Here is a 57,671-nt window from a genome sequence, read left to right on the forward strand (position 1 = left end):
CGGCAGCGGCGCGGGTCGCCGGGCTCGTCATGCGCAACGTGGAGCAGGTCGTGCGGGGCAAGCCCGAGCTGGTCCGGCTGGCCGTCGCCGGGCTGCTGGCCGAGGGGCACCTGCTGATCGAGGACGTGCCGGGGCTCGGCAAGACCACCCTGGCGCGCTGCCTGGCCCGCAGCATCGGCGGACGGTGGAGCCGCATCCAGTTCACCCCGGACCTGCTGCCCAGCGACATCACCGGGGTGAGCGTCTACCACCAGAAGGACGAGCGCTTCACCTTCCACCCGGGCGGCGTCTTCGCCAACGTCGTCATCGCCGACGAGATCAACCGGGGCACCCCGAAGACCCAGTCGGCCCTGCTCGAGGTGATGGCCGAGGGCCGGGTCACCGTGGACGCCGAGACCCACCGGGTGCCCCGGCCGTTCCTGGTCATCGCCACCCAGAACCCGATCGAGATGGAGGGCACCTACCGCCTGCCCGAGGCGCAGCTCGACCGGTTCCTGATGCGCCTGACCGTGGGCTACCCCGAGCATGACGACGAGGTCGACGTGGTGCTCGGCAACACCGCCGGGCGTTCCGCCGACGACCTGTCCTCGGTGGTCGACACCGACATCCTCAGCGCCGCCGTCGAAGCGGTCCGCGGTCTGCACGTCGACACCGGCGTGGCCGGATACGCGGTCCGGCTCGCCGCGGCGACCCGCGAGCACCCGGCCGTGCGGTACGGCGCCAGCGTGCGCGGCAGCATCGCCCTGGTCCGTGCGGCGCAGGCGCTGGCCGCCATCGAGGGCCGCGGCTTCGTCACCCCCGACGACATCAAGGACGTGGCGGTGCCGGTGCTGACCCACCGCCTGGTGCTCACCCCGGAGGCGGAGCTGAGCCTGGGCGGACCCGAGGAGATCATCGACGACGCCCTCGCCTCGACCGCCGCACCGATGGCGCGCGCGGGCGGCTGACCATGCGGGTGACCCGCCGCGGGTACGCCGTCCTCGTCGCCGCGGTCCCGCTGCTCGCCGCCGGCTGGTGGGGCCGGTTTCCGCTGGCCGGGGTGCTCGGGGTGATCCTGCTCGGCGCGGTGTCGGCGGCTGTCCTCGGCACCGGGCGCACGCTGCGGATCACCGTCCGGCGCTCGGTGTACCCGAGCCGGGTGACCAGGGGACGTCCGGCGCAGGCCCGGCTGCTGGTCGCCAACCCGGGCGCCCGCCGGCAGCCGGCCTTCACCGCCGCCGATCCGGCCGGGCCGGTCATCCGTACGGTGCAGGTGCGCGGTCTGCCGCCCGGGGGCGAGACTGTGCAGCACTACGAGCTGCCCACGGACGTACGGGGAAAGTGGACGATCGGACCGCTCAGCCTGGAACGCCGGGACGCGTTCGGGCTCGCCCGCAGCAGCGTGCCGACGGGGGAGACGACGACGTTGTGGGTGCATCCTCGCCGGCTCCCGGCCCGGGCGCTGTCCGGCGGCCGGCGGCGCCACCTTCACGAGGGCACGGTCACCGACAGTGCGCTGCGCGGGTCGGCCGAGCTCAACGACGTGCGCGAGTACGTGCCGGGCGACGAGGTACGCCTGCTGCACTGGAAGGCCACCGCCCGCACCGGGCAGCTGATGGTCCGTGACCTCGCCGACCCGCAACGCAGCCGGTTCACCGTCCTGCTGGACACCCGGGCCGCCGCGGCCACCGCCGACAGTTTCGAGGAGCTGGTCGAGACGGCCGCGTCCCTGCTCAGCGCCTCGGTCGCCGCCGGGCAGCACACCTGCCTGCTCACCTCCTCGGGCCACCGGACCGTGGTCGACGGCACGGCCGGCTCCGCCGGTGCCCTGCTCGACGCGCTGAGCGAGGCCACCCAGGACGACAGGACCGCCCGGTTGCCCCCGGACCGGGGTGGCAACCTCGTCGTGGTCTGCGGCGACGGACCACCACTGGTGCCGGCGGCCACGCTGCTGCGGCGGTTCACCCGGGTCCACGTCATCGCCCTGGGTGGCCCGGTCGAGGTGCCGGGCGCGCGCGTGCTGCGGGCCCGGACCGCCGACGAGGCCGTACGGCTGTGGAACGAGGCACTCGGGTGACCGTCCGTATGGTCTGCGTGGTGCTCGCCGCCGCCTTCGCCGGGATGCTGTTCGCCCCCGTGTTCGGCGTCGCCGCGCTGCTCGTCCCGGTCGGCGTCCCGGCGGCAGCGGTCCTGCTGGCGGTGCTCGCCTGCGGCCGGTTCTCCGTCGTGGACTGGCGTCCCGTGCTGGCCCTGCTGGCCGGCGTGCTCGCGGTCGTGGAGACGGTGCTGTGGCGCACCACGGCCGCGGGCCTGCCGACCGGCGCGACGCTGCGGGCGCTGGTGGACGGCGCCGGCGACTCCTGGCGGCTGGTCCTGCAATCGACGTGGCCGGCCCGGCCGGACCCGGCGCTGCTGCTGTTCGTGCCGCTGCTGGTGGTGCTGGCCGCGGTGCTCGGCGCCGAGTTGCTGCACCGGCTGCGGAGCCCGTTGCCGGCCCTGCTGCCCAGCCTGACCGTGGTCGCGCTGAGCCAGCTGTATTTCAGTCCCGCGCCCGGTCCGGCGACGCTCGCCGCTCTGGCCTACGCCGCGCTCGGCGCCACCCTGCTGTTCGACGGCCCGGCGGTGCGCGTCGTCCCGGCAGCGGTGACAGCGGTGGTGGCCGCCGTCGCCGCGGCGCTCGTGCTCCCGAGCGGCCCGGCCCGGTACTCGCTGGCCCGCGACCAGGCCGCGCCGCTGCCCGACGCCGGGCTGACCAGCCCGCTGGACGAGGTCACCGGACGGCTCGGCGACCCGTCGCGGCCGGTGTTCCGGGTCCGGGACGCGACCGACGTGGACCGGTGGCCGGTGGTGGTGCTCGAGGACTTCGACGGGGTCAACTGGACCCCGGCCGGCCGGTTCCGGCGCCTGGGCGCGACCCTGCCGCCGGGTCCGGCGGTGACCGTGCCGGCCGTCGAGCGTACGGCCACGATCGAGCTCGCCGCGGGTGAGGGACCGTGGCTGCCGAGCCAGACCTGGCCGGCGCGCGCCGAGGGTGTCGAGCCGCTGGTGGCCGAGCACCAGGGCACGCTGCTGCTGCCCGGCACAGCGGGCGGCGTGCGGTACGACCTGAGCTGGTGGCAGCCCCGCTCCGACGCCGGCAGCCTGGCCGAGGCCGCGATCGACCCGGACGCCCCCGGCGGACTGCACGGGATCGGCACGGTCCCGCCGCAGGTGGAGGCGCTGGCCGGCGCGGCGGTGCACGGCAACCGGCCCTCCTTCGCCACCGCCGTGGCCCTGGAGGAGTGGTTCCGGGCCAACCACGACGTCGCGATCGGTCGGGAGCTGCCGGCCGGGCACGCCTGGCCGCAGCTCACCGACTTCCTGCTCACCACCCGGCGCGGCACGAGCGAGCAGTTCGCCGCGGCGTACGTGGCGCTGGCCCGGATCCTCGGCATCCCGGCCCGGCTGGTGGTCGGCTACCGGATGCCCGCGCAGGCCGACCCGGACGGCTTCGTCACCGTCCGCAACGGCGACGCGCTGGTCTGGCCCGAGGTCGCCGTCCGGGACGTCGGCTGGGTGCCGCTGGATCCGACCGGCGGTGCCGCGGAGTCCGGTGCCGCGGCCGGCAACGGGCTCGCCGGGCTGGCCGAGCGCGCCCGCCAGACCTTGCCCGCCCCCGGTGACCTGCGGGACCCGCCCTTGGCTGCCCCGGCCGGACCGGCGGCTTCCGGCGAGCGCAGCATGCCCTGGCTGGCGCTGCTCGCCCTGCCGGTGGTGCCGCTGGTCGGCTGGCCGCTCGCGGTGCCGCTGGCCTGGGGTGTGCGCTCGTGGCGACGCCGGCGGCGGCCGGGCCCCTCGGCGGTCGTCGGCGCGTGGGAGGAGGTCCGGGACAGGCTGCGGGCGTACGGCGTCCCGGTGTCCACCGGCATGACGGTCCGCGACCTCGGCACCGCCGCGGCAGCGATCACCGACGCGGGCACTGTCGCCGAGATCCGCCGCCTCGGCGTGCTCGTGGACCAGGCTCTGTGGTCGGGGGCGGCACCCGTCGACCAGCACGCGGCGCAGGCCTGGTCGATCGTCCGCGCGGTACGGCGTGGGCTCGCGCGTACCGGCCGGCGCCGCTGGTTGCGGGCGCTGCTCGACCACCGGGGCCTGCGCCGACCGGGCTGACCCTCACTGCTTGCAGACAGCGCCGCGGATCGGCTCCGGTGCGGTGCTGTAGATGTCCACCCCGTTCGTGCCCTGCACCAGCAAGCAGTACTTCGCCACCGGATCGACCGGCACGGAGTAGCTGGTGGCGCGCTGCGCGAGGAACGTACGGGTGGAGCCGTCCTCGCCGGCCAGCAGGATCGCGAAGGACAGCGGCTCGCTGCTGCGCCAGGCCAGGTCGATCACGTCGCCGCGGTCGGTGAGGTCGGCCAGCTCCAGCCGCACGGCGGGCCGGCTGGGCTCCGGGGCCGCGGCCGGCGCGACACCCGGTGCCGCCGGTATGTCGAGGTCGTCGGGCTGGTTCAGCCGGAACAGCAACGCCGCGACGGCGACCAGGGCCAGCACGACCGCCGGGCCCCGGGCCGCCCGCAGGCGCGAGCGTCTGCGCGGGCCGAAGACCAGAAGCGGCCCACCGGCCGGCTGCGGCGCGATCGGCCCGCCGGCCGGCTGCGGCGTTACCGTCCCGTCCCCGGCTGCGGCGACCGCGCGGAGTCTCCCGGCGACGGCGGCCGCCCCCGCGGGCCGGTCGGCCGGGTTCTCGGCGAGCAGGGCGCCGACCACTTGGCCGAAGGCGGACGGCAGATCGTCCCGCTGCGGCGCGTCGGACGGGGGACTCCCGGTGAGGGCCAGGTGCAGCACCGCGCCGAGTCCGTAGAGGTCCGAGCGCTCGTCGACCGTGCCGTCGCGCACGGTCTCCGGCGCCCGGAACTCCGGGCTCGAGGCGGGGCCGGCCGGGAAGGCGCGGCGCAGAGTCGTCCCGAAGTCGGCCAGGACCGGCTCACCGTCGGCGCGGAACAGCACGTTGCCCGGCGTCACCGAGCCGTGCACGACCCCGGCCTCGTGCGCGGCCGTCAGGGCATCGGCCAGGGCGATGCCCAGCGCCACCGAGTCGGCGACGGACAGCGGCCCGAACGCGGCGACGAGTTCGGGCAGGGACTGGCTGCACAGTTCCATCCGCAGCCCGTGGCGGCCGTCGCCGAGCTCGACCACCCCGCGCGCGAGCAGGATCGGCGCGCGCTCGGCCGGCCCGGCCAGCGCGTGCAGCTCGGCGTCGAGACCGGCCCGGGTACGCCGGTCGAGCGGCCCCGGCAGCACCTTCACCGCGAAGGCCTCGCCGGTGGCACTGTCCACACCGGCCAGCACGTTGCCCACCGTGCCGTCGCCCAGCGGCACCAGCTCGCCGTCGGCGGGATCGGTCGTCATCGTCGTGTCCTCTTCGCCGCCGTCCGTGCCCGCCGCCCGGGTGCCTGACCGCATCGTAGAGCGGTGCGGCGCCCGCGGCCGATCAGGTGCCGTCGCCGGAGTACAGGGAGAATCCCTGCGTACCGGTGCCTTTGTGGTTGCCGGGGTCGTTCTTGGCCGGTGCGACCTTCACCACCGCGCCGGCCGGGCCGGTCTGCTGCACGGTGACGGTGAGCCCGTAGGCGAGCGCGAGGTTCCCCGTGCCGGTGATGGTCGCGTGCAGATCGTCGCCGTCCCGAACAGCGACGTCGATCTGCAGCTCGTTCGGCGCGGTGAAGGTGAGCAGCATGCCCTCGCAGGAGAACTTGCCGTCCAGGGCGAAGTCGCTCTGTTTCTTCACGAGGATCTGGCACCTGCCGTCCTCGCAGGCGCTCGCGTCGTCGCCGTCGGCCGCTGTGACGGTGGCCGGCGGTGCCGAAGACGGCGGCGCACTGGTCGCGGCGCTCGAACCGGAAGGGGTGGGAGCCGGCCCGGCGTCGCCGTCGGCGCAGGCCGACGAGGCGAGAAGGACGGCCGGCACGAGCAGCGTCAGGGCGCGTCCCCGGATCACACCGGCACCGCGGACAGGCGGCGGTCGGCCGGGGCGGGCCCGTGGCGGTTCGGCCCGGGCTCACCGGGCAGGACCAGGAAGACCAGCAACACGATGAAGCCGAAAGGCAGCAGGTTGATCAGTTGCAGCCAGCCGGAGTAGCCGACGTCGTGCAGGCGCCGCGCCACCAGGGCGGTCACCGGCACGACCGTGGCGAAGTAGTAGACGATCAGGACGTACATGAGCCAGTCGGCGACCGCCACGCTCAGCGTCGCCAGCGCGACCACGATGACGGCGTGCACGAGCACGAACATCCAGTACTCGATGCGGGGGGCCCGGCCCCGGTAGTCGGCGTACCGGCGCAGTGCCGAGAGGTAGTAGCGGTGCATGGCGGCCTCCCCGGACGTTCTTCCGCCCGCTCGGGCGGCACCGGGAACGCTAGGGCCGGGCCGGCCGCCCCCGGGGCCGGTGGCCGGATGCGGCCACCTGCCCCGGCCGCCGCGGCCGGCGTCAGGATCAGCCGACGCCCTGCTGGGCACCCTTCTCCACGTGGACACCGGCGCCGAAGTCGACCATGGCGTCCTGGCTCAGCCCGATGCCGTCCCAGAACTGGATCAGCAGGTATGTGCCCGAGGGCTGCTCCACCCACAGCGTCCGGCCGTCGGTGTTGTCCGTCCCCTTGACCAGCACACCCTTGCGGTCACCGACCTTGACGGCCTCGCCCGCGGGCGCCCCCTTCTGGTCCTTGGACTGCAGCATCACGGCGATCTTGCCGACGAAGCTGCGCGGGTCCTGCAGCGGGTTGGTGGACGGGTCGACCTTCGGCCCGCCGGCCGCACTGCGGGGCGCGAGCACGATGCTGGAGGCGTCGTCGGCCTGCACGAACCAGCCGTCCGGCACCTTGTCCAGGCTGAAACCCTTGGGCTGCTTGCCGGTGTAGGACACGAGCTGGGTGGCCGCGGCGGCGACGGCGGGCCGGCCGGCGGGCTGCTGCGCCTGCCCGGCGGGGCCCGTACCGCCGCCGGCGAAGGAGAACGCGGCCACGATCGCGGCGACGGCGAAGGCGGAACCGCCGACGGCCAGCGCGGTGCGGCGGTGGCGCGGCGCCGTACCGGCGGGGTCGGACTGGGGGTGCAGATCCATGGTGAGGTCACTCCTGGAGGGAATGGCTGCGCGGACCGGGCCGGTCCGCACAGGCGATCGAGTCGCACCCCCCAGACGGATGCGCGCACGGCGGGGTTGCACGCGCGGGCGACCGGTTCGGGGCGGATCTCAGCGGCTCCGCCAGAGCAACCAGACGAAGTACGGCGCGCCGATCAGGGCGGTGACCAGACCGGCGGCCAGTTGCGCCGGGGCGATCACGGTACGGCCCAGCGTGTCGGCCACGCTCACCAGCAGCGCACCGAGCAGCACCGCCACCGGCAGCACCCGGGAGTGCCGGGCCCCGACCAGCGCCCGGGCGGCGTGCGGCGCGACGAGACCGACGAACGCCAGCGCCCCGACCGCGCACGCCGCGGCCGCGGTGAGGACGGCCGCGAGAGTCAGGTAGGCCGGCCGGGCCCGGCTCAGCGGGATGCCGAGCACTCGCGGCACGTCCTCGTCGAGCGCGACCAGGTCGAGCGTCCGGGCCGCGGACAGCGCCAGCGGCAGGGCCACCAGCAGCGCCAGCGCCGCCGGCAGGAGCTGGTCGGCGTCGCGGCCGTAGGTGGAGCCGGCGAGCCACATCAGGGCCAGGTTGACGTTCCAGGGGGACACGAGCACGACCACCAGCGTGGTGATCGCCGCGGCGCCCGCACTCACCCCGACGCCGATCAGCACGATCCGGTCCGACGACGGCCCGCGCCCGGCCGCGAGCCGGTAGACCAGGGCGAACGTGGCCAGCGCGGCCACCGTCGCGGCGCCCATGATCGGCCAGACGCCGATGCCGGGCAGCACGAGCACGACGACGATGGCGCCGACGCTCGCGCCCGGGGTGACGCCGAGCAGACTCGGCTCGGCCAGCGGGTTGCGGCACACCGCCTGCACGACCGTGCCCGCGAGGGCCAGGGCCGCGCCGCCGAGCAGCGCCGCGCCGGCCCGCGGCCAGCGCTGGTCGAGCACGAAGGACACCTCGCGGCCTGCGGTGCCGCGCCACCAGTTCATGACGTCGCCGAGCAGCACCAGCCGGTCACCGAGCAGCAGTGCGCCGACGGCCGCGGCGACCAGCGCGACCCCGAGCACGGTGCTGACGCCGATGACCCAGCGCCGCGACCGCACGGTGCCGTGGGCGCCACGGGCCTGCGTGGCGGCCGGTCCGCCGTCGCGCAGCCGCCGGGCCAGCCAGACCAGCAGCACCGCTCCGGCCAGCGTGGTCACGACGCCGGTCGGCACGGAGATGGCCACGTCCGCGGCGACGAAGGCCCGGATGAGCACGTCGGCGGCCACGATGACCAGGGCGCCGACCGTCGCCGCCAGGGGGAGCAGCAGCAGGTGCCGGCCCAGACCCGGCACCCGGCGGGCCACCAGGCGGGCGATCACCGGCGCGGACAGGCCGACGAAGCCGATCGGCCCGGTGACAGTCACGGCGATCGCCGCGAGCAGCACCGCCAGCAGGACCGCGAAAAGCCGGGTACGGCGCACGTCGACGCCCAGCACCCGGGCCGGGTCGTCGCCGAGCCCGAGCACGTCGAGGCGGTGCGCCAGCAGCAGCGTGCCCAGCACCCCGGCCGCCACGACCGGCGCAGCCGTGGTGACCTGGTGCGCGCCCGACTGCACGGTGGTGCCGCTGCCCCAGGCGAACAGGCCGACGGTGTTCTGCTGGAACAGCATGAGCAGCACCGAGGTGAGCGCGTTGAGGGCGAGCGCGATCGCGGATCCGGCCAGGACCAGCCGCGCGGGCCCGCCGGCCCCGCCGCGCGACACGAGCAGGACCAGCCCCGCCGCGGCGAGACCGCCGAGGAACGCGACCAGTCCGCTGACCACGAACGGCAGCGAGACGCCGAACGCCGCGACCGCCACCACCGACACGTACGCGCCCGCGTTGACGCCGAGCGTGTCCGGGGCCGCGAGCGGGTTGCGGGCCACCGACTGCAGCGTGGCGCCGGCCATCCCGATCGCCACGCCGGCGAGCAGTGCCGCCAGCAGCCGGGGGATCCGGCTGGCGAGCAGCACAGCCACGGCCTCGCCGCGGGTGCCGTCCTCGTGCGCCCAGGGCAGCACGGCGCGCAGGAGCTCCCCGATGCTCAGCTCGGCAGTGCCCTGGGTGAGGTGCACAGTGGACAGCACGAGCAGCAGCGCGCCGGCGAGGGCGAAGACGCCGGCCGCGCGGAGCCGGGAGCGGGCGGGCGCGCCGCCCTCCGGTGCGGTGGTGACCGCGGGGGAGGACGGCGCGTGCGTCGTGTCGGTCACGGCGTAACCGGTCAGGCGCCGGTCAGCGCGGTGATGAGCGCGTCGATGTAGGCCTGGGCGGACGGCGGCCCGCCGAACATCCAGATGCCGTCCGGGAGGCGGTGCAGGTTGCTCTCCTTGACGAAGGGCAGCTGCTTCCACACGGCGTTGCCGGTGAGCGCGGCGACGAACTCGTCACCGCCGTCGGCCTTGTTGGCCACGTACACGAAGGAGGTGGCCGGGTCCTTGATCTTCGTCAGGCCCTCGATGTCGGTCTGCGCGAGGCCGTAGTCCTTGTCACCGCCGGTGGTCCACTGGTTCTTGAGCCCGAGCTCGGCGGCGACCCCGCCGAAGAAGGACGTCGGCGTGAACAGCCGCAGGGACACGGTGCCCGAGTCGATCCAGCCGTCGGCCATGGTGAACGGCGCACCGGCCTTGCCGGCTTGCGCGAGCTTCGCCTTGCCTGCGGCGACGTACGCGTCGAACTCCTGCAGCAGCTGCGCGCCCCTGGCCTGGGTGCCGGTGGCCTGGGCCAGCACGGTCACGGTACGCCGCATGTAGCCGATCGGGTCGGTCCCGTCGGAGCCGCGCAGGGTGAGCACGGGTGCCTGCTTGGCGATCTGCGCGATGACGTTCTCCGGCAGGTCGGTCGTGGTGACCACCAGGTCCGGGCGCAGCGCGGCGATGGCGTCCAGGCTCGGCTCACCGCGGGTGCCGACGTCAGGCGTCGACGCGTCGATCGGCGCGACGGTGTTGTAGTTGTTGTAGCCCTTGACGTCGGCCTGGCCGATCGGCTTGACGCCCAGGGCGACGAGGTTCTCCGACAGGCCCCACTCCAGCGACACGATGCTGCGGGCGGCCGCGTCGAGGTGCACCGGCCCCCGCTCGTCGGTGAGGTCCACCGGACCCGACGAGGTGGCCGGGCCGGGGCTGCCGGCGGCGTCGACGGCGTCCTCCGTGGTGCCGCAGGCGGCGAGGAAAAGGGCGGTCATCGCGACGGCGAGTGCGCGGATGGCGGGCATGGTTGTCCTTCTGATCGGGTGGAATGGTCGGTCAGGTCGGGCGGGCGGGGCGGTGGGTGTGCCGGCCGACGGGCTGGGTGCGGACCCGTCCGGCCTCGTCGACGTGCACGTCGATGCGCAGGCCGTAGACGTCGGTGAGCAGTTCCGTGGTGAGCACCTCGGCCGGGCGTCCGGCCGCCCGGACCACGCCGCCGTGCAGCAGCACGACGTGGTCGGCGACGGCGGCGGCCTGGTCGAGGTCGTGCAGCACGACGCCGACGGCGACGCCGTGGTCGTCGGCGAGCTCGCGGACGATGTCGAGGATCTCCACCTGGTAGCGCAGGTCGAGGAACGTGGTGGGCTCGTCGAGCAGGACCACGCCGGTGTCCTGGGCCAGGCAGGTGGCCAGCCAGACCCGCTGCAGCTCGCCGCCGGACAGCTCGTCCACCGGGCGGTCGGCCATGGCCGCGACGCCGGTCAGGCCCATGGCCCGCGCGACGATGTCCGGCCCGTCGGCGTCCCCGGCACCGAAGCGACCCCGGTACGGGTGCCGCCCGTAGGCGACCACATCGCGCACCAGGACGCCGCCGGGGGTGGGGTGGGACTGGGTGAGCAGCGTGACGCGGCGGGCGAAGTCGCGGGGCCGCAGAGCGAGGGCGTCCTGCCCGGCGTCGAGCCGGACCGTGCCGCGGTCGGGCTTGTGCAGGCGGGCCAGGCAGCGCAGCAGCGTCGACTTGCCGGAGCCGTTCGGCCCGACCAGGGCGACCACCGTGCCGGCGCGCAGCTCGAGGCCCGCGTCGTGCACCACCGTCCGGCTGTCGTAGGCGAGGGTGAGCGCGGCGCCCGCCAGCACGGCGGACGGTGGGGTGCTCGTCATAAGGTTAGGCTAGCCTAACTACGATCTTGAAGGAAAGCCGGACCCCCTGACGAAAGGCTGCTCATGCCCGCTGTCCTCCTGGCCGAAGTCGTGGCCGTCCGCCCGCTCAGCCCGCACGCCGTGGCCGTCACGTTCGACGGGCCGGAGCTGTCCCGCCTCGCCTACAGCGGCGCCGACCAGCGCATCAAGCTGCTGTTCGCCCGGGACGGCCAGCCGGCGCCGGTGCTGCCGGCGGCCGACGACTGGTACGGCTCGTATCAGGCCATGCCGGCGGAGGTGCGCCCGGTCATGCGCACGTACACCGTGCGGTCGCAGGATCCGCGCAGTGGCCGGGTCGACGTCGAGTTCATCCTGCACGGCGACACCGGACCGGCCTCGGCGTGGGCCTCGGCGGCCCGGCCCGGGGATCTGCTGGGCATCATCGCGGCCACCGCCGAGGACGACGGCGCCCAGGCCCGCCCGTACGCGCCCGGCGACGCGGACTGGCAACTGCTGGTGGGGGACGCGACCGCGCTGCCGGCCATCGCCTCCATCCTCGAGCAGCTGGACGCCGGCGCGTGCGCGCGGGTGTTCGTCCAGGTGCCGTCGCCGCAGGACATCCGAGAGCTGGCCACGCCCGCCGCCGACGTGCAGATCACCTGGCTGACCGGCGTCGCGCCGGCCGAGGCGGTACGAGACGCGGAGCTGCCCACGGGCAAGCCGTACGCGTGGGTGGCGGGTGAGACCGCGATGGTGCGTGCGCTGCGCCGCCACCTCGTGGGCGATCGGGGCCTCGACGCCCGGGCGCATTACTTCGGCGGCTATTGGCGGTCGGGCGTCGCTGAGGACGCTTGACCGGTTCAGTTTCATTGACGTTCATCGCTCTATGGGCCTACCGTGCGTGGTGTCGGTGGAAACCCTGGAGGTCGCCATGCACAGCCGGTTCCGCTCCCTGCGTACCCTCGCCGCGGTGCTGGTCCTGGCCGCTCCCGCCGGTGTGGTCGCGACCGCCCCGGCGGCCTCGGCCTCGGCGGATTCACGCGCCGCCACGCTGGTTCCCACTCCTCCCATGGGTTTCAACGACTGGAACGCTTTCGGTTGCGAGGTCGACGAGGAGCTGATCCGGGAGACCGCCGACAAGATGGTCGCCTCCGGCCTCGCCGCGGCTGGGTACGAGTACGTCAACATCGACGACTGCTGGTCACAGAAATCCCGGGACGCGGACGGCCGACTGGTACCTGATCCGGTTAAGTTCCCGAACGGGATAGCCGGGATTGCCGACTATATCCACGGCAAGGGCCTCAAGCTCGGCATCTACGGCGACGCCGGCACGCTGACCTGTGCCGGCTATCCCGGCAGCCTCGGGCACGAGGAGCTGGACGCGCGCACCTGGGCCGAGTGGGGCGTCGACTACCTCAAGTACGACAACTGCAACAACCAGTCCGACGGCTCGCAGGCCGACTACATCCGGCGGTACACCGCGATGCGCCAGGCCCTCGACCAGGCGGGCCGGCCGATCGTCTACTCCATCTGCGAGTGGGGCTCGTCGCGGCCGTGGGAGTGGGCCCGGGGCGTGGGTGACCTGTGGCGTACCACCGGGGACATCAGCGACAACTGGGAGAGCCTGCGTTCGATCATCGCGCAGAACGCGCCGCTGTACCCGTACGCGGGTCCGGGGCACTGGAACGACCCCGACATGCTGGAGATCGGCAACGGCGGCATGACCGACACCGAGTACCGCACCCACATGAGCACCTGGGCGATGATGGCCGCACCGCTGATCATCGGCACCGACCTGCGGACCGCCTCGGCGCAGACCCTGGCCATCCTCGGCAACCGCGACATCATCGCCATCGACCAGGACCCGCTCGGCCGGCAGGCCACGGTGGTGTCCGACCGCGACGGGCTGATGGTGCTGGACAAGCCGCTGGCCGGCGGCGACCACGCGATCGCGCTGTACAACTCGACCGACCACCTCGCCACCGTGGGTGTCGCGGCCGCCGACACCGGGCTGGACCCGGCCCGCGGATACCGGCTGAAGGACGTGTGGACCGGCCGGACCGCCGAGGCCGCCACCACCATCGAGGCGGCGGTCCCCGCGCACGGCACCGTCGTCTACCGCGTCCGGGCCCGGCAGAGCCACGAGAGCGTCCCGCCGGCCGTGACCGTGGACGCCACGCTGCCGACGGTCGTCCCGGGTGCGGACTCCACCGCCGCGCTCACGACCACGGTGACCGACCGGGGCGCCCAGCCCCTGCAGCGCGTCCGCGTCACCGTCGAGGCGCCGGCCGGCTGGGTGGTCGCGCCGACCGGCGCGGACCGGCGCCCGCGGCTGGGCACCGACCAGGCCCTGAAGACCACCTGGACGGTACGGGCCCCGGACGACACCGCCGCGGGCGACCATCCGCTCACGGTGACCGCCCACTACCGGTGGGGCCGGCGGACCACCACGACCTCCAGCGTGCTCGTCGCCACGGTCGTGACCCCTCCGCCAGCGGGCCGGCGCGCGCTGAGCAAGGTCCTGGCCTACTCCACCGCGAACGGCCTGGGCCCGGTCGAACTCGACCAGAGCAACGGCGGCGCCGGGATCGGTGACGGCAACCTGATCACCATCGGCGGGCGCTACTTCAATCGGGGCATCGGCACCGCGGCACCGAGCGAGATCGTCTATTACCTCGGTGGCGACTGCACCCGGCTCGTCACCCAGGCCGGCGTCGACGACGAGGCGCCCGCGTCCGACCCGGCGACCTTCACCGTCTACGCCGACGACACCGTGGCGGCCACCAGCGGTCCGGTGAGCTCCGGGGCGGCACCGGTGACGCTGGACGCGGACCTCACCGGCGTCCGGTGGCTGCGCCTGGTCACCAGCGGGACGGCCGGCACCCGTACCGACTGGGCGGATCCGGTGCTGACCTGTGGTGACGCCGGCCCCGGCGACCCGGTGCTGCCGCTGCGGCAGACCATCTTCTCCTTCGAGGACGGCACCGACGGCTTCACCATCGCCAACCCCGGCACCGGGGGCGCCGTGACGCAGTCGCCCACGTTCCACACCGACGGGACCTCCGGCCTGCGGGTCGAGACCCCGGTGCCGGGCAACTGGTTCGGTGCCCCGGTGCCCGCGTCGCTGGACCTGAGCGGGCGGTCCGGGCTCGCGTTCGACATGCGGACCGAGGACGTGGGCAGCGTCGGCGAGATCGCCGTGCAGGTCGGTGACGCCATGACGTGGTGCCAGGCCGGACGCTGGGCGTGGACGAACCCGCACTCCAGCCGGACGGTCACCGAGTCCTTCGACGACATCGAGTGCCCCTCCGGCGTCACCCTCGACGTCAGCCAGATCCGGGTGGTGTGGATCTTCCTCAACACCGGGGGAGTCGTCCACATCGACCACGTCCGCGCCGAATGACATCTACTCCCGTGGATGCTTTTTGATCGGCGACGTGGTACTCCGGTTTCAGTGGCGGCCCATCGGGGGGACGCCGTGGCGTACTCCACGAGGAGGTGGCCATGACAGCGACACCGGAGTTCGGCCGCGGATCGGGAATCTTCCGCCGCAAGCCGGTCGAGGAGATCGAGGACGACCGGGAGACCGGCCTGTCCCGCACGCTCGGACTGTGGCAGCTGACCGCCATCGGGGTCGGCGGCATCATCGGCGCCGGCATCTTCGCGCTGGCCGGCGCGGTGGCGAACGAGACAGCCGGGCCCGCCGTGCTGATCTCGTTCCTGATAGCGGGCATCGCCAGCGCCGCCGCCGCGCTGTCGTACGCGGAGTTCGCCGGCATGATCCCCAAGGCGGGCTCGGCCTACACGTACGGCTACGTCGTGCTCGGCGAGATCGTCGGCTGGTTCATCGGCTGGGACCTGCTGCTGGAGTACATAGCGATCGTGGCGGTGGTGGCGATCGGCATCTCCGGCTACTTCGCCTTCCTGATGGGCGAGCTCGGCGTGGACCTGCCGGCCTGGATGCTGGGGGCGCCCGGCAGCGGCGACGGGCACGTGGTCGACCTGTTCGCCGTGGTGCTGTGCCTGCTGATCGCGTTCCTGCTCAACCGGGGGATCAAGGCGGCGGCCCGGTTCGAGACCGGCGTGGTCGTGCTCAAGGTGATCGTGGTGCTGCTGGTCATCGTGGTCGGTTTCTTCTACATCAAGTCCGAGAACTACCGGCCGTTCTTCCCGTTCGGCGTCAGCGGCGCGATCACCGGCGCCGCCACGGTCTTCTTCGCCGTCTTCGGCTACGACGCGATGAGCACGGCCGCCGAGGAGTCCCGCGACGCCAAGAAGCACCTGCCCAAGGCGATCATCTACTCGCTGGCCGTCTCGATGGTCCTGTACGTGCTGGCCACCCTGGTGCTCACCGGCATGCAGAACTACCGCGAGATCGACCCGGAGAGCGGCTTCTCCACCGCGTTCGACTCGGTCGGGCTGTCCGGGCTGGCCGACGTCATCGCGGTCGGCGCGATCATCGGCATCCTCACCGTCATGTTCACCTTCATGCTCGGCGTGACCCGCGTCTGGTACGCCATGAGCCGCGACGGCCTGCTGCCGGCCTGGTTCGCCAAGGTGCACCCGGTGCGCCGGGTGCCCAGCCGGGTCACCTGGATCGCCGGCGTGGCCTCCGCGATCATCGCCGGGCTCCTGCCCATCCGGGAGGCGGCCGAGCTGACCAACATCGGCATCCTGCTGGCCTTCGTCGTCGTCTGCGTGGCGGTGATCGTGCTGCGCTACCGGCGCCCGGAGCTGCCGCGCTCGTTCCGGCTGCCCGGCATGCCGGTCATCCCGGCGCTCGGCGTGGTCTTCTCCCTCTGGCTGATCACTTTCCTCACCCCGACCACCTGGCTGCGCTTCGCGGTGTGGTTCGTGATCGGCATGATCGTCTACTTCGGCTACAGCCGCCGGCACTCCAAGCTCAACGAGCGTGTCACCGAAGGTCCATGAGCATGTCGAAGAAGGCGGACTTGCGCTGCTCGTACTCCTCGGGGCGGTCCCGGTGCCGCAGCTTCATGGCGTTGTAGGCGTCGACCAGGGCGGGATCCGCCGCGAGCAGCTGCCACCCGCGGCGGAACCGGGTGTCGTGCTCGGAGCCGACCGGCGTCACCGCGACGCCGGTCGGCAACGGCGCGTCCGGGACCTCGAACGTCGCCAGCGACTCCTGCCAGATCTCCGGATGCACCACCGCGTAGATCTCCCGCAGGGCGGCGACCGCCGGGCCGAACCCCGCCGCGGGCACCCGCAGGTGCAGGTCGACGTCGCCCTTGGTCAGGGCGGCGGGCACGGAACTGCCGCCGACCAGGGCCAGCTCGTGCTCGCCCAGCCGATCCGCCAGGCGGGACCGCTCGTGGGCGAGGATCTCGCGCGCGGTGCCGATGAACTCGCTGCCCGGCCGCAGCTCCGGTATCTCCACCGGACCGATCCTGCCGCATCCCCTCGACCGGCGCGGTGCTCCTACCATCGGGGGGATCCTGGAGGAGGACCATTGCCGACCCGCAGCCTGACCCAGACCGAGGCCGAGACCCGCGCCGCCCTGCTCTCGGTCGACCGGTACGACATCGCCGTCGACCTGACCGACCTGCCGACCGGGCCGCACGTGCGGTCCGTGTCCACGGTGACCTTCACCTGCCGGGAGCCCGGCGCCCGGACCTTCGTCGACTGTGCCGCCGAGGTGGTGGGCGCCACGCTCAACGACCGGCCGCTCGGTCCCGCCGCCGACGGCCGGATCGAGCTGGACGGGCTCGCCGCCCGCAACGTCCTGCGGGTGGAGAGCGTGCAGGCCGACACCACCGAGGGTGAGGGCGTGCACAAGGCCGTCGACCCGGCCGACGGCGAGGTGTACGTCTGGATGTCCTTCGAGCCGGACGAGGCCCGGTACGTGTGGGCGTGCTTCGACCAGCCCGATCTCAAGGCGCCGCACGCGTTCACCGTCACCGCCCCGGCCGGCTGGACCGTGACCAGCAACTCCGGCTCCGGCAACGCCCGGGTGCGGGAGCTGGGCGACGCCCGCACCTGGACGTTCCCCGACACCCCGGCGCTCTCGCCCTACAACACCGTCATCAACGCCGGCCCGCTGTACGAGATCCGGCGCGAGGTCGACGGCCGTGACCTGGGCCTGTTCACCCGGCGGTCGCTCGCCGCGGTGCTGGACCGCGATGCCGACGAGATGTTCACGCTGACCAGCCAGGGCCTGGCCTTCTACGGCCGGGTCTTCGGGATGCCGTTCCCGCAGCGCACCTACGACCAGGTGTTCATGCCCGAGTTCGGCGGGGCGATGGAGAACTATGGCTGCGTCACCTGGTCGGACGTCTTCCTGCGGCGCAGCACGCCGACGCCGGCCGAACGAGGGCTGCTCGCCCGGGTGCTGCTGCACGAGATGGCGCACATGTGGTTCGGCAACATCGTCACCATGCGCTGGTGGGACGACCTCTGGCTCAACGAGGCGTTCGCCGAGTTCGCGTGCCACTGGGCCGCGGTGAGCGCCACGGCGTACACGGACGCCTGGGCGGCGCATCTCGCGGCGGAGAAGCTCACCGCGTACGTCGCCGACCAGGGCCCGACCTCACACCCGATCAGCCTGCCGATCCGCGACGTCGCGCAGGCGGCGTCGATCTTCGACGCGATCACCTACCCCAAGGGTGCCTCGGTCCTGCAGCAGCTCATGACCTATGTCGGCGAGGACAACTTCGCCGCCGGCATGACCGCCTACTTCGCGCAGCACGCCTGGGGCAACACCACCCTGCAGGACCTGATCGACGCGCTGGGCGCGGCCGGTGGGCGTGACCTGAACGCCTGGCGCCGCGGCTGGCTGGAGACGGCCGGGACCGACCGGCTCACCCTGGAGACGGACGGCGACGACGTGGTGCTGGTGGGCCGCGGGCCCGCGGGCGACCCGCGACCGCAGGTGGTGGGCGTGGGTGCGTACCGCCGCGACGGAGACCGGCTGGCACGGACCGCGCTGGTCCGGGTCGAGGTGCAGGGTCCGCGTACGCCGGTGGCGGTGCCCGCCGGGGCCGACTTCCTGCTGGTCAACGACGACGACCTGACGTTCGCGACGACCCGGCCGGCCGCCGGTGACACCGCCGGGCTGCTGGCCGCGGCGCCCGCCCTGCCGACCGCCGTCTCGCGCGGCGTGGCCGTGGCCACGGTCTACGACATGCTGATCGCGGGCGAGATCGCCGCCCGCGAGGCGGCGCGCTGTGTGCTGGACGTGCTGCGCGTGGAGACCTCGGACGCGGTGATCGAGCCCTATCTGACGATGGCCGGCACCATCGCGGAGTCGTGGTCGCCGGAGGCCGAGCGGGCCGAGCTCACCGCCGCGGTCGCCGCCGTCTGCCGCGAGCTGGCCGACCAGGACGGCCGCCGCCAGGTGGCGCTGCGGGCGTTCGCCCGGTCGGCCGGCGACCTGGACGACGTGGCGTGGCTGCAGGAGCAGGCCGGTGACGACGTGGACCTGCGGTGGCACGCGCTGGTGCGCAAGGCCGAACTGGGCGGGCCGACCGCCGGCGAGGTCGACGACCTGCTCAAGCGGGACCCGGACCCGGACGCGCAGCGGCGTGCTCTGGCCGTACGGGCCGCCGCCCCGGACCCGGGCGAGAAGGCGGCGGTGTGGCAGACGCTGGCCGTCGACCGTTCGGTGCCGGTCGGCTCGTTCGGTCCGGTCGCCGCGGCGTTCTGGGTTCCCGGCCAGGACGAGCTGCTGGCGCCGTACGCGGAGAAGTACCTGGAGCTGCTGCCCGGCCTGGACCGGGGCGGCATGATCCTGGCCATGGCCTACACCGGCCGGCTGTTCCCCCGCTTCGGTGTCGACGAGGCGTTCCTCGACCGTGCGGAGGAGGCGGCCACGCGGGTCGCCCCGGTGGTCGGCAAGACGCTGCGGGAGCGCTCCGACCTGGTCCGCCGGATGCTGCGTTCCCGGGCGAACGGGAGCCGCTGACCGGCGGCGAGGAGCAGCGGATCGCCCCGGGCCGGCACGGTGCCCGGGGCGATCAGCGTTTGCATTCGGTTTCGTCAATGTACCGTTCACACGACAGTGAGGTCGGTTGATGGGAGCGGTCGGATGCAGCTCGGGAGATCCCGTGCCGGGGTACTGGCGACAGTGGTCCTGGTGCTCACCGGCCTGGCGGTGCCGGGCGCGGCCCTCGCGGACGCCGAAGCACTGCCGGCGGCGGTCGTGCACTACACCTTCGACGGTGCCGACCTGGCCGGCGCCCGCATCGCCGACACGTCCGGCAACGGCCTGGACGGCACGCTGGTCAACCCGGCGACCGCCGCGCTGTCCGGCGACGGCCGGGGCGGCGACGCGCTGACTCTGCCCGGCGGGGCGCCCACCTCCGACGGCGCCCACGTGCGGCTGCCCCGGCGGATCCTCGAGGGTCGGACCGACCTGACGGTCTCCGTCCGGGTGCGGTGGGACGGCACGACCGCGCCGTGGCAGTGGATCTACGCGCTCGGCACGGACACGACCCGGTTCCTGTTCACCACCCCGTACAACGGCGGCGGGCTGCTGCGGACGACGGCGCTGGTGCCGGGGGCCGGCGAGGCGTCGATCACCGGTACGAAGCCAGTGCCGGCCCAGGTGTGGAAGACCCTCACCGTCACCCTCGACACGGGGGCGGACCGGCTCACCACGTACCTGGACGGCGTGGCGGTGGATTCCGCGCCGAGCGGGATCGCCGCCGCCTCGGACCTGCTGACGCCGTCGACGACCTTCGCCGGCTACCTCGGCCGCTCGTTCTTCCCGGACCCGCTCTACGACGGCGCGATCGACGACTTCCGAGTGTACGGCGCGGCCCTGACCGCGGCCCAGGTGGCCGAGGTCCACGGCGCCGAGCTGCCGGCCGCCACCGGGCTGTCGCAGACCACCTTCGACGTGCGGACCACGGTCGGCACCGCCCCGGCGCTGCCGGCAACCGTGCTCGGTGGCTTCTCCGACGGCTACCCCCGGCAGATCCCCACCGTGTGGTCTGCCGTCGACCCGGCCTCCTACGCCACCACCGGCACGTTCACCGTGCGGGGCACCGCCGCCGGCCGGGCGATCACCGCGACTGTCACCGTCATCCGCGAGGGGCAGCTGGTGGTCGACCTGGCCAAGGACACCGGCGCCTTCCACGGCGGCGCGTCCGGCTCGCTCTACGGGCTCTACGGGCAGGGCGTGCCGACCAACAACCTGATCGAGGGCATGCGGCTGCGCACGGTCTCGACCAAGGCGCAGGACGGCCCGCAGCACCCCGGCGCGGACGCGCTCGAAGTGGTCGAGCCGCTGGCCGACAGCACCGGCGGGGACGTCTACATCTACATGACCGACATCCACCGCGGGTTCCCGTACCAGTGGCCGGGGGACACGCCCGCGGAGAAGCTCGCGCTCTACAAAGAGAAGATCGCCACCCAGGTCGACCAGGTCCTGACGCTGGCGCCGGAATACCGGGACAACATCGTCTTCGTGCCGTTCAACGAGCCCGAGGGCAACATGTTCGGCACCGGCGAGTGGTCCTACGACCGGACCAGCTGGCTGACCGACCCGACGGCCTACTTCCGGGCCTGGGACGACGTGTACGCCCTCATCAAGGACAAGCTGCCGGCGGCACGCATCGCCGGGCCCAACACCAGCGTGCTGTACCCGCAGGTCAAGGACTTCCTGCGGCACACGGTCACGGCCGGCACGGTGCCCGACGTGATGACCTGGCACGAGCTGAGCCACCCCGAGGCGGTCCGCACCAGCGTCGCGACCTACCGCGCCTGGGAGAAGGAGGTGCTCGGGCGGGAACTGCCGATCAACGTCAACGAGTACGCGTTCAACTACCACACCTCGGTGCCCGGCCAGATGATCCAGTGGGTCTCGGCCATCGAGGAGTCCAAGGTGGACGCGGACATTGCGTACTGGAACATCGACGGCAACATCTCCGACTCGGCCGTGCAGGCCAACCGGGGCAACGGGCAGTGGTGGCTCTACAACGCGTACGGGGCGATGACCGGGCACACCGTGGGAGTGACCCCGCCGTACCCGGGCCGCAACTACACGCTGCAGGGCGTCGCCACGCTGGACGAGCGCAAGAAGCAGGCCCGGCTGCTCTTCGGCGGGGCCGGCGGCAAGTCCTGGGTCCAGTTCGACCACGTGCCCGCCCGGGTCTTCGGCCGTACGGTGCACGCCGAGCTCCGCCGCATCGCCTGGACCGGGCAGCTCGGCGACTCGGCCCAGCCGCCGGTGATCGCCGCGCGGAACCTGACCGTCCGCAACGGCACGGTCGTGCTGCCCCTCGGCACCGACGGCCTGCCCGCACTCGACGAGTCGTCGGCCTACGAGGTCGTGCTCACCCCCGGCACCTCACCGGCGGCCCCGGTCACGACCCGCTGGGAGCACGACTACGAGGCCGAGGACGCCACGTACACCGGCTCGGGTTACAGCAAGAACGGCCCCGAGGGCTCGCCGGCCGACGTGTCGAAGTTCTACACCTCCGGCGGGTACGACGTGGGCGGCCTGCGGACCGGCTCCGACGGCGTACTCGACTTCACCGTCGACGTCCCCGAGCCGGGCCGCTACGACCTGCGGGTGTTCGCGAACTCGCTGAACACGTACCCGCTGGTCGCCGACCAGGGCCCGACCAACGTCTTCCTGCGCGTCGACGGCCGGGACGAGCAGGAGCTTTTCCTGCCGCTCGGCTACAAGTGGGCGGTCTGGGACCACACCGACACCAAGCTCGACCTCACCGCCGGCCGGCACGTCATCTCGCTGGCCGCCCGCAGCCTCGACGGCACCCGGGCGACCAAGGGCGACGCGATCCTCGACCGCATCCAGCTGGGCCTGCCCGGCCCGGCCGCGCGAACCGCGGTCTACGAGGCGGAACGGGCCGACCTGACCCGAGGCGAGCCGGCCTACGGACGCACCCGCGACGTGGTGCGGCTGCGCGACGGATCGGCGACGTTCTGGGTCTACTCAGCGACCGACGCCCCCTCGACGATCCGCGTCCACACCGCCGGCCGCGCCGAGCTCACCGTCAACGGCCACAAGGTGCTGCGCACGACCGGTGGTCGAGACGCCGTGACCGTCGCCCTCTCCGGCGGCATCAACAAGGTGACCGTCACCGGCCGGACCACCCTGGACCGCATCGAGGTGACCCCGGCAACGCTGCCCACAGCGACGTACGAAGCCGAGGCAGCGACGAAGGCCGGCACGGCGGCCGTTACCGCACTCCCACTGGCCTCCGGCGGCGCGGCGGTGGACCGGATCGGCGGCACGCCCGGCAACGGCAACACCCTGACCTTCACCGTCCGCGCCGACCGGACGGAACGCCACGCGCTGCGCATCCGCTACGCCAACCCGGAACAGGCCGAAGCCACCCACTACAACCCCGACCCCCTGGTACGCCACGCCGACATCTCCATCAACGGCGGCGCGGCGGAGCGGGTGAACTTCCCGCACAGCTTCCACCGCGACAACTTCTGGGAGCTGACGGTGCCGGTGTCCCTGCGCCGGGGCACCAACACAATCAGCTTCTCCAGCGAGGAACTACCGAACTTCGACGGCCGGACGTACGCGTCCCAGACCTTCCCGGGCATCCTGCTGCGGTCCGCGTACGCCCCGATCATCGACAGGATCGCGATCACGCCGCTGGCCCGGCCCTGAGGAAACCGCGAGCTTCCATCGCGCCGCAGGCCGTCGGCGATGACGTGATCGTCGAGGCTTACCTGGTAGTCGTCCTTACCGCAGCGCACGCGGATCGCGGTAGATCCGGATATTCGCTCGAGGCGCTGGGGATGATCGGGCATCACCCGCTTTGCCCTGAGGCTCTACGCTGCCCCGCGTGCGGCTTACTCCTCGGCTACTTGCCAATGCGACCATGCGGACGGTATTGGCAGGTGCGGCAGGCTTGTTGGCCTTGCTGACCGTTGTCTACACAGGGTTAGCGTTTCGGCACCGCGACGACGGCCAGCGGTCGTCTGAAACCACCGCCGAATCTACTGCGCTGCTACTCGACACGGCGGACTGGGGCGAGAGCCTCCCCGACGCGGGTGGTGTGACCGTCGAGACCCAGGCCCACGAAAATATCGTCACAAAAGATCTCAGCGTTATCCGCCGATGGCAGATGCCCCAATCGGGCGACGGCTTTGTACTTCGGCAAGACGTTCAAACTCAGCCGAGCCAAGAAAAGGCACACGAGGCCTACCTAGCCGCCGATCCGGCCCCGAACTATCGGGAAGATCTCGACGGGGCCGATCCCGTCAGTACCGCTGCCGCAGCCCATGCCGACGAGGCTGTCGGCTACTGCGTCCCGGACCAGACGGGCTGCTTCATCATCCACTACACGCTGCGCTACGAAACCCATGTCATCGATTTGAGTCTCATCCGACGCGGAGCCGTCAGCAGCAATGCTGAGGCGCTACTGCGCACCCTCGATCTCGTCGTCACCGAACGGTTGTCATAGTTTTCCGTACGGCAGTCGGCGGCCGAGGGAGCAAACGAAACGGGCATGACCGCCGCCCGGAGCCGGTACGCACGGATTATTTTCTCCGACACACTCTGGCTTCGCGGGCGCGAGTCGTGGTCGACGGGCCGCCACACGCTGGTGGGCTCCGAGAGGATGGTTGATCTCCCGGCCCATGGTGGACGGTGCCCGGTCCAGGAGCTTGGCGATCCCCCGGATTGGTCTGCCGGCCCGGTGTTCCTCGGCGATGGTGACGCGCTCGTCCTCGGACAGATAGCGGGCTGAGACATCCTGCTTCGGCGTAGCGATCGGCGAGTAGGTCTTCGACTCGCCGTCCGCGCTGGTGACCGTTCGGGCGGATCGCCGGCGGGTGCCGGTGCGAGGGTTGATACCGGCTTCCCGAACCCGAGGGGGCCGGCCGGGTCAAGACCCGACCGGCCCCTGCGGCGAGGGAGGCGCCTACCGCCTCATGCGACCGTGCAGGCAGCGCCGTTGAGGGTGAACGACGCCGGGCGCGGGTTGGTGGATCCGCGGTTCGCGTTGAAACCGAACGTCACCGTAGCCCCCGCGGCCAACGACGGGCTCCAGCTCTCACCCGTAGCCGTCACCACCGTGCCGACCTGCGCCACCCGGGCTGACCAGCCCTGCGTAACCTGCTGGCCTGCGGTGTACGACCATTGCAGGCTCCAAGCGCTGACCGCCGCCGTACCCGTGTTGGTCAGCGAGACCGACCCGGTGAAGCCGGCGCTCCAGTCGCTCGTGGAGTACGCCACCCGGCAGGTGCCGCCCGCCGGCGTGTCGCCGGCCGAGGTGGTCACCGCCAGCGCCGTCGAGCGGGCCGAGCGGTTCCCCGCCGCGTCCCGGGCCGCCACCGTGAACTCGTAGCGGGTCGCCGCACTCAGGCCGGTGACCGCATAGGAGGTCGTGGTGGGCGAGCCGATCAGAGTGCCGTCGCGATAGACGTCGTAGCCGGCCAGACCGCTGCCGCCCGTGTCCGTCGAGGCCGGCCAGGTCAGCGTCAGGCCGGTGGCGGTCACCGCGGTCGCGGCCGGGGTGCCGGGCACGCTGGGTGCGGCCGTGTCGGCCGGGGTGCTGCTGTAGGTCAGGCCGTAGCCGTACGCGAACAGCGGCGTCTTGCCGTCCCCGTCGTTGATCGGCTGCTGGCTCGCCGACTGCATCCAGGTCATCGGGAGCTTGCCGGTCGGCGCGTAGTCGCCGAACAGGACGTCGGCCACGCCGGCGCCCTCGCTGCCGGGCAGCCAGGCGGCCACCAGGGCGTTCCAGTTGGGCAGCTCGGTGGCGATGTCGAGCGGGCGGCCCGAGACCAGCACCACGATCACCGGTACGCCCGCGGCCCGCAGCCGCGACAGCGTGGCCAGGTCGGTGGCGTCCAGGCTCATCGAGCCGACCCGGTCGCCCTCGCCCTCGGCGTACGGGGTCTCGCCCACGACGGCGATCGCGGCCCGGTACGTGTTGTCGATGCCGGTGCCGTCGCGCTGGTAGGTCACCGTGGCGTTGCTGCCCACCGCGCTGCGGATGCCCTGCAGGATCGACGTGCCGGGGTAGGTCGACCCGCTCGCGCCCTGCCAGGTGGTGGTCCAGCCGCCGGCCTGGTTGCCCAGGTCGTCGGCGCTCTTGCCGGCCACGAAGATCTTGCCGCCGGACTTGGCCAGCGGCAGCACCCCGCCCGCGTTCTTCAGCAGCACCTGCGACTTGCGCACCGCCTCGCGGGCCAGCGCGCGGTGCGCGGTGCTGCCGATCGTGGACGCGTACGTGCGGTCGGCGTACGGCTTCTCGAAGAGTCCCAGCTCGAACTTCTTGGTCAGGATGCGCCGGTTGGCGTCGTCGATGCGGGCCATCGGGATCTGCCCGGCCTGCACCGCCGCGCGCAGGTAGCCGAGGAACTGCTGCCAGTCGTTCGGCACCATGATCATGTCGAGGCCGGCGTTGATCGAGGCGGCCACCTCGGCCTGGGTGAAGCCGACCTGCCCGTCGATCTGGTCGATCGCCGCCCAGTCCGAGACGGTGAAGCCGGTGAAGCCCAGCTCGCCCTTGAGCAGGTCGGTGATCAGGTACTTCGAGCCGTGCAGCTTGGTCCCGTTCCAGCTGCTGAACGAGATCATCACCGAGCCGACGCCCCGGTTCACCGCGGCGGCGAACGGCGGCAGGTGCACGGCCCGCAGCTCGGCCTCGGTGAGCTGGGTGTTGCCCTGGTCGGTGCCGCCGGTGGTGCCGCCGTCCCCGATGTAGTGCTTGGCCGTGGCCAGCACGGACGCCGGGCCGTTCAGCGCGGTGCCCTGCAACCCGTCGATGACGGTGGTCATCGCCGTGGCGATCTCCGGCTTCTCGCCGAACGACTCGTACGTGCGGCCCCACCGGTCGTTGCGGGCCACACACACGCACGGGGCGAACGTCCAGTCCTGCCCGGCGCCGGTGACCTCCTCGGCGGTGGCCCGGCCGATCCGCGCGGCCAGGTCGGGGTCGCGGGTGGCGCCGAGGCCGATGTTGTGGGGGAAGATCGTCGACCCGAGCACGTTGTTGTTGCCGTGCACGGCGTCGATGCCGTAGATCATCGGGATCTGCAGCGGAGTGGCCAGGGCGCCGCGTTGCAGGTTGTCGTACATGTCGGCCCAGGCCGCCGGGGTGTTCTGCGCGGGGCCGGAGCCGCCGCCGGAGAGCACCGAGCCGACCCGGTACTGGGTGAGCTGGGCCGGGCTGATGACGGCGCGCTCGGCCTGGGTCATCTGGCCGATCTTGTCGTCCAGGGTCATCCGGGCGAGCAGGTCGGTCACCCGGGTCGCGACCGGCAGGGCCGGGTCCTGGTAGGGCAGGACCGCGGCTGACGCGGGCGGTGGCCCGAACGCCGCCAGGGCGGTCACGGTGGTCGCGGCACACAAGGCCGCGCGGAGGGCAGTTCGCATGGGGTCCTGTCTCTGCTGGTGGGGAACGGGGCTCAGGCGACGGTGCAGGCGGAGCCGTTGACGGCGAAGGCGGTGGGCCTCGGGTTGGCGCCGGTGTGGGTGCCGTTCATGCCGAAGCTCACCGAGGCGCCCGCGGCCACCGCGCCGTTCCAGCTCGCGTTGGTGACGGTCACCTGCGTACCGGTCTGGGTGGCGGTGGCCGACCAGGCCTGGGTGATCTTCTGTCCGGCGGTGTAGGCGTAGGTCAGCGACCAGCCGTTGAGCGGCGCGGTGCCGGTGTTGGTCACGGTGACGTTCGCCGTGAAGCCGGCACTCCAGTCGGTGGTGCTGTAGGCGACCCGGCACGGCCCGCTCGGCCCGGTGCTGGGCGTGACCGACGGCGTGACCGACGGGGTGGCCGACGGCGTCGCGGACGGCGTGACCGAAGGGGTGACGGACGGGGTGACCGAAGGGGACGGTGACGGCCCGGTGCCGGGCTCGTTGCCCCACACCCGCGTCGTGCCCTCGTAGAGCGGGACGCCGGTGTTCGGTCCGGCGGCCGCCTGGTACGACGGGTCGTCGGTCGGATCCCACGTGCCGCCCTCGACCACCCCGATCTTGAGCTGCACCTCCATCCGGTGCGCCGACTGACCGGCCGGGGCGATGGTGTAGCCGGTGCAGTCCACCTCGACGTACCAGACGTCGCCGGCGTACTGCTTGGCCGCGGTCGGCCCCGGGCACCCCTGGGTGTACGGCGTGCTGACGGTCAGCGCGGCGTCCCCGTCACGGGTGAAGTAGTAACGGAACTTCGCGGCGGTCAGGGCGCGCGCCGGGAAGGCCGACTTGTTGTAGACGATCACCTTGACGCCGGTCGAGCGGGTCTCGTTCTGCATCACCGTGGTCTCGACGGACAGCTCCGCCAGGTCCGGCTTCTCGGCCTGCGGGAAGTTGGCCGCCGGCGTGCCGCCGTACTCACCGTAGAGCCGGGCCACCGCCGAGGTGAAGCCGGCGTTGTAGTCGGTGGCGACCTCGTTCATCACGTAGTCGCCGCGGCTGTCGGTGTACGCGTCGTCCGGCGCCGACGGCCCGCCCACCAGCGCGCCGTACAGCACGTGCCGGGTCTGCTCGGGCACCTGCTGGCTGTCCCACCAGGACCCGTGCGCGGTGCGGTGGTGCGGATTCTTCGGCGCGTTGGCCCCGAAGCCGATGACGTAGCTCGACTTGCGCGGGTTGGCGCCCAGCGCGTAGTCGATCTGCTTGACGGCGAAGTCGTGGTAGCGCGTCTTGCGGGCCGCGTCGGCCAGGTGGTCGCTGTGCACGAGCGCGACGAAGGCCGTGTTGGCCGCGTACCGCAGGGCGCCCCAGGTGTCCACGACGACCATCCCGCCGGGGGAGGTGCGGACCTTCTCGCCGTTGACCCCGACGGTGAACCAGTCCAGCCACCGGTTGGCGTCGTCGAGGTACTTCTGCTTGCCGGTCAGCTGGGCCAGCAGCACGTAGGTGCCGTACTGCTTGTTGTCCCAGGAGATCGTCCACTTGTACATCTTGGTGCTGGTCTGGTTCTCGTTGCCCTGCGCGTCGTATCCGGCCTCGGCCTTGGCCAGGTAGGCGGCGTCACCGGTGGCGCGGTGCAGCCAGATCGCGCCCCACACCAGCTCGTCGGCGTAGCCGCTCCAGGAGCGGTAGAACGACGTCGCGTCGGTGATGCACTCGTGGTAGTTCTTCCGGACCGTGTCGGCGAAGGTGTAGAGCTGCTTGGCGTGGGTGAGCAGCGTGTCGGCGTACCCGGGATCGGTCGCGCGGAAGACCATCGAGCTGGCGGCCATGGCGGCCGCGGTCTCCGCGGCCAGCTCCGTGCCGCCGCAGCTGGCGTCGATCTTGTACGCGGGCCGCGCCATCGGCAGCACCTCGGCCGGTCCCCACCACTTGTGGTCGGCGTCGCCGTTGCCGACCTGCCCGTAGAGCACGTTCGGGGCGGGGTGGGCCTTGATGAAGTAGTCGTTGGGTACCCGCAGGTTGTTCAGCAGGTGGGTGAGCTGGCCGGAGGCGGCGTAGGCGTCGCGGTTCTCCACCGCGCCCCAGGCCAGCATGGTGGTGGTGAACGCCATCGGCAGGCCGAACTTGACGTGGTCACCGGCGTCGAACCAGCCGCCGGTCAGGTCCAGGCCGACGTCCGAGCCGTCGCGCAGGGCGGAGTCACCGCGCCAGGAGACCCGGTTCCAGGCCGGTTTGCGTCCGGCGACCTGGGCCTCGTAGAAGAACAGGGACTTCTGCAGGGCCTCGCCGTAGCTGTAGGTGGGGGCGGCGGCCGCGCCGGAGGGCGCGGCCAGCGCGATCCCGACGGAGGCGAGCAGCAGGCCGACGAAGGACATGAGGAGATAACGGCGTGAGGTGGACAACGGTGGGCTCCTGTCCGGGGTATGGGAGCGCTCCCATATCGCTGTGCCTCGATTTAACCCGCAGATGACGAATGTGTGAAGCCCTGATTTCAGAGCGGCACATTCTTTGCGTTGCAGTCGTATTGCCAAACGGCTATGGTTGTCCCGTTGCAGTCGTATGGCGATGGCAGGGGGCCGGATGTCCGTGATCGCGTTGTCCGAGGTGCGGGCCGGGACGCAGGAGCTCGTCAGTGGCAAGGCGGCCGGGCTGGCCGAGCTGATCCGCCACGGCGATCGGGTGCCGCCGGGCTTCTGCGTCACGACCGAGGCCCACCGGCGCGGCGTCGTCCCGGCGGCCGAGATCCTCGCCGCGTACGAGAAGCTCGGTGCAGGCCCGGTGGCGGTGCGCTCCAGCGCGACCGCCGAGGACCTGCCCGACGCCAGCTTCGCCGGGCAGCACGACACCGTCCTCGGCGTCACCGGCGCCGACGACCTGCTGGCCGCGGTCGAGGCGTGCTGGGCGTCGCTGCACAGCGCCCGGGCGGCCGCCTACCGCGACGCCCACGGCATCGCCCAGGACACGGTCCGGATGGCGGTGGTCGTGCAGCGGATGGTCGACGCCGAGGTGTCCGGCGTGCTGTTCACCGCCAACCCGCTGACCGGCAACCGCACCGAGATGATGGTTGACGCCGCCCCCGGTCCCGGCACCACTGTGGTCGACGGCACCGCCCCGGTCGACCACTACGTGCTCGGCCCGGCCACGCCGGCGGCCACCGGGTGCGTGCCGCCCGAGCTGCTCGAGCGCTTGCGCTCGGTGGGGGAGCGGCTGCAGGAACGGGCCGGCGGCCCGCAGGACGTGGAGTGGTCGGTGGACCGCTCCGGCACGCTGTGGCTGCTCCAGTCGCGGCCGATCACCACCTTGTTCCCGCTGCCGCCGCGGACCGGCCCGGAGCCCCGGGTGTACGTCGAGTTCGGTCACGTGCAGGGCATGCTCCAGCCGGTGACGCCGATGGGCCTGTCCACCCTCAAGGCCCAGATCGCCGGCATGCTCGCGGCCCTCGGCGTCCGGGCGGAGATCGTCGACATCGGCGGGCGGCTCTATGGTGACCTCACCGACCAGGCGCGCCACCCGTCCGCCCGCAAACGCCTGATCAAGCTCATGGCGGTCGACTTCGGCCCCCGCGCCCAGGCGGCCATGGCGTACGTCCTCGACGATCCCCGGTTCGCCCCGCGCAAGGGCGCCGCACCCCGCGCCGCCACCCCGTCGCTGCGTACGGCCACACGCGCGGTGACCGGCATCGTCGGCGCCCTCGCCCGCCCCGAGGCCGCCCGCGCCCGGATGGGCCGGGCCGTCGAGCAGTTACGGCTCGCCGCCGTCCCGGCCGGGGAACTGCGCACCGCCGCGGACCGGTTGCGCTACCTCCGCGACAACGGCTCGGGCGACGGCGCCGACGCCATCACCTGGCCGATCGTGGCCGGCATGCTGGCCGCCACCCTGCCGCAACAGCTGCTCAAGGGCATCGCGACCGCGGACGAGATCCATGCCGTGCTGGCCGGCATGCCGCACAACGTCACCATCGAGATGGACCTCGCCCTCTGGCAGGTGGCCCAGGGCGCCCGGCAGCACGGCGAACTCCTGCTCGGCTCGCCGCCGGCCGAGCTCGCCGCCCGCTACCTGGCCGGTGAGCTGCCGGAGCTCGGCCTGGCCGCGTTCCTCGACCGGTACGGCCACCGCGGCGTCGCCGAGGTCGATCTCGGCGTCCCCCGCTGGTCCGAAAACCCGGCGCCGGTCTTCGCCATGATCGCCAACTATCTGCGAGTGACCGACCCCGAGCAGGCCCCCGACCGCCGGTTCGCCCGGGCCGCCGCCACCGCCGAGTCCACCCTGACCGACCTCGTCGCGCGGGCCCGCCGGCGCCGGCCGGTGCGCGGCCGCCTCGCCGGTTTCCTGCTGCGCCGGGCCCGCTCCCTGGCCGGCCTGCGCGAGACGGGCAAGTTCGCCGGCTTGTACCCGCTGCGGGAGATGCGCCGGCAGTTGCTGCTGCTCGGCGCCGACCTGACCGCCGCCGGCCGCCTCGACCGCCCGGACGACATCATGTTCGTGACCCTCGACGAGGCCGGCACCGACGCCGATCTGCGCGAGGTCGCCGCCGCCCGCAAGCTGGTGCACCAGCGCGAGTCGCGGCGCCGGACGGTTCCGGTCGCCCTGCTGTCCGACGGCACCGACGTCGAAACGGTGCTGCCCGTGCCGCCCGCCCGCGACGGCGCGTTGCCGGGTGTGGGCGCCTCGGCGGGCCGGGTCACCGGACCGGCCCGGGTCGTCCGTGACCCGGCCACCGCCCGCATCGAGCCCGGCGACATCCTGGTCGCGGCGACCACGGACCCCGGCTGGACTCCGCTGTTCCTCACCGCGGCCGCGCTGGTGACGGAGACCGGCGCGATCATGGCGCACGGCCCGACGGTGGCCCGCGAGTACGGCATCCCCGCGGTGATCTCCGTCCCCGGCGCCACCGAGAAGATCACCACCGGTCAGCTGATCACCGTGGACGGCGCCACCGGCACCGTCACGCCCGTCAAGGTCACCTGAGCGGCTTCTCAGCGGCTCAGCCGGCGCTCAGGAAGCCCCGCGCAGTCTGTTCGTCGAGTGAGGACAGCGACGACCGAACGGGGAAAGCCATGCGGTGCAACGGAAACCAGGTGAGTCGCCGGCTGGTGCTGGCCGGCGGGGCGGGCGTGACAGCAGCGGCGCTGTTGCCCACGGCCGCCACGGGGGCGAGCCGGAACGGCGCGAGCGGGCGCGCCACGGCCGCAGCGGGCGGGAAGGTGCGGCTGCGTCTGCCGGGGCCGGGCGGGCCGTACCCGGTGGGCACCGTGGATCTGCACCTGGTGGACCGGTCCCGCCCGGATCCGTACGTCACCGGGCAGCCGTACCGGGAGCTCATGGTCAACCTCACCTATCCGGCCCGGCCGGCCGCCGGACCGGTCGTGCCGTGGCTCACGCCGGGTTGGGCCGGGGCGGCCGACGAGATCTTCGCATTCGCCACCGCCCCGGAACCGGCCGGGCAGGTGGACTGGGCCGGCACCTGCTCGCACGCCCTTGCCGGCGTGGCCGCCCGCGACACCGACGACGGCTGGCCGGTGCTGGTCCACCAGCTGGGCCATTGGGGTTCGCACAGCACCAACCGGTGCGAGATCGAGGACCTGGCCAGCCGCGGGTACGTGGTCGTGACGTTCGAGCCGACCCACGAGACGCCGGTCGTGTTCCCCGGCGGGCGGCTCGTCCCGCAGCACCCGGCGGCGAACCCGCCCAACGATGACCGCTACAGCCCCGAGTTCCTGGCCTACGTGCGCCACATCTACGCGAGCCGCACCGCCGACGCCCGCTTCGTGCTCGACCGGCTCACGGCGCTGGGCGCCCGGGCGCTGCCCGCCGGTCTGCGCGCCGGCCTCGATCTCGGCCGGATCGGCGCGTTCAGCGGCATCACCGGCGCCGGCCTGATGACGCTGACCCTGCTGGCGGCCGACGAGCGGGTCCGGGCCGGGGCGATCGGGGACACCGACGTCGGCTTCCCGACCGCCGACGGGGGCTGGCTGCCGCTGGCACCTGTGGTCGAGCAGGGACTGACTGGCGCGGTGCTGGCGATCCGGCCGGGCAGCGCGTACGGCGCGGCCAACCCGATGTGGGACCGGCAGTGGTCGGTGCTGCGCGGCTGGCGGCGGGAGCTGGAGCTGGTCGGTGGCGGGATGGGCTGGTGCAGCGACCTGCAGACCGTGCTGCCCCAGGTGCGGCACGGCCTCGGGCTGCCTGCCGACGCGCACGCCGCGATGATCGGCACAGTCTCACCGGCGGCGGCCGTCGCGGCGACCCGCGCGTACCAGGCGGCGTTCTTCGATCTGCACCTCAAGGGCCGGCAGACCCGCCTGTTCAGCCGGCCCAGCGCGGCGCACCCGGCGGTCCGGCTGGTTCGGTGACCCGTGAAAACACTATAGGTAAGCGCTTGCCTGGATCGACAAGGGCTGATCTGATGGCGGCATGGAGCTTGATCGCAGGATGCTGTTGCGGGCCGCGCTCGGCGGTGCCGTCGCCGGTGGGCTGGGGATCACCGGACCGGCCGGCGCCGCCGAGCGCCGCCCGCCCCGACACACGATCTTCGTCGCGGGGGACTCGACCGCGGCCACGTACGCCGTCGCGGACGTGCCCCGCGCGGGCTGGGGCCAGGCGCTGCCGCTCTTCCTGCGGCCGGAGGTCGCGGTGGTCAACGAGGCGCTCTCCGGCGCCAGCTCCAAGAGCTTCGCGGACCTGGGCCGGCTCGACCGGATCCTGGCCGCGATCCGTCCCGGCGACGTGCTGCTGGTGTCCTTCGGCCACAACGACGAGAAGGTCGAGGACCCGGCCCGCGGCACCGAGCCCTGGACGACCTTCCAGGAGTACCTGCGCCGCTACCTGGACGGCGCGCGGGCCCGCCGCGCCCGGCCCGTGCTGGTCACCCCGGTCGAGCGGCGGCGGTTCACCGCCGAGGGCGTGCCGTACCTGTCGCACGGGGAGTATCCGGCGGCGATGCGGGCGCTGGCCGAGGACACCGGTACGCCGCTGATCGACCTGACCGCGTTGTCGTTCGCCCGCTGGGGCGCCCTGGGTCCGGAGGCCACCAAGACCCACTTCCTGTGGCTGGACCCGGGTGTGTCACCGAACTATCCCGCCGGGGTCGCCGACAACACCCACTTCCAGGCGCACGGGGCGATCGAGGTGGCCCGGCTGGTGGTGGCGGCCGGACGGATGCTGCCGGGCCGGGACCACCGGGCGCTGTGCGACCCCGCGATCCCGGACGACTCGCTCGTCTGGCCCCCGACCCGGCCGGCCGAGAGCTGACCGGAACTCGTCAGGGGCTCGGCAGCCGCCAGACGGTGACGTCCTCGCCGCGGGAACTCACCGTCAGCCAGGTCCCGTCACCCAGTCCGATCGGGTGCGGGCCGGCCGCGGCCGGATAACGGATCGGACCGCGGACGTCCAGGGTCTCGACGTCGATGAGCCAGTGCCGCACGTCGGCGGCGCCGTACCCGTGCTCGCTGGTCTCCGCCACGAGCGTGCGGTCGTCGACCAGCCCGCACCGGAAACCCCAGCCGGCGGCGGGTTCGGCCGGCTCCAGCCGGTCGGCCCGGACGGTGCCCAGCACAACGTGGTCGGACGTGCGGTGCACGGTCAGCTCCTGACCCTGCTCGTGCCCGCGGGTCAGGAACGTGCGGCCGCCCGGCCCGGCGGCGAGCAGGATCCGGTCGTCATCGGGGAGCCGCTCGACGTGCAGGACACCGTCGGTCAGTCGTCCCCACAGCGCGGGTGATCCGTCCTGGCCCTCGCCGACGGCCAGGCCCATGACCGCCGGGTCCGGGTGTGGGACGTGGTGCGATCCGGCGGCGTACGTCTCGGTGCCGGCCCGCGCCGCGACGGTGCCGTCCGCGGGGTCGATCACCAGCCACGTCTCTGGACTGGACTCGCCACGCGGATCGTCGTCCTCGCCGAGCTCCCGTACGTGTGCCCACACCGTCCGGCCGTCGGCGCCGAAGCAGGCCGAGCCGTGGTCGGGATGCTTGTGGGCCGGGTCGGCGGTGTACTCCTCCGCCGTCTCGTGCCACTCCTCGCAGACCCAGCAGCCGTGCGGGATCTCCCATCGGGTCACGCCGTCCGGTGTCACCCCGCGCACCGCGTGCAGTCCGGTGAAGACGGCCAGGTCGAGGCCGGGCGCCACGGCGTCGACGCCGCTCGCGACGCGCGGCCAGGGCGCCGGGAAAGCCACCAGCGGGGTGTCGTCGCCCGTGGCCAGGCGGTCGAGGTCGTAGACCGCCAGCGTCGTGTCGGTGCGGGTGGTCACCAGCCGCCGGCTCGGCACGCCCGGCGTCAGGGGGCCGTCGCACGCGGTGGGCAGCGACACCGCAGTGACCGGCTGCGCGTTGATCTCCATGGCGGAGATCATGGCCGATCGGGGTGCGGTGCCGCTGCCCGGCCGCCTACCTCCGGAAGGTGATCGTGTAGCTGCGCGTACGCGACTTGTCCTCGCTGGTGACCGTGACGGTCGCCGTACGGTCGCGGGCGGTCGGCCCGCGGACGTCCACGGTGGCGTACGGGTCGGCGGCCACCGCGGTGACCGTGGGCAGCTTGCCCCGGGCCCGCACCGAGTACGACGTGCGCGCGGGATCGAAGCCGGCCAGGGCGGTGCCGTCGAGAGCGATGCTCGCCGCGGCCGCTTCCGGTGAGGTCCCGGGCGCGGCGGCGAAGACCTCGATCTCGCTGACGGTCATGTGCTGGTTCGGGCGCGCGGTCAGGACGACCCGGATCGCGTCCGTCGTGGCCGTGGTCGCGACGTCCACCACCGGGGCGGTCGCGGTGCCGGTGGGGACGGTCACCGGGCGGCCGGCGTCGGTCCAGGCGCCTTGCGGGTCGCGTACCTGGACCTGCAGGGTGTCGGCGTAACTGTCCGAGCCGTCGCGGTAGAAGTGCGTGGCGACACGGGTGACGGCCTGCTGTCCGGCCAGGTCCACGGTGAGGGTGTCGGCGGCGTTCTTCGCGCCCGACCTCCAGTTGGACCACGCCTTGTCGGTCAGCACGCCGTTGCGCAGGCCGTCGGGGGAGTAGCCGGGCTCGGTGAAGGTGGCGGAGACGCCGGTGGACGGTGCGTCCCGCTCGACCGGCCGGGTGACCTGCACGCGGACGGTGGCCGGCAGGGTGCGGCCGTCGCCCGCGTCGGCCCGCCCGGCCACGGTCACCACTCCGACCGCGTCGAAGGCTCCGGGTGCCGCGGCCTGCCACACCACCGGGCGCTCGACCCGCGCGCCGTGCCGGCCCAGCGTGGTGACGGTGGCCGGCAGCGCCGGCCGGCCGCCCGCGAAGGCCTTGGCCCGGGTCGGCACTGTCGAGACCAGCGTGTCGACCGCGACCGTGGCCAGGGCGCGGTGGGTCCGGCCGAGTGCGTCGGTGGCGACTCCCTGGACAGGTACGGTGCCCGCCCGCTTCCACGCCGCCGCCGATGGCAGCCTCCAGGTGACCGGCAGTGTGCCCCGGGCACCGTCGCGATAACGCGGCACGACGGTCGCCGGCAGGGTGGGAGCGACCCCGGGCACGGTGAACGCCGCGGTGGGCTCGATCCCGAGCACCGTCTCGTCGATCACCCGCCAGCGCTGGTTGACCCCGGAGTTGGCCAGCCAGGTCGACACCGCGGCGCCGTCCTGAGTGGCCTCGCCGCCGACCTCCAGCAGGCGTCCGGTGGCCACGTTGACCAGCGTGTACGTGCCGTCGCCGGTGGTCGACAGGATCCACTGCGCTCCCGGGCCCGGCTTGCGGGCAGGCGGCACCAGGGTCACGGCGTCGTCGACGACGGCGAGCTGCCGGTCCCCGGCCGCGGTGCCGAGCGCGTAGCGGGTGCGGTTGCCGACGCCGGGGGACAGCTTGGTGAGGCGCCAGAGCTGCTCGGTGCTGCGCGGATCATCGGTGCGGATCACGGCACCGGTGCCGCCCGGCGTGAGCGACCGGCCGCTCTGGACGCCCTGCAGGCGGTACACGTGACCGTCCTGCGCCAGGGCGGCGTCGGACGCCACTCCGGAGACGCCCCGGACCAGCAGCGTGGTCACCGACTCGGCCGGGACCTGGATCGACGCCGCGCGGTCGCGGACCGCGACCGGCGCGCCCCGGCGCAGGGCGCCGCCCGCGCTGGTCACGATCGGGGTCACGGTGGCGTTGCGGGCCACGGTGCCGAAGGCGGAGAGGTCGAGCCGTACGGTGCGAGCCTGCTTGGTGTCGTTGATGTGCACCACCGTGGCCCGGCCGCCGCTGGAGACGGCCGCGACGCTGGCGGTGTCGCCGACCTTGATCAGCCGGTCGCCGGGGCGGATGTGGTGGGTGAAGTTGCGGACCGTGTCGAACTTGGTGTTGGTGTAGATCGGGCAGGTCCGCAGGTTGTCCGCGGCCGTGCAGTCGAACGGCAACTGGATGCTGCCCCAGTTGGCGCCCGCGGCGCTCTCCCCGCCGGGCTTCATGTTGTCGTAGTCCTCGACCGGCTGCCAGAACACCCAGGCCGAGGGCTCCAGCTCGCGCAGGTCGTCGACCATCCGCTGGGCCATGCCCAGTCCCGGCGCCATGCTGGTGAAGCTCTGCCCGTCGCCCCAGGAGCCCTCGACCTCGCTCATCCACAGCGGTTTGCGCTCGCCCTTGGCGATGTCCCGCACGGTGGTGCGCTGCCCGGTCCCGTACGTGTGCACGTTGAGCTGGGCGACCAGGTCCCGGACGTCCTGCGGGTAGGCGTTCCAGTTGGTCGCGAACGTGCCGGGGTTGGTCTCGTCCATGGCCGAGATCCGGGTGTCGCTGCCGGCCGCGGCCAGCTTCGCCGCCAGCGCCCGGATCACCTGCTGCTGCAGGGCGGGTCCGGCGTGCGCGCCCTCCTGGCGTCCGCCGACCGGGTTGCCGTCGGGGCCCAGCCGGGTGCCCCAGTACGGCGTGTTCGGCTCGTTGAGCGGGTCGATGGTGTCCACGGTGATGCCGTGCGCCCGTTCCAGCTCCGCGGTCACCCGGGTCAGGTAGGTGGCGAAGTCGTCGACGGTGCCGGGGCGGATCTGGTCCTGGGTGGCGTCGAAGCCGCCGGAGACGTACCCGCTGACGGTCTGGAACCAGGGCGGCGAGTTGCTGAAGGTCTCCCAGTGGGTGATGTCCCGCTTGATCCGGTCGATCCACCAGCGCTGGGTCCGGTCGGCGTCGAGGTTCCAGTGCGCCGGGTTCCGCGGGTCCCACCAGTCGACGTCGGTGCGGGTGGTGCCGGCCGGGGCCTGCCACCAGCCCTCGACGGCGCCGCCGGGGCGCAGGTAGTCGGGCACGTCCGGGGCGTTGCCGCCGCCGATGTTGTAGCGGGCGATGTTGAGGTTGAGCCCCTGCTCGCCGAAGACGAGGTCGGCCAGCTTCTCGCGGACCTCGGCCGGGTAGTCGCCGGTGGCGTTGGCGAACCAGACCAGGCTGGTGCCCCAGCCCTCGAACGCCTGACCCTGGTACGACGGATCGGGCCGCACGGTGACAGTGGGGCCGGCGGCGGCCGGCTCGGCGGCGCGGGCATCACCGCAGGTCAGCGCGCTCAGGGTGAGGACGGTTGCCGTGCAGGCGGCAACCAGGCTCCGGAATCTCACGTGGGCGGGTCTCCTTCGCGGCATGGGGTCTGTTTCGCGGCGGTCACGGGCGACCTCGCTCGGCAATGTTTACGCAAACATCGGCTGCGGTGATGGTGGCAGCCGTCCTCACCGGCGTCAAGGTGTCTGATCTCGGCACTGCCGGTGCCAGCGGTTGCACCGTGGTCAAGTCCTTGATGTGATGCGTCGGTAACAAGTGACATCGATGCGTCACCGAGAGGAAATCTCGTGAAGATCGATCATGGACGGTTCTGGCGGCTGCCCGCGGCCGCGCTGCTCGTCACCGCGGCGCTGACCGGTTGCAGCGACGACGGCGGCGGGGACAGCGACGGCGGCGGCACCCTGACCGTGTGGAGCCTGGAGAACCAGACCGACCGGGTGCAGGCGACCCAGGCCATCGCCGACAAGTTCACCGCCGCCAGCGGCGTCAAGGTCAAGATCGTCGCGACGGACGAGAACCAGTTCAGCAGCCTGATCACCTCGGCCGCGGCCGCCGGCACGCTGCCCGACGTGGTCGGTGCGCTGCCGCTGGGGGCGGTGGCGCAGATGTCCACCAACGACCTGCTCGACACCGAGGCCAGCAAGGCAGTCGTGGAGGCGCTCGGCACCGGCACCTTCTCGCCCCGCGCGCTGGAGCTGACCGGCCAGGACGGCAAGCAGCTGGCCATCCCCTCCGACGGCTGGGCCCAGCTGCTCTTCTACCGCAAGGACCTCTTCGACAAGGCCGGCCTGGCCGCGCCCGACACGTACGACAAGATCCGGCAGGCGGCGCAGCAGCTCAACTCCAAGGACGTCGCCGGGATCAGCCTGTCCACCATCGGCAACGACGCCTTCACTGAGCAGACCTTCGAGAACATGGCGCTGGGCAACGGCTGCGAGCTGGTCGACGCGAACAAGACCGTCACCCTGGACTCCCCGCAGTGCGTGCAGACCTTCCAGCTGTACGGGGACCTGGTCAAGAACTTCTCGGTGCCCGGGGCGCAGGACGTGGACACCACCCGCGCGACGTACTTCTCCGGCAAGGCCGCCATGGTGGTCTGGTCCTCGTTCCTGCTCGACGAGATGGCCGGCCTGCGCAAGGACGCGCTGCCCACCTGCGCTCAGTGCAAGGCCGACCCGGCGTACCTGGCCAAGAACAGCGGCATCGTCACGGCGATCGCCGGGCCCGCGGGCAAGCCGTCGCAGTTCGGCGAGATCACCAGCTGGACCATCACCAAGGACGGCGAGAACACCGAGTCGGCCAAGAAGTTCGTCCAGTACATGTTGAACGAGGGCTACACCGACTGGCTGGGCATCGCCCCGGAGGGCAAGTTCCCGGTCCGCAAGGGCACCCAGCAGGAAGCCACCAAGTTCACCACCGCGTGGAACGACCTGCCGGCCGGCGTGGACACCAAGAAGCCGCTCGGTGACATCTACGCCAAGGACGTCATCACCGCGCTGCAGAACAGCCCGGACACGTTCCAGCGCTGGGGCTTCCCGCAGAAACAGGGTGCCCTGGTCGGGGCGACACTGGGGGAGCTGCCCGTACCCAAGGCGGTCAACGCCCTGGCCGGCGGTGAGCTGGACGCGGCCGGAGCGGCCAAGCGGGCCGCCGACGACGTCAAGAGCATCCAGAAGTCGCTCGAGTAATGGTCGCGACCCGGCCGCCCGCGGCCGTCTCCCCGGCGAAGGACAAGCCGGGGAAACGGCCGCTGACCCGGCGGCAGCAGGAGAACCGGGCCGGGCTGATCTACCTGTCGCCCACCCTGGTCGTGGTGCTGGTCGTCGTGGTGCTGCCGATCCTGTGGACGGTCATGCTGGCCTTCCAGCGGATCCGGCTGATCAACCTGCGCCGGGCCGGCTTCTTCGGTGACTACACCTTCGCCAACCTCGAGCTGGTGCTCACCTCGCCCGGCTTCTGGTCGTCACTGTGGACCACTCTGGCGTACACGATCGGGGCGACGTTCTTCTCGATCCTGTTCGGCCTGGTCGCCGCGCTGGCCCTGCGCGGGCGCTTCCGCGGCCGCACGATGGTCCGCGCCTCGGTGCTGCTGCCCTACGTGGCGCCGGTGGTTGCGGTGACCTTCGTCTGGGAGATCATGCTCAGCCCGCAGTTCGGCATCGCCAACAACTGGGGCACGCGCTTCCTGGGCTGGGACCGCCCGATCGCCTTCCTGAGCCAGCGCGAGTACGAGGCGTCGCTGTTCGGCTGGCACTTCGACGTCCCGCTGGCCCTGCTGACGGTCATCGCCTTCGAGGCGTGGCGGTACTTCCCGTTCGCCTTCCTGTTCCTGCTCGCCCGGTTGCAGGCCGTCCCGCGTGACCTGGAGGAGGCGGCGCTGGTCGACGGGGCCGCGCCCACCCAGATCTTCCGGCACATCCTGCTGCCGCAGCTCGGCCCGGTCATCGCGCTGCTGACCGTGCTGCGCTTCATCATGACGTTCAACAAGTTCGACGACGTCTACCTGCTGACCGGTGGCGGGGCCGGCACGGAAGTGGTCAGCATCCGGGTCTACCAGTTCCTCACCGCACGGTTCGACATCGGGGCCGCCTCGGCGCAGGCGCTGGTGCTGGCCGCCGGGCTCATCGTCCTGCTCGTCGTCTACCTGAGGTTCATGGCGCCACGAGTGGAAGGCGAGGAGGAGAACTGATGGACCGCGCTGCCGTCGAGACCCGGGTGTTCGGGGTCCTGCGCCGGGTCGTCATCGCCGTGCTCGTCGTGGTGACGCTGTTCCCGTTCCTCTACATGCTGCTGCTGTCGCTGCGCCCGATCGAGGAGGTGCTGCAGAACCCGGGCAAGCTCTGGGTCGGGCCGGCCGAGTGGACCACCTCGACATACCGGGAAGTGCTGACCCCGTCCGGCAGTGGCGGCCAGGGCTTCCTGCGTTTCCTCACCAACTCGGCGCTGGTCTCGATCGCCGCCACGGCGCTGACGCTGCTGGTCTCGATTCCGGGCGCGTACGCGGTCAGCCGCCTGCGTTTCGTCGGCCGGCGCCAGGTGCACTTCCTGTTCCTGTCGGTGTACCTCTTCCCGTCGATCCTGCTGGCGATCCCGCTGTTCGTGCTGTTCACCCGGCTCGGCCTGCGCGGCTCGCTGGCCGGCCTGACCATCGTCTACATCGCTCAGACCGTGCCCGTGTCGATCTACATGCTGCGCAACTACCTGTCGACGATCCCGGTGAGCCTGGAGGAGGCCGCGGCGGTCGACGGCTACTCCCGCCTGCAGACCATCCGCAAGGTGATCCTGCCGCTGGCGGCCCCCGCGGTGATGGCCAACGCCCTGTACGTCTTCATGATCGCCTGGAACGAGTTCCTCTTCGCCCTGCTGTTCCTGGTCGAGGACCGCAACGACTGGACGGTGTCGCTGGGCCTGGCGCAGCTCTCCGGCGGCATCGAGGTGAGCAAGACGGTCCTGATGGCCGGATCGGTGGTACTGACCCTGCCCATCGTGGTGCTGTTCTTCGCCGCGGAGCGGCTGCTGACCGAGGGCCTGACCGCCGGGGCCGACAAGGGCTGACCCCCGGGGGCGTTTCACCATGCGCGTGCGGGGGGTAGATCTCTAGGGTGATCGCATGCCAGCAACGTTGAGCTCCACGAAGACCCGGGCCGCCCTGAGCACGTCGGCCCGGATATCCCTGCAGGTGCTGGTGCTCCTGGTGATGACCGGGGTGGTGCTGTGGCTGCTGGGCAAGATGTGGTCGGTGATCTGGCCGCTGGTGGTGGCCCTGCTGCTGACCACGCTGACCTGGCCGCTGGCCCGGTTCCTGCGCCGGCACCGCTGGCATCCCGCGCTGGCCGCGACCACCGTGACCCTGGTGTCCCTGCTGGTCGCCATCGGCGTCATCGTCCTGATCGTGGTGCCGGTCGCGTCGCAGTCCAGTGAGCTGGCCAAGGGCGTGGTCGACGGCATCCAGCAGATTCGCGAGTGGGCCGCCGGGCCGCCGCTGAACATCGGCGACGACCAGGTCTCCACGGCCTTCGACGCCGGGATCGACCGGATCCAGCACAGCGTCGGCAGCATCGTCACCGCGACGGTCACCGGGGTGAGCACCGTGGTCAACGGCATCGTCACCACCGTGCTGGCCATCTTCCTGATGTTCTTCTTCCTCAAGGACGGGCCGCGCTTCCTGCCCTGGCTGACCCGGCAGCTGCCCGGCCGGCTCGCCACCGACGTGCCCACCGTCGCCGCCCGCAGCTGGGACACCCTCGGCGCGTTCGTCCGTTCCCAGGCGTTCGTCGGCCTGCTCGACGCCGTGTTCATCGGCCTCGGCCTGTGGATCGTCGGGGTGCCGCTCGTGCTCCCGCTCGCGGTGCTGACCTTCGTGACGGCGTTCGTGCCGATCGTCGGTGCGCTCTTCGCCGGGCTGGTCGCCGTGCTGATCGCGCTGGTCTTCAACGGGCCCACCGACGCGCTGATCGTGCTGGCCATCATCGTGGCGGTGCAGCAGCTCGAGGGCAACGTGTTCCAGCCGATGGTGCAGAGCCGCGGCCTCGGCCTGCACGCCGCGGTGGTGCTGCTCGCGGTGACGCTGGGCGGCGGCCTGGCCGGGATCGTGGGGGCGCTGCTGGCGGTGCCGGTCGCCGCGCTGATCGCCGTGTTCTGGAACTACCTGCGCGAGCAGCTCAGCGACCCGGAGCCGGTGCCGGTGCCGGACCCGGTGCCCGAACCGGACCCGGTGGCGGAGTGACTCCTCAGAAGAAGTCGCCCCGCAGCTTCAGCTCGGTGCCGTCCTCCACGGTCGAGGCGGTCACCGAGTAACTGTCGTCACCGGCGTCCCGGCCGCCCTCGTTGTCGTAGCCGTACTTCGCGGTGAAGACGTACGTGCCCGCACGCAGGGTGGCGCCGCCGGCCAGCTTGAAGTGGTAGACCAGCGCGTCCTCCTCACGGACCACGGTGGTCTCGATGGTGGCGCCGGTGACGTCGTGCGTGCTGCCCTGGTCGGTGAGCCCGGCCGTCGGCGCCACCCGGACGGTGAGCTCCAGCGCGCGCACCGGCTCGCGGAGCTTGAGCGTGATGTCGCTGCGGCCGTCGGTGTCGTCACTGTTCGGGTTGATCGAGCCGTCGGCCCAGATCGCGTCCCGCCGCGTGTCGTCCTTCGCCGCCGATGATCGGGCGTTTCCCGACACCCCAGGCGCCGATGCCCCGGCCGACGGCGCGCCGGCCGAGGGTGCGGTGGGCGAGGGAGCGGTGGTCCTAGGCGCCGCTGCCGGCGCTGAGACGGCCGGCGCGGGCGTGACGGCGGGCTCCGGGCCGTCGGCCAGGGCCCAGCGGGCAATCCCGCCGACCCCGAGAATGGTGGCCACGGCCAGCGCGGAACCGGCCAGCCGCACGGCCTGCCCGGCGGGCCGCCGCTCGGCGACCGGCGGACCGACGCGGTGCTGCGCGACCCGGTGCAGCATGGCGGCGCGGTCCGGCTCGTGCTCGGCCGCCAGACCACCCAACCGGGTACGCAGCTCGTGCTCCGGGTAGCTCCTCATCGGGCCGCCTCCCGGCCGCCGAGACCGGTGCTCGCCAGCGAGCCACCGAGCAGCTCAGTCAGTCGGTGCACACCCTTCGCCGTCCGGCTGCGTACGGTCGCGGGCGAGATGCCGAGTGCGCGCGCCACCTCGTCGTCGGTGAGGCCGGACGCGTACCGCAGCACGACGCAGACCCGGCGCCGGTGCGGCAACCGGCGCAGCGCACCCGGCAGGTCCATCGCCGCGGCCGCGTCGCGCCGGCCCGATCCGGGCAGCAGCAGTCGTCGTTCGCGGCCGCGGGCCAGCGTGGCCACCAGCCCCCGGGCGTGGGCCGCCGGATCGTCACCCATCCGCGGCCAGGCCCGCCGCACCTGGCCGAGGGCGTCGGCGGCCAGGTCGTCGGCGCCGGCCGCGTCGCCGGTCAGCAGGTACGCCAGCCGGGACAGCTCGGCGTGATGACGCTCGAAGAACGCGAGAAAGCCGGAGCCGTCGTCAGCCATCGGCGCCGCCTCCCTGTCCTGCGCGATCTACCCGGTCCGCCGCGATGACCGTAGAGGCCGGTGCCGCGCCCGGGCAATGCGATCGGCATCTCGAAGAAACTTCCGGGCGGCGAGCAACGTTTCCGCCGCCCCGGACCACCTTCCCGGGACATCACGAGGCTCCGGGGTAGCGTGCAGATCATGGCAGGACGCTCCCGCCGCGCCGTGGCCGTGCTCTGCGGCATCCAGTTCGTCGATGTGCTCGGCGTGACCAGCGGCATCACCGCGCTGCCGGCCATGCTGTCGGGCGTGTCGGCGCCGCCCGCGGCCACCCCGGTCCTGGCGACCGTCTACGCGATGTTCTTTGGCGGCCTGCTGGTGCTGGGCGCCCGGCTGGGGGACCGGTACGGGCACCGCCGCGTCCTGCTGCTCGGCTGCGCGGCCTTCGCGCTGGTCAGCTTGGTCGGCGCGAGCGCGCAGGAGGTGGTGCAGCTCGTCACGGCCCGCGGACTGCAGGGCGCGGCCGCCGCGATCAGTGTCCCGTCCGCGCTGCGGCTGCTGCTGGACGCGAGCCCCGAGCCGGACGACCGCCGCGGTGCGCTGGCGGCCTGGAGTGCCAGCGGTGCCGCCGCGGGCGCGCTCGGGCTGCTGGTCGGCGGCGTTCTCACTGAAGTGTTCGACTGGCGGGCCGTCTTCTGGGTGAACCTTCCGGTGGGCGTCGTCCTGATCGTGGCGGTCCGGCTGACGATCCCGCGATCGCCCGGCGAACGCGAGCCGGTGCGGCTGGACCTGACCGGTGCTGCCCTGCTGACCGGCGCGGTGATGGCCCTCATCGTGGGCGCCTCCGCGCTGGAGAACCCGCATGCCCGGACGGCCGGCGCGCTGCTGATCGCCGCGGGCCTGGCCGCCGGGGCAGTGTTCGTCGTCCACCAGCGCCGGGTCAGCGAGCCACTCGTGCCCCGGGCGGCGTTCGCCTCGGCGAACCTGCGTACGGGAACGGCGGTGTCCTTCGTCAACACCGCGACGACCAGCTCGACCGGAGTGCTCGCCACCCTGTCGCTGCAGCAGGAGCTGGGCATCTCCGCGGTGGGGGCCGGACTGGCGCTGGTTCCGTTCAGCCTGGGGGTCGTGGTCGGCGCGGCGCTGACCAAGCCGCTCGGCGCCCGGCTGTCCGTCCGCCGGCTGGCCGCAGCCGGCCTGGCCGGGATCGCCGCCGGCAACCTCCTGCTGGTGCTGACCTACGGCAGCGTCGGGGGCGTGGTGGCCGGGGTCGCGGTGGCCGGTATCGGCCTCGGGGTGGCCTCGGTCGCGGGCACGGCGATCGGCACCGACGTGGCCGACACCCTCAGCGGTACGGCCAGCGGTGTCCTCAACACCGGCGCGCAGCTGGGAACGGCCGTCGGGGTCGCCGCGCTGCTCCTGCTGGCCGCGACCACCGGCGGGTCCGGCACCGCGGTGGCCTGGGCCGTGGCCGCGGGGCTGGCCGGCGTCACCGGCCTGATCCTGCTGACCCCGGCATCGTTACGCTCCCGGGCATGAAACGTCGTGGCGTAGCGCTCGTCGCGGGCGCGGTGGTCACCGTGCTGCTGGGCGCCGGGATCCGGTTCTGGCCGCTGCCGTACGTGGTGCTGGAGCCGGGGCCCACCGTGGACACGCTGGGCCGGCACGAGGGTGCGCAAGTCATCGCGGTGAGCGGCGGGAAGGCCTCCGACTCCGCGGGGCAGCTGCGGCTGACCACCGTACTGGTGGACACCGAGGTCGGGCTGCGGGAAGCCTTGGAGGCCTGGTTCGACGGCGAACGGGCGGTGGCGCCGCGCAGCCGGGTCTACCCGGCGGGGCAGAGTGCCGAGCAGGTCGACCGGCGCAACGCTGAGCAGTTCGCCTCGTCGGTGCGCAATGCGGAGAAGGCCGCCCTGCGCGTGCTGGGCTCTCCGTCCGGGCAGGTCAGGATTGAGATCGACGTGGACGAGATCGGCGGACCCAGCGCGGGCCTGATGCTGACCCTGGGCATCATCGACAAGCTGACCCCGGCCGATCTGACGGCCGGGCGGATCATCGCCGGCACCGGAACGGTCGACGAGGCGGGCGCGGTCGGGCCGATCAGCGGCATCCCACAGAAGCTGTTCGGCGCCCGGGCGGCGGGGGCTGAGCTGTTCCTGGTGCCCGAGGCGAACTGCGCCGAGGCGGTCCGGAACGCGGTGCCGGGGCTGGCCATGGCCAAGGTCGCGACGGTCGACGAGGCGCTGGCGGCGGTGCGGACGTATGTGGCCGGGGGAGCCCCTGCGTCCTGCGCGGCCGCTTGAGCGGATCCTCGCCCGCTTTGCCGGGGCCGGGCTCGCGACGGCCTTGGTCCTCAATTCCGCTCGCCCTGGCCGCGAAGACAGCAAACCAGGTTCCTAGGATGCCTGAGCGGTTGTGCTGCCGGCCGCACAAGCTCCGGCGCCACCGAGGTGGTGAGCGCCGGAGCTCGCGGCTTGACTACTTCAGGGGCAGGTCGAGGTAGGAGCCGCCGCCGATGGTGACCGTGTCGTTCGGGGCGTTCTCGTCGTAGTACAGGGGATCGACCGTGTCGACGACCAGGGTGAGGGAGTGGCCGGCCGGCAGGTCGAACGCGGTGGCCGGGAGCGCCAGGTCCACACTGCGGTCACCCCCGGCGGTGCCGAGCCACGTCGTCGGGGCATGGGTGATCAGTCCTGCGTTGCCGAGCGCGTCCAGGTCGTACAGGTAGGCCACGAGCGTGCCCCGGGGCGCCGTTCCGCTCAGTTCGAGGTGGAGTTTCGGGATGCCGCGGATCCGTTGCGGGGTCGCCGGGCGGGCGGCGGCCCAGACGCCCGCGCGGGCGCGGCTGACCGTCGGCAGCCAGATCTTCGGTTGCTGACCGGTGAACGCCGCCAGTCCGTTGGTGATGAGCACGGCCCCGCCGTCCGCCGTGGTGTTCGCGTCCGTCGGGATGGTCTTGGTCCAGCCGGTGCTCGGTGCGCCGCCGAGCAGGCCTGTTCCGTCCAGCTTGCGGATCTGGCCCAGGCCGTATCGGCGGGTCGATGCGTTCAGCGCACCCCACGCCGCGTAGCCCTCGGTGCCCGCGTTGTACGGCTTGATCAGCACCGGTGGTTCGGCGGCGATGCCGGTGTCGACGCCGGCCAGGTACTGGTCGAACCAGCGGAACACGCCGGTCCAGACCTCGTTGTCCAGGCCCAGGATGCCGGTGAGCTCGGCGATCGCGTGGTCGCCGGGGCGCAGCTCCAGGCGCTTCGGCCCGGTCAGCCGGCCGAAGAAGTCGACCAGCTGGTTCGGCGGGAAGAACGAGTCGCCCCACGCGTTGGCCATCAGCACCGCCGGACGGTTCGCGTTGATGGCGTCGACGTAGGTCGCTGCCGAGCGCGTCCGGGACCAGGCCAGCACCTCGTCGACGTTGCGATTGGCCGCGAAGTCGCCGAGTTTGCCGGTCAGCTCGGGGCCCGGGTTGCCGAGCAGGTCGGCCGCCACCTTCAGGAGACCGGGGGCCTGCCGGTGCCGGGTCGAGTCGGCGTACAGGGAGTGGCTCAGGTCGGTCCAGCCGCTCATCATGGCGACCGCCCGGATGCGCCGGTCGAACGCCGAGCCGAGCAGGCTGAGCCCGGCGCCGTAGGAGATGCCGGCCGCGCCGATGCGGGCCGGGTCCGTGGCGGTGTTGGCGATGGTCCAGTCGATGACCGTGGACAGGTCGGCCATGTCGGCGGGGCCGGCTGTGTTGATCTCTCCGCCGGAGAACCACCAGCCGCGGGGTGTGTAGGACACGACGACGTACCCGCGGGCGGCGAGGATCTTCGCCTGGGCCAGGTATTCCAGGTCGTTGAGGCCCCAGCTGGAGGGCAGCACGACGGCCGGATAGCGCCCGGCCGCGGCCGGGGCGACGACGTTGGCCTTGAGGACCGGCCCGCCGGTGGGGATGTCGACGAACCGCGGCCCGGTGGTGGCCACCGAGGCGGCCCGGACCGGGCTGGCGGGAAGCGGCGCGGTAGCGGGAAGCGGTGCGGCAGCGCCGAAGGCGGCAGCGGCGTGGGTGGTTGCGGCGGCCGGAGCAGGGGCGGCGATGGTGAGGACGGTGCCGGCCAGGGCGACCAGCAGGGCGGTGGGCAGGGGGAAGCGACGTGGCGCCATGCGCACTCCTCGGGACAGGACGATGTCGCCGGTAGGGGTGGGTCGCGGTGGCACACGTGACGACGGCTCTGCGCGCACCGGTGGTGGGCTGCGGTGGGAGGGGCAGCGGTGGTTCGGTGGCGGCAGCGTAGGAAGCGGTACCGAGAAATTGAAGGTGGTGACATTCTCGTTACCGGTAGGTAACATACGACGTCAGTCCGAGGAGCGTGACCGTGCTGTACGGTGCCCCGACTGCGCGTCGCCGAGACGCCCAGCGCAATCGCGCGGCCATTGTCCGGGCCGCGTGCGAGCTCATGAGCGACGGTGGATCGGTCATCGCGATGCCGGAGATCGCCCGGCGCGCCGGCGTCGGCCAGGCCACCCTTTACCGGCACTTTCCCGACCGCTCCGCATTGGCCGCCGCGGTCGTCGCCCATCACCTGCAGCGGCTCGAGACCTTCGCCGCCAGTGACGCCTGCCGGCCGGCCGTGTTCCGCGAGCTGCTGCGCGAGGTGCTGCACAACCTGGTTGCCATGCGCCCGCTCGTCCTGCTCGCCCGGCGCTTCGATCCCGGTGCCCGGGACCGATATCAGAAGCGGTTACTGGCCGCTTTCTGCGAACCGTTGCGGCGGGCGCAGAGCCAGGGGTACGTGCGCAGCGACGTCACCCCGGCGGATCTGCTGCTGTTGCTGGCGATGGTGCAGGGCGTCGCCGAGAGCACCGAGGACCTGGCCGCCGCCGACCGTTCGATCGATCTGGTGCTCGACGGCGTCTTCAACGACCTGACCTGATGGAAAGCGCCACTGTGGATCAGGGGCAGCGGCTCACGGGGTGGGTGGCGAGTTTGCGCGCCTCGTCGGCCTCGGCCTTGAGCTGGTCGAGGCGTGCCAGCATCCCGCTGGCCCGGGCGTCCAGGAGGCCTCGCGCGCTGAGCGCCTCGATCAGGCTCTGCTGGGCCTCGACCAGGTCGCGGACGGCCCGGCAGAGCGAACTGAGGTCCGGCCCGACGTCGTCCATCCCTGCAATGTACAAGCATCTGGCCTGGTCAGGGACCCGGGCCGGAGATTCGGGCCGGTCAGGAGGCCACCGTCGAGTCGCGGATCACCAGCTTGGCCGGGTGCGTGTGCACGCCGGGCCGGGCGACGCCGTCGATGGCTTCGAGCAGCAGGCCCGCCGCGGCCCGGCCCAGGCCTTCCAGGTCCATCTCGACGCTGGTGAGCGTGGGGCGGCTGGCCAGGGCCATGACGTCCCAGTTGTCGAAGCCGGTCAGGGCCACCTCGGCCGGGACGTGGCGGCCGGCCTCGCGCAGGGCGTCGCCGGCGCCGCGGGCGATCTGGTCGTTGCCGCCGATCACCGCGTCGAACTGCACGCCCTGGGCCAGCAGGATCCCGGTTGCCTGGCGTCCCCAGGCCTCGCTCCACTCGCCGTACATCGGGGCGGTGATCAGGTTGATGCCGGCCTCGGTGAGGCGGGCGGTGGTCGCGTCGGCGCGTACCCGGGCGGAGTGGTGGTGTTCCGGGCCGGTGATGTGCACGAAGCGCCGGCGTCCGACGGTCAGCAGGTGGTCGACCGCCTGGCGGGCGCCGCCCGCCTCGTCGGGGACGATCGAGCAGTCGGCCGGGTCGGCCGAGGCCAGGAAGGCGTAGACGACCGGCACGCCGGCGGGCCCGCCGATCGGCGCCCGGGTCCCGGCCCGGCGTCCGGTCACGATGATGCCGTCGACCCGGCGGCCCAGCAGGACCTTGAGGTGGTGCTGCTCGCGGATCGGGTCGTCGCGGGCGTCGCACAGCAGTACGGAGATCTGCCCGCCGCCCAGGGTGTCCTCGGCGCCGATCAGCAGCGGGATGCTGAACCGGCCGATGGTGTCCGTGGTGATCATGCCCACCGTGTAGGTGCGGCCGGCGTGCAGGTCGCGGGCCGCCTGGCTGGGCCGGAAGTCGAGCCGGGCCGCGGCCTGGCGGACCCGGTCGACGGTGTCGGCGCGCAGTGAGCCGCGCCCGTTGAGAGCTTTGGAGGCGGTGCCCACCGAGACCCCGGCCAGGGCAGCCACGTCGCGGATGGTGACGGGACGCTGCCGGGGCATGCTGAGAACCTACCGTGCACCGGTGCCGGGCCCACCGCGGTGGACCCGGCACCGGCGCCGATCAGCTCAGCTGCACGTAGTCCAGCTCGGCGTAGCCGGTGCGGGCGCTGAGCTGTGGTGCGCCCTTGGCCAGCCGGATGACGTTGTAGCCGGCGCGCAGGTTGACGGTCGCGTTCACCGTCGCCCCGAAGGCGCCCCAGGCGGCTGTCGGTGGATAGCTGACCGTGCTCCAGGCGCTGCCGTTGTAGGCCAGGCCGTGGGTGGCGGTCGCGCCGGTCCCGTTGGCGTAGCCGATGGTCATCGTGTACCCCCGGGCCGTCGGCACGTTCACCAGGAAGTCGACGAACGACTGGTCACGCGCGGTCGCCGAGCCGTCGATCTGCCCGACGTAGCCGCCGTTGGAGGCCGAGCCGGAGGAGAACCGGTTGGCGTTGACGACCGTGGCGTTCTCGGCCTCGTAACGCTGCTGCCAGGTGGCGGCCCCGCTCGCCGGGGTGATGAGCAGCTGGTACGCCGCCAGCGCGTCCATCCCGTTGACGGGCACGCTGATGCTGCCGTTGGAGACGTTGTACGTCGTCGCGGAGACAGTGACCGGGGCGCTCTGGTTGGTGGCGCGCCCGGTGGTGTTGGTACGTGACAGTGTCACCCGTACCTGGGAGCCGAGCGCACCGAGCCCGTTGACCCGCACGGTGTTGTTACCGCTGTCGCCGCCGAGCACGACGTTGACGAAGCGACGCGTGGGGTCGTACGAGGCGACGCCGTCCAGCCACGAGCCCGGCACGGTCTGCACGACGTTCCCGGCCATGTCGCCGTACCACTTGTAGGCCCAGTACGACGCGGTCGGCGCGTTGTTGTGCAGCAGGCCGTTGACGGTGCCGGCCTCGTACCAGTAGGCGCGTTCGGCGGAGCGGATGCCGTGCCGCTCGAAGACCGCCATGTAGTGCACCGCGACGCTCGGGATGTCGACCTGGCTCGGTGAGGCGTACTCGTTGATCGAGATCGGCCGCGGGGAGATGCCCAGCGACCGCTCGACCGCCCGGTAGTCGGCGACGTGGGCCGCGACGTTGAGGTAGTCGTCGTTGCCGAGCTCGTGCCAGACGATCACGTCCGGCAGGGTGCTGGTGTCCCGGGCGTTGGTGAGGAACTCGACCATCCAGTTGTGGTTGTAGTACGAGTGACTGGGCCCGACGATCGGGGTGACGGTGTCCAGCGATCGGATCAGCCGGTGGGTGCGGGTCCAGCCGGCGGTGAACGCGCCCGCCGCGGCGGTGTTCCACGTCCAGTCCGGCTCGTTCCACAGCTCCCAACCGTCGATGTTGGTGGTGCCGGTGGCGTTGAGCCGGGCCTGCACCATCGTGCGGACCTTGGCCTCCCAGTCGGCCCAGCTGACCCAGCGGTACGGGAAGTTCGGGTAGATGTCGGGCATGCGCAGGAACTGCTGGGCGCCCGCGCTGGTGACCTTCCCGGCGACGAGCAGGCCGTCGCAGCACGGCTGGGTCGCGCCGTTGCCGAGCTGCTGGACTCCGGGCGGCGGCTGGGTCAGGTGGTTGAGCCGCAGCGGGTACAGCTGCTCCAGCGGCGGCTTGGTGCCGGTGTCCACGGCGTAGAGACCGCCGGACGCCACGTGGGTGACGGGCCGGACGGTGGTGCCGACGTTGACGGTGAGGGTGTTGCCGGCCGCCTGGGCCGGGCCGGGGAGCGCGCCGACGGCGGCGAGCGTGAGGACGGTGAGGGCGGCGGCTGCGGTTCTTCGGTGTCGCACGGTGTGCACCTCGATCGTGGGGGAGGGGGAGGAGCGGGTCATGCCTCCGGTGGGGCCGTGGGGATCCAGACCCGCATGGGTCCGGGGGCCCGGTTGGCCCACAGGAAGTAGGGGATGGCCGCGACGGTGCCGGCCGTGGTGGCCGGCGGCTCGTCCTGCGGCCCGGTGCAGTAGAGCGGGACGGCTTCGGCGGGGCGGACCACGACCGGGGCCAGCAGGGTCACCGGGGCCAGGGCGTCCTCGCGGTGCACGACCTCGACCGGCCGGGCCGGGTCCAGGGCGAGGTCCTCGAAGACCACGCCGGGCAGGGACACGTCGGCGTGTTCGAGGCAGTAGACCAGCGGGCCGCGGGTGAGGGCCGCTGTGCCGCGTACCGCGTCGATCCTCCGGTGGGGCCGCACCAGCCGGGGCGGCATCGCCAGGGTGAGGACCACCTGGTCGCCGGTCCGCCAGGCCCGGGTCAGCCGCAGGTAGCCGTCCTCGGCGGCGGTCGTGTCGGGCTCGCCGTTGACGGTCAGCCGCGCGTCGGTGCACCAGGACGGCACTCGCAGGGCCAGCGTCCAGGGTGTCGTCGCGTCCTGGGTGAGCGAGATCGTGATCTGCTCGTCCCACGGGTAGCGGGTGCTCACCTCGACCGGGCCGAACGTGCCGGTGGCGTACAGGTGCAGCTGCAAGCCGCTCTCGTCGCCGGTGGCCAGGTAGGCGTGCAGCGACGCCATCAGCCGGGCCAGGTTCGGCGGGCAGCACGCGCAGGAGTACCAACCCAGCCGTTGTGAGGGCGCGTCCTCATGCGAGCCGTCGTGGCCGGTGCGCAGCTGCAGCGGGTTGGAGTAGAAGAATGAGGTGCCGTCGACGCCGGTGCTGCCGGCGATGCCGTTGTGCAGCAGCCGTTCCATCTCGTCGGCGTACCGGGCGCGGCCGGTGGCCAGCAGCAGCCGCCAGGCCCACTGGAAGCTGCCGATCGCCGCGCAGGTCTCGGCGTAGGCCCGGTCCGGCGGCAGCTCGTACGGGTCACCGAACGACTCGTCGCGGTGCCGGGAGCCCTGCCCGCCGGTGAGGTACGTCTTGCTGCCCAGCGCCGAGTCCCACAGCCGTTCGGCCGCCGCCAGCAGCTCGCTGTCGTGGGTCTCGACGGCCACGTCGACGGCGCCGGCCAGCAGGTAGAGCTGGCGCACGACGTGCCCGGTGACCTCGTCGGCCGTGCGGACCGGCTGGTGGTCCTGGTAGTAGCGCGGTCCCAGCTTGTCCTGGCCGATCAGGCCGTGCCCGCGCAGGTCGACGAACCGTGCCGCCAGCGCGAGGTACGGCTCGTGGCTGGTGAGCCGGTACAGCTCCACGAGCGCCGTCTCGATCTCGGGGTGGCCGCAGATCGCTTCGGTGCCGTCCGCGCCGTACCGCCGTACCAGCAGGTCAGCGAAGCGGCGGGCCACCCCGACCAGCTGCTGGACGGCCGCCGCGTCGCCGCCCGGCGCCCGGGCGGCCGCGACGGCCGCCTGGATCAGGTGCCCGGCGCAGTACATCTCGTGGCTGAAGTGCAGTTCGGTCCACTGCCGGTCGCGGTGGTCGCTCTGGTAGTAGGAGTCCAGGTAGCCGTCGGGGTCCTGGGCCTTCTCCAGCAGCGACGCCGTGTCGGCCAGGAAACCGGACAGCCGCGGGCTCAGCGTGCCGGTCCGGCCCAGCTCCCAGGCCGCCGCCTCCAGCGTCTTGTAGACGTCGGTGTCGGCGAACCACATGCCCGCGAAGGCGGCGGGTCCGTCGCCGACGACCCGGCGCAGGTTGGCCAGGTTTCCCGCCGTGTCGAGATTGTCGACGCAGTGCGGCAGGGTCGCGGCGGCGTTACGGGCCTGCCAGCCGCCGAGCAGGCCGGTCGGCGAGAGGTGGACGGCGTCCGCCGGCAGCGGGTGCAGCGCGGCCACGGCCCGGGCGGTGGGCGCGACGGGACCGGCGGAACGGGTGGGTTCGGTCATGGAGATTGTCCTCAGTCCTTGACGGCGCCGGCGGTGACGCCGGCGGCCACGTAACGCTGCGCCAGGATGAGCAGCAGCGTCGCGGGGATGGAGGCGACCACGGCGGTGGCCATGATGGCGTTCCATTGCTGGTTGTTGTTGCCGATGTAGCGGTAGATGCCGAGCGTGATGGGCTGGTGGTCGGCGCCGCCGGCCAGCGTGGTGGCGAAGACGAAGTCCGACCAGGCCCACAGGAACGCGAACAGCGAGACGGTTACCACGGCGTTGCGGCTGACCGGCAGCACGACCGACCAGAACGTGCGCAGCGGGCCGGCACCGTCCACGGTGGCCGCCGCGGTCAGCTCGTCCGGGATGCCGGACATGAACGCGGTGAAGATCAGCACGCCGAACGGGACGGCGATGGTCGAGTCGGCCAGGATCAGCCCGGCCGTGGTGTTGAGCACGCCGGCCTTGAGATAGATGGCGTAGAAGCCCATCGCCATGATGATCCCGGGGATCATCTGGGCGATCAGCAGCACGAAGCTCAGCGCGCCGCCGCCGCGCGGGCGCAGCTTGGCCAGCGAGTAGCCGGCCGGGGCGGACAGCACGACGGTGAGCAGGACGGTGCCGAGCCCGACGAGCAGGCTGGTGCCCAGGTACGGCAGCTGCTGGTCGAGCACCGCGCGGTAGCCCTCGAGGGTGGCGTCGAACGGGAACACGTGCGGCGGGCTGGCCCGCATGTCGGTGTCCTTGGTGAACGACACGTTGATCATCCAGTAGACCGGGAACAGCATGATCGCGGTCAGCACGACGCCGATGCCGGTCTTGAGCTGTCGGGTCATGCCTGCCTCCGCTGGATCCGGATGTAGATGAGCCCGCAGATCAGGGCCATCACGATCAGCAGGTTGCCGACCGCGGCGCCGGGACCGAACTCCGGCAGCAGATTGCCGAAGCTCAACCGGTACGACCAGGTGGCCAGCGTGGTGGACGAGTCCGTCGGCCCGCCCTTGGTCATGATCCAGATGATGTCGAAGACCTTGAGGGTGTAGACCAGCCCGAGCAGCAGCGTGATCGCCGAGACCGGCCGCAGCAGCGGGAACGTGACCCGCCAGAACGTCGACCAGCCGGACGCGCCGTCCAGCGCCGCCGCCTCGTAGATCTCGCCCGGGATCGCCCGCAGGCCGCTGTAGAGCACCACCAGGTTGAACGGCACACCGATCCAGATGTTCGCGATGATCACCGAGACCAGCGACCACTGCGGCGAGGTGAGCCAGTTGACCGGGTCCACCCCGAGGACACCCAGCGCGGCGTTGACGATGCCGGAGTCGCTGTTGAGCATCCACGACCAGGTCGAGGCCGAGACGATCAACGGCAACAGCCACGGTACGAGGAACAGCGCCCGCAACGTCGCCGACAACCGGAAGTTCTGGGCGAAGAACACGGCCAGAGCCATCCCGATGGCGAACTGGAAGACCAGCGAGACACCGGTGAACACGACGGTGTGCAGCAACGCCGGCCCGAAGCTGGGATCACCGAAGACCGTGCGGTAGTTGTCCAGCCCGCTGAACGGGGCATCACCCTGCACGAACGACCGCACGGTGTAGTGCCGCAGGCTCAGATCCAGGTTGCGGTAGAGCGGATAGGCGTAGAAGGCCAGCAGGTACACCACGACCGGCGCGAGGAAACCCCAGGCCGCCAGCTGCCGTGTCCGCCGCGCGCGCCGGGCCTGCGAGGCCCCGGCCCGCACCGGGGCGGTGGTCGCCGCCCCGGTACGGATCGTCGTGTCGTGGGCCATGGCTACTGCGTCGCCGCCGCTGCCGTCGACTGGGCCGCCTTGAGCGCGTCCTGCGGCGACTTGGAGCCGCTCAGCGCGGCCTGGAACGCGGTCCACAGCGGCTGGGAGATCTTCGGGTACTTGGTGCCGAGGTCGTCGCTGGTGCGGCCCTTGGCCGCCTTGACCGCCTCGACCCAGACCTTGAGCTCCGGCGTGGCCGCGACCTGCTTGTCCTGCACGGCCGCGGTGGCCGCGACGTAGGACAGCGTGGTGTCGGTCGTCAGCGCGTTGTCGGCGCTGGTCAGGCAGGTGATCAGCTTCTGCGAGACGGCGTAGCGGGCGGTGTCGGACTGCACCGGCGCGGTGACGAACTCGCCGCCGGTGGGCGCCGGGGCGGTGCCGCCGGCACTGGACGGGATCGCGATGATGCCGTAGTCGAAGCCGGTCTTCTTCGCGTTGGCCAGCTGCCAGGTGCCGTTCTCGCCGAACGCGTAGTCGCCGGTGGCGAACTCCTGCCAGCTCGTGGTCTGGGTGTTGTTGAGCACCGAGTTGGGTGCGTACCCCTGCTTGAGCCAGTCGGTCCACAGAGTCAGCGCCGAGACGGCCTGCGGGGAGTCGAGCTGGGTCAGGTTCGCACCGGAGCCCCAGTACCAGGGCAGGAACTGGAAGCTGCCCTCCTCCGTACCGATCGCCGAGAAGGTGATGCCCTTCTTGCCGGACTGCTTCACCTTGCCCAGGGCCGCGGTCAGCGCGGCCCAGTCCTTGATCTGGGCCGGGTCGACCCCGGCCTTGGTCAGCACGGCCTTGTTGTAGTAGAGCGCCAGCGTGTTGGCGCCGATCGGGATGCCGAAGGTCTTGCCGCCGCTCTGCCCGGCCGCCAGCAGGTTGGGCTCGACGCCGGCGGTGTCCAGCTTGGACTCCTCGGTGGTGGTCAGCGCGCCGGCCTCGGCCAGGGTGGAGACCACCGGGTTGTCGACGATCAGCACGTCGGGGGAGTTGTCCTGCTGGGCGGCGAGCAGCGCCTTGTTGGTCAGATCGGTGGTGTCGTAGCCGGTCCGCTTGACCGTGACCCCGGCGTCGGTGCCGCACTTGGTCAGCAGCTTCACCCACTCGGAGCTGTCGTCGAACTGCGGGTAGGGATCCCAGATCGTGTAGGTGCCGCTCGCCGCGCCGGAGGAACCCGAACCGGAGTCGGAGGACGAGCAGGCGACGGTGAGGCAGGCGGTCAGCGTCAGTGCGGCAGCGGCGCCGAGCCGTCGGCGGTTGCCGGGGGAAAGTCTCATCAAGTGCCCCTTGGGCCAGGGTGGGAGGAAACAAGGAAAACGATTGCCTTGAAGTTAGGGAGCACCTTGCGGCCATGTCAAGGGCTGATTACCGTGGGGTTACGCCGACCGCGAAAGCCCGGCAGGAAAACCTGGAGGAAACACTGACCACCATCGGACGGGCCGTCACCATCGCCGAGGTCGCCGCGCTCGCCGGGGTCTCCGTCGGCACCGCCTCCAAGGCCCTCAACGGCCGCGGCAGCCTGCGCCCGGAGACCCGGCAACGGGTCCGGGAGGCCGCCGACCGGCTCGGTTTCGTGGCCAACGCGGCGGCGCGCAGCCTGCACTCCGGGCGCACGTACACGGTCGGGATGATCACCACCGACAGCATCGGCCGGTTCAGCATCCCGCTGCTGATCGGCGCCGAGGACGCGCTGGGCGCCGGCCAGGTCTCGGTGTTCCTCTGCGACGCCCGGGACGACCCGATCCGCGAGCAGTACTACCTGCGTACGCTGCTGAGCCGCAACGTCGACGGCATCATCGTCACCGGCCGCCGCACCCAGGCCCGCGCGCCGATCGCCGCCGGCCTGCACGTGCCGGTGGTGTACGCGTTCATCAGCTCGGCCGACCCGCAGGACTGCTCGGTGGTCCCCGACGAGGCGGACGGCGCCCGCCGGGCGGTGCGGCACCTGCTGTCCACCGGCCGGCGCCGGATCGCGCACGTGACCGGCCCGGAGCACCACCACTCCGCGACGGTCCGGGCGGCCGCCACCGAGCAGACTTTGCGCGACGAGGGCCTCGACCT

43 protein-coding genes (1 of these 43 only partly in view) are annotated in these 57,671 nt (G+C 72.5%); 20 read left to right on the forward strand and 23 right to left on the reverse strand.

What is annotated here, in order from left to right; genetic code table 11:
- The first annotated feature begins 29 nt into the window (after window positions 1–29).
- Genes ACQP2Y_RS19345 through ACQP2Y_RS19355 form a run of 3 tightly spaced genes read left to right on the forward strand, consistent with a single transcriptional unit; the run spans window position 30 to window position 4,128 of the window.
- The gene (locus ACQP2Y_RS19345) at window positions 30–947 is read left to right on the forward strand and encodes an AAA family ATPase (protein ID WP_433731997.1); all 918 of its coding nucleotides are present in this window, start codon (window positions 30–32) and stop codon (window positions 945–947) included.
- Between the two features lie 2 nt (window positions 948–949).
- The gene (locus ACQP2Y_RS19350) at window positions 950–2,056 is read left to right on the forward strand and encodes a DUF58 domain-containing protein (protein WP_433730161.1); all 1,107 of its coding nucleotides are present in this window, start codon (window positions 950–952) and stop codon (window positions 2,054–2,056) included.
- A complete protein-coding gene (locus ACQP2Y_RS19355; protein ID WP_433730163.1) occupies window positions 2,053–4,128 on the forward strand; it encodes a transglutaminaseTgpA domain-containing protein in 2,076 nt (691 codons plus the stop codon). The genes ACQP2Y_RS19350 and ACQP2Y_RS19355 overlap by 4 nt, the downstream gene beginning before the upstream one ends.
- A 3-nt stretch (window positions 4,129–4,131) precedes the next feature.
- Here ACQP2Y_RS19355 and ACQP2Y_RS19360 read toward each other — a convergent pair whose 3' ends face one another.
- The 7 genes from ACQP2Y_RS19360 to ACQP2Y_RS19390 form a co-directional block, all read right to left on the reverse strand.
- On the reverse strand, window positions 4,132–5,370 hold the full coding sequence (locus ACQP2Y_RS19360; RefSeq protein ID WP_433730165.1) for a protein kinase domain-containing protein: 1,239 nt from the start codon (window positions 5,368–5,370) through the stop codon (window positions 4,132–4,134).
- Window positions 5,371–5,452: 82 nt separating this feature from the next.
- Window positions 5,453–5,959 carry a hypothetical protein gene (locus ACQP2Y_RS19365; protein WP_433730167.1) on the reverse strand — a complete coding sequence of 169 codons (507 nt, stop codon included), beginning with the start codon at window positions 5,957–5,959 and terminating at the stop codon, window positions 5,453–5,455.
- Window positions 5,956–6,327 (reverse strand): DUF805 domain-containing protein, encoded by a 372-nt coding sequence (locus tag ACQP2Y_RS19370; protein ID WP_433730169.1) that lies wholly within the window; start codon window positions 6,325–6,327, stop codon window positions 5,956–5,958. Before ACQP2Y_RS19370 ends, ACQP2Y_RS19365 begins: the two co-directional genes overlap by 4 nt.
- A gap of 127 nt (window positions 6,328–6,454) precedes the next feature.
- On the reverse strand, window positions 6,455–7,081 hold the full coding sequence (locus tag ACQP2Y_RS19375; RefSeq protein WP_433730171.1) for a hypothetical protein: 627 nt from the start codon (window positions 7,079–7,081) through the stop codon (window positions 6,455–6,457).
- A gap of 129 nt (window positions 7,082–7,210) precedes the next feature.
- Window positions 7,211–9,325, reverse strand: a complete 2,115-nt coding sequence (locus tag ACQP2Y_RS19380) for an iron ABC transporter permease (RefSeq protein ID WP_433730173.1) — start codon at window positions 9,323–9,325, stop codon at window positions 7,211–7,213.
- A gap of 11 nt (window positions 9,326–9,336) precedes the next feature.
- The gene (locus ACQP2Y_RS19385) at window positions 9,337–10,326 is read right to left on the reverse strand and encodes an ABC transporter substrate-binding protein (RefSeq protein WP_433730175.1); all 990 of its coding nucleotides are present in this window, start codon (window positions 10,324–10,326) and stop codon (window positions 9,337–9,339) included.
- Window positions 10,327–10,357: 31 nt separating this feature from the next.
- Window positions 10,358–11,182: an ABC transporter ATP-binding protein gene (locus tag ACQP2Y_RS19390; RefSeq protein ID WP_433730177.1), complete on the reverse strand. Its 825-nt coding sequence runs from the start codon at window positions 11,180–11,182 to the stop codon at window positions 10,358–10,360.
- A 63-nt stretch (window positions 11,183–11,245) separates the two neighbouring features.
- Between ACQP2Y_RS19390 and ACQP2Y_RS19395 the strand changes: the two genes are divergently transcribed.
- The 3 genes from ACQP2Y_RS19395 (at window position 11,246) to ACQP2Y_RS19405 (ending at window position 16,093) form a co-directional block, all read left to right on the forward strand.
- Window positions 11,246–12,016 (forward strand): siderophore-interacting protein, encoded by a 771-nt coding sequence (locus tag ACQP2Y_RS19395; protein ID WP_433730179.1) that lies wholly within the window; start codon window positions 11,246–11,248, stop codon window positions 12,014–12,016.
- A 49-nt stretch (window positions 12,017–12,065) separates the two neighbouring features.
- Complete coding sequence (locus ACQP2Y_RS19400; RefSeq protein WP_433730181.1) at window positions 12,066–14,564, forward strand: NPCBM/NEW2 domain-containing protein; 2,499 nt, start codon at window positions 12,066–12,068, stop codon at window positions 14,562–14,564.
- 101 nt (window positions 14,565–14,665) lie between these two features.
- Window positions 14,666–16,093 carry an amino acid permease gene (locus ACQP2Y_RS19405; protein ID WP_433730183.1) on the forward strand — a complete coding sequence of 476 codons (1,428 nt, stop codon included), beginning with the start codon at window positions 14,666–14,668 and terminating at the stop codon, window positions 16,091–16,093.
- Here ACQP2Y_RS19405 and ACQP2Y_RS19410 read toward each other — a convergent pair.
- A complete protein-coding gene (locus ACQP2Y_RS19410; RefSeq protein ID WP_433730185.1) occupies window positions 16,077–16,559 on the reverse strand; it encodes a GrpB family protein in 483 nt (160 codons plus the stop codon). The two genes, ACQP2Y_RS19405 and ACQP2Y_RS19410, sit on opposite strands and share 17 nt — an antisense overlap.
- A 72-nt stretch (window positions 16,560–16,631) precedes the next feature.
- On the opposite strand from ACQP2Y_RS19410, the gene pepN reads away from it, so the two are divergent.
- The 3 genes from pepN to ACQP2Y_RS19425 all read left to right on the forward strand — a co-directional run bounded on the left by pepN (window position 16,632) and on the right by ACQP2Y_RS19425 (window position 23,568).
- Window positions 16,632–19,082: an aminopeptidase N gene (pepN, locus tag ACQP2Y_RS19415; protein WP_433730187.1), complete on the forward strand. Its 2,451-nt coding sequence runs from the start codon at window positions 16,632–16,634 to the stop codon at window positions 19,080–19,082.
- A 123-nt stretch (window positions 19,083–19,205) separates the two neighbouring features.
- Window positions 19,206–22,769 carry a LamG-like jellyroll fold domain-containing protein gene (locus tag ACQP2Y_RS19420; RefSeq protein WP_433730189.1) on the forward strand — a complete coding sequence of 1,188 codons (3,564 nt, stop codon included), beginning with the start codon at window positions 19,206–19,208 and terminating at the stop codon, window positions 22,767–22,769.
- A 178-nt stretch (window positions 22,770–22,947) separates the two neighbouring features.
- Complete coding sequence (locus ACQP2Y_RS19425) at window positions 22,948–23,568, forward strand: hypothetical protein (protein ID WP_433730191.1); 621 nt, start codon at window positions 22,948–22,950, stop codon at window positions 23,566–23,568.
- On the opposite strand, the gene ACQP2Y_RS19430 is transcribed toward ACQP2Y_RS19425, so the two are convergent.
- From ACQP2Y_RS19430 to ACQP2Y_RS19440, 3 genes are all read right to left on the reverse strand, one after another.
- Complete coding sequence (locus ACQP2Y_RS19430; protein WP_433731999.1) at window positions 23,563–23,958, reverse strand: helix-turn-helix domain-containing protein; 396 nt, start codon at window positions 23,956–23,958, stop codon at window positions 23,563–23,565. The genes ACQP2Y_RS19425 and ACQP2Y_RS19430 overlap by 6 nt on opposite strands.
- Before the next feature lie 77 nt (window positions 23,959–24,035).
- Window positions 24,036–26,489 (reverse strand): glycoside hydrolase family 3 N-terminal domain-containing protein, encoded by a 2,454-nt coding sequence (locus tag ACQP2Y_RS19435; protein ID WP_433730193.1) that lies wholly within the window; start codon window positions 26,487–26,489, stop codon window positions 24,036–24,038.
- Between the two features lie 32 nt (window positions 26,490–26,521).
- A complete protein-coding gene (locus ACQP2Y_RS19440) occupies window positions 26,522–28,840 on the reverse strand; it encodes a glycoside hydrolase family 9 protein (RefSeq protein WP_433732001.1) in 2,319 nt (772 codons plus the stop codon).
- 205 nt (window positions 28,841–29,045) lie between these two features.
- Here ACQP2Y_RS19440 and ACQP2Y_RS19445 point away from each other — a divergent pair, with 205 nt between their 5' ends.
- The 3 genes from ACQP2Y_RS19445 to ACQP2Y_RS19455 all read left to right on the forward strand — a co-directional run bounded on the left by ACQP2Y_RS19445 (window position 29,046) and on the right by ACQP2Y_RS19455 (window position 33,716).
- Window positions 29,046–31,433 carry a PEP/pyruvate-binding domain-containing protein gene (locus tag ACQP2Y_RS19445; protein WP_433730195.1) on the forward strand — a complete coding sequence of 796 codons (2,388 nt, stop codon included), beginning with the start codon at window positions 29,046–29,048 and terminating at the stop codon, window positions 31,431–31,433.
- A gap of 110 nt (window positions 31,434–31,543) precedes the next feature.
- Entirely contained in the window at window positions 31,544–32,818 is a 1,275-nt protein-coding gene (locus ACQP2Y_RS19450; protein WP_433730197.1) for a lipase, read from the forward strand.
- Between the two features lie 61 nt (window positions 32,819–32,879).
- Window positions 32,880–33,716: a rhamnogalacturonan acetylesterase gene (locus tag ACQP2Y_RS19455; RefSeq protein ID WP_433730199.1), complete on the forward strand. Its 837-nt coding sequence runs from the start codon at window positions 32,880–32,882 to the stop codon at window positions 33,714–33,716.
- 10 nt (window positions 33,717–33,726) lie between these two features.
- Here ACQP2Y_RS19455 and ACQP2Y_RS19460 read toward each other — a convergent pair whose 3' ends face one another.
- Both ACQP2Y_RS19460 and ACQP2Y_RS19465 read right to left on the reverse strand, forming a co-directional pair.
- Window positions 33,727–34,803 carry a hypothetical protein gene (locus ACQP2Y_RS19460; protein ID WP_433730201.1) on the reverse strand — a complete coding sequence of 359 codons (1,077 nt, stop codon included), beginning with the start codon at window positions 34,801–34,803 and terminating at the stop codon, window positions 33,727–33,729.
- Between the two features lie 46 nt (window positions 34,804–34,849).
- The gene (locus tag ACQP2Y_RS19465) at window positions 34,850–38,005 is read right to left on the reverse strand and encodes a glycoside hydrolase (RefSeq protein WP_433730203.1); all 3,156 of its coding nucleotides are present in this window, start codon (window positions 38,003–38,005) and stop codon (window positions 34,850–34,852) included.
- Window positions 38,006–38,233: 228 nt separating this feature from the next.
- Between ACQP2Y_RS19465 and ACQP2Y_RS19470 the strand changes: the two genes are divergently transcribed.
- From ACQP2Y_RS19470 to ACQP2Y_RS19485, 4 genes are read left to right on the forward strand one after another with little or no spacing between them, the layout of a single operon-like run.
- Complete coding sequence (locus ACQP2Y_RS19470) at window positions 38,234–39,634, forward strand: ABC transporter substrate-binding protein (protein WP_433730205.1); 1,401 nt, start codon at window positions 38,234–38,236, stop codon at window positions 39,632–39,634.
- Window positions 39,634–40,635 (forward strand): carbohydrate ABC transporter permease, encoded by a 1,002-nt coding sequence (locus ACQP2Y_RS19475; protein WP_433730207.1) that lies wholly within the window; start codon window positions 39,634–39,636, stop codon window positions 40,633–40,635. The genes ACQP2Y_RS19470 and ACQP2Y_RS19475 overlap by 1 nt, the downstream gene beginning before the upstream one ends.
- The gene (locus ACQP2Y_RS19480) at window positions 40,635–41,501 is read left to right on the forward strand and encodes a carbohydrate ABC transporter permease (RefSeq protein WP_433730209.1); all 867 of its coding nucleotides are present in this window, start codon (window positions 40,635–40,637) and stop codon (window positions 41,499–41,501) included. Before ACQP2Y_RS19475 ends, ACQP2Y_RS19480 begins: the two co-directional genes overlap by 1 nt.
- A 55-nt stretch (window positions 41,502–41,556) precedes the next feature.
- Complete coding sequence (locus tag ACQP2Y_RS19485) at window positions 41,557–42,672, forward strand: AI-2E family transporter (RefSeq protein WP_433730211.1); 1,116 nt, start codon at window positions 41,557–41,559, stop codon at window positions 42,670–42,672.
- Window positions 42,673–42,676: 4 nt separating this feature from the next.
- On the opposite strand, the gene ACQP2Y_RS19490 is transcribed toward ACQP2Y_RS19485, so the two are convergent.
- Together ACQP2Y_RS19490 and ACQP2Y_RS19495 are read right to left on the reverse strand one after the other, a co-directional pair.
- A complete protein-coding gene (locus ACQP2Y_RS19490; protein ID WP_433730213.1) occupies window positions 42,677–43,462 on the reverse strand; it encodes a hypothetical protein in 786 nt (261 codons plus the stop codon).
- Window positions 43,459–43,941: a sigma factor-like helix-turn-helix DNA-binding protein gene (locus tag ACQP2Y_RS19495; RefSeq protein ID WP_433730215.1), complete on the reverse strand. Its 483-nt coding sequence runs from the start codon at window positions 43,939–43,941 to the stop codon at window positions 43,459–43,461. Before ACQP2Y_RS19495 ends, ACQP2Y_RS19490 begins: the two co-directional genes overlap by 4 nt.
- Before the next feature lie 180 nt (window positions 43,942–44,121).
- On the opposite strand from ACQP2Y_RS19495, the gene ACQP2Y_RS19500 reads away from it, so the two are divergent.
- The gene (locus ACQP2Y_RS19500) at window positions 44,122–45,459 is read left to right on the forward strand and encodes an MFS transporter (protein WP_433730217.1); all 1,338 of its coding nucleotides are present in this window, start codon (window positions 44,122–44,124) and stop codon (window positions 45,457–45,459) included.
- Window positions 45,456–46,223 (forward strand): YlbL family protein, encoded by a 768-nt coding sequence (locus ACQP2Y_RS19505; protein WP_433730219.1) that lies wholly within the window; start codon window positions 45,456–45,458, stop codon window positions 46,221–46,223. Before ACQP2Y_RS19500 ends, ACQP2Y_RS19505 begins: the two co-directional genes overlap by 4 nt.
- Window positions 46,224–46,398: 175 nt before the next feature.
- Here ACQP2Y_RS19505 and ACQP2Y_RS19510 read toward each other — a convergent pair whose 3' ends face one another.
- Window positions 46,399–48,060 (reverse strand): CocE/NonD family hydrolase, encoded by a 1,662-nt coding sequence (locus ACQP2Y_RS19510; protein ID WP_433730221.1) that lies wholly within the window; start codon window positions 48,058–48,060, stop codon window positions 46,399–46,401.
- Window positions 48,061–48,353: 293 nt separating this feature from the next.
- Between ACQP2Y_RS19510 and ACQP2Y_RS19515 the strand changes: the two genes are divergently transcribed.
- The gene (locus ACQP2Y_RS19515) at window positions 48,354–48,830 is read left to right on the forward strand and encodes a TetR/AcrR family transcriptional regulator (protein ID WP_433730223.1); all 477 of its coding nucleotides are present in this window, start codon (window positions 48,354–48,356) and stop codon (window positions 48,828–48,830) included.
- 19 nt (window positions 48,831–48,849) lie between these two features.
- On the opposite strand, the gene ACQP2Y_RS19520 is transcribed toward ACQP2Y_RS19515, so the two are convergent.
- From ACQP2Y_RS19520 to ACQP2Y_RS19550, 7 genes are all read right to left on the reverse strand, one after another.
- On the reverse strand, window positions 48,850–49,056 hold the full coding sequence (locus tag ACQP2Y_RS19520) for a hypothetical protein (protein ID WP_433730225.1): 207 nt from the start codon (window positions 49,054–49,056) through the stop codon (window positions 48,850–48,852).
- Window positions 49,057–49,114: 58 nt separating this feature from the next.
- The gene (locus tag ACQP2Y_RS19525) at window positions 49,115–50,122 is read right to left on the reverse strand and encodes a LacI family DNA-binding transcriptional regulator (protein ID WP_433730227.1); all 1,008 of its coding nucleotides are present in this window, start codon (window positions 50,120–50,122) and stop codon (window positions 49,115–49,117) included.
- 61 nt (window positions 50,123–50,183) lie between these two features.
- On the reverse strand, window positions 50,184–51,884 hold the full coding sequence (locus ACQP2Y_RS19530) for a CBM35 domain-containing protein (protein WP_433730229.1): 1,701 nt from the start codon (window positions 51,882–51,884) through the stop codon (window positions 50,184–50,186).
- 38 nt (window positions 51,885–51,922) lie between these two features.
- Window positions 51,923–53,851, reverse strand: coding sequence for a glycoside hydrolase family 127 protein (locus ACQP2Y_RS19535; RefSeq protein ID WP_433730231.1), 1,929 nt, complete (start codon window positions 53,849–53,851; stop codon window positions 51,923–51,925).
- Between the two features lie 11 nt (window positions 53,852–53,862).
- Window positions 53,863–54,672, reverse strand: a complete 810-nt coding sequence (locus tag ACQP2Y_RS19540) for a carbohydrate ABC transporter permease (protein WP_433730233.1) — start codon at window positions 54,670–54,672, stop codon at window positions 53,863–53,865.
- Window positions 54,669–55,625 carry a carbohydrate ABC transporter permease gene (locus tag ACQP2Y_RS19545; RefSeq protein ID WP_433730235.1) on the reverse strand — a complete coding sequence of 319 codons (957 nt, stop codon included), beginning with the start codon at window positions 55,623–55,625 and terminating at the stop codon, window positions 54,669–54,671. The genes ACQP2Y_RS19540 and ACQP2Y_RS19545 overlap by 4 nt, the downstream gene beginning before the upstream one ends.
- Before the next feature lie 2 nt (window positions 55,626–55,627).
- Complete coding sequence (locus ACQP2Y_RS19550; RefSeq protein ID WP_433730237.1) at window positions 55,628–56,887, reverse strand: sugar ABC transporter substrate-binding protein; 1,260 nt, start codon at window positions 56,885–56,887, stop codon at window positions 55,628–55,630.
- A gap of 74 nt (window positions 56,888–56,961) precedes the next feature.
- Here ACQP2Y_RS19550 and ACQP2Y_RS19555 point away from each other — a divergent pair, with 74 nt between their 5' ends.
- Window positions 56,962–57,671, forward strand: partial view of a LacI family DNA-binding transcriptional regulator gene (locus tag ACQP2Y_RS19555; protein WP_433730239.1) — the 5' portion only. It continues 367 nt past the right edge of the window; the window shows 710 of its 1,077 coding nt (coding positions 1–710); the start codon lies at window positions 56,962–56,964; the stop codon falls past the right edge of the window.

It is taken from the genome of Actinoplanes sp. CA-051413 (genome assembly GCF_050955795.1).
Taxonomy (GTDB): domain Bacteria; phylum Actinomycetota; class Actinomycetes; order Mycobacteriales; family Micromonosporaceae; genus Actinoplanes.

Bases quoted from the DNA above. Each gene is read 5' to 3' on its own strand.
- ACQP2Y_RS19345 (WP_433731997.1), top strand. From the start codon at position 30: ATGCGCAACGTGGAGCAGGTCGTGCGGGGCAAGCCCGAGCTGGTCCGG.
- ACQP2Y_RS19350 (WP_433730161.1), top strand. From the start codon at position 950: ATGCGGGTGACCCGCCGCGGGTACGCCGTCCTCGTCGCCGCGGTCCCG.
- ACQP2Y_RS19360 (WP_433730165.1), bottom strand. From the start codon at position 5,370: ATGACGACCGATCCCGCCGACGGCGAGCTGGTGCCGCTGGGCGACGGC.
- ACQP2Y_RS19370 (WP_433730169.1), bottom strand. From the start codon at position 6,327: ATGCACCGCTACTACCTCTCGGCACTGCGCCGGTACGCCGACTACCGG.
- ACQP2Y_RS19375 (WP_433730171.1), bottom strand. From the start codon at position 7,081: ATGGATCTGCACCCCCAGTCCGACCCCGCCGGTACGGCGCCGCGCCAC.
- ACQP2Y_RS19385 (WP_433730175.1), bottom strand. From the start codon at position 10,326: ATGCCCGCCATCCGCGCACTCGCCGTCGCGATGACCGCCCTTTTCCTC.
- ACQP2Y_RS19390 (WP_433730177.1), bottom strand. From the start codon at position 11,182: ATGACGAGCACCCCACCGTCCGCCGTGCTGGCGGGCGCCGCGCTCACC.
- ACQP2Y_RS19395 (WP_433730179.1), top strand. From the start codon at position 11,246: ATGCCCGCTGTCCTCCTGGCCGAAGTCGTGGCCGTCCGCCCGCTCAGC.
- ACQP2Y_RS19405 (WP_433730183.1), top strand. From the start codon at position 14,666: ATGACAGCGACACCGGAGTTCGGCCGCGGATCGGGAATCTTCCGCCGC.
- ACQP2Y_RS19420 (WP_433730189.1), top strand. From the start codon at position 19,206: ATGCAGCTCGGGAGATCCCGTGCCGGGGTACTGGCGACAGTGGTCCTG.
- ACQP2Y_RS19435 (WP_433730193.1), bottom strand. From the start codon at position 26,489: ATGCGAACTGCCCTCCGCGCGGCCTTGTGTGCCGCGACCACCGTGACC.
- ACQP2Y_RS19440 (WP_433732001.1), bottom strand. From the start codon at position 28,840: ATGTCCTTCGTCGGCCTGCTGCTCGCCTCCGTCGGGATCGCGCTGGCC.
- ACQP2Y_RS19445 (WP_433730195.1), top strand. From the start codon at position 29,046: ATGTCCGTGATCGCGTTGTCCGAGGTGCGGGCCGGGACGCAGGAGCTC.
- ACQP2Y_RS19455 (WP_433730199.1), top strand. From the start codon at position 32,880: ATGGAGCTTGATCGCAGGATGCTGTTGCGGGCCGCGCTCGGCGGTGCC.
- ACQP2Y_RS19460 (WP_433730201.1), bottom strand. From the start codon at position 34,803: ATGGAGATCAACGCGCAGCCGGTCACTGCGGTGTCGCTGCCCACCGCG.
- ACQP2Y_RS19475 (WP_433730207.1), top strand. From the start codon at position 39,634: ATGGTCGCGACCCGGCCGCCCGCGGCCGTCTCCCCGGCGAAGGACAAG.
- ACQP2Y_RS19480 (WP_433730209.1), top strand. From the start codon at position 40,635: ATGGACCGCGCTGCCGTCGAGACCCGGGTGTTCGGGGTCCTGCGCCGG.
- ACQP2Y_RS19485 (WP_433730211.1), top strand. From the start codon at position 41,557: ATGCCAGCAACGTTGAGCTCCACGAAGACCCGGGCCGCCCTGAGCACG.
- ACQP2Y_RS19490 (WP_433730213.1), bottom strand. From the start codon at position 43,462: ATGAGGAGCTACCCGGAGCACGAGCTGCGTACCCGGTTGGGTGGTCTG.
- ACQP2Y_RS19495 (WP_433730215.1), bottom strand. From the start codon at position 43,941: ATGGCTGACGACGGCTCCGGCTTTCTCGCGTTCTTCGAGCGTCATCAC.
- ACQP2Y_RS19500 (WP_433730217.1), top strand. From the start codon at position 44,122: ATGGCAGGACGCTCCCGCCGCGCCGTGGCCGTGCTCTGCGGCATCCAG.
- ACQP2Y_RS19505 (WP_433730219.1), top strand. From the start codon at position 45,456: ATGAAACGTCGTGGCGTAGCGCTCGTCGCGGGCGCGGTGGTCACCGTG.
- ACQP2Y_RS19510 (WP_433730221.1), bottom strand. From the start codon at position 48,060: ATGGCGCCACGTCGCTTCCCCCTGCCCACCGCCCTGCTGGTCGCCCTG.
- ACQP2Y_RS19515 (WP_433730223.1), top strand. From the start codon at position 48,354: ATGAGCGACGGTGGATCGGTCATCGCGATGCCGGAGATCGCCCGGCGC.
- ACQP2Y_RS19520 (WP_433730225.1), bottom strand. From the start codon at position 49,056: ATGGACGACGTCGGGCCGGACCTCAGTTCGCTCTGCCGGGCCGTCCGC.
- ACQP2Y_RS19525 (WP_433730227.1), bottom strand. From the start codon at position 50,122: ATGCCCCGGCAGCGTCCCGTCACCATCCGCGACGTGGCTGCCCTGGCC.
- ACQP2Y_RS19535 (WP_433730231.1), bottom strand. From the start codon at position 53,851: ATGACCGAACCCACCCGTTCCGCCGGTCCCGTCGCGCCCACCGCCCGG.
- ACQP2Y_RS19540 (WP_433730233.1), bottom strand. From the start codon at position 54,672: ATGACCCGACAGCTCAAGACCGGCATCGGCGTCGTGCTGACCGCGATC.
- ACQP2Y_RS19545 (WP_433730235.1), bottom strand. From the start codon at position 55,625: ATGGCCCACGACACGACGATCCGTACCGGGGCGGCGACCACCGCCCCG.
- ACQP2Y_RS19550 (WP_433730237.1), bottom strand. From the start codon at position 56,887: ATGAGACTTTCCCCCGGCAACCGCCGACGGCTCGGCGCCGCTGCCGCA.